Consider the following 48178-nt stretch of genomic DNA (forward strand, 5'->3'; position numbering starts at 1 on the left):
GGTTCAATCGCAATTCCAGTCACTGTTTGACGCCCAGAAAGAGAAGATTGTCGTCGAGCACAAAGAGAGTGGACATGGCCGCCAGGAAGAGCGTTATGTATTTCAATTAAAAGCCAAATTACCGCCAGAGTTGACGGAGAAATGGCCGACAATCCGCAGCATCATTGCCGTTGAGCGTCACCGCAGCGCCAACGGAAAAGGAACGGTAGATACCTCTTACTATGTCAGCTCGTTATCCCCCAAGCACAAGCTGCTAGGGCACTATATACGGCAGCACTGGCGGATAGAGAACAGCCAGCATTACATTCTTGATGTGGTGTTCAACGAGGATGCTTCCAGGATAGCGATGGAGGATGCGGTCGAGAATATGGCGCTATTCCGGCGGTTCGTATTGAATATCGTAAAACAGAGCAATTGTGGTGCTCGAAGTCAGAGAAACAAGCTAAAAAGAGCCGGCTGGAATGACGACTATCGGGCTCAGTTATTCTTTGGTTAAAATATCAACAAAGTGTGCTCCCGCCCTGATAATGAGCCGACCCAGCCCATCATTCAGCTCAATGTTTGAGCCGAATATAACACATGCAGCAGAACAGCAGAGCTGGTAGAGCTGGTAGAGCTGGTGATGAGGATGGAGATCCAGGCTGAAAATCTCAGACCGGAGCTAATGAAAAACTGGATTTATTGCTGCTGTGTGGCGCTACAGCAACCAGTAGATAGACAAGGCGGGAGCTCGTTTTCGTTTCGAATGCTTTTTGGGAGCTTGCAGCTTGCGCTGCATGAAGCCACGCACACGCAGATGCCCTTAGGTCTGCTCACTCATATGCCTGATGGTACTCGCTATGCCATCACTGTGAATAATTATAGGGAAATTTAGTTTTATCTGGGTGAAGAGATAATTATTTGGCAAATATATCTATGGCAGCAGATCGCGAATGTCACACCCCATAACCCTGGCAAGACGATAAGCCTTTTCCAGGGTGACATTGACCTCACCACGCTCAATTCGTCCTACGTAGCTTCTATCAATTTCGGCCGCATATGCGAGTGCATCTTGCGATACGCCCAATTGAAGCCGTCTATCACGTACAGCATCACCAAATTTTTTTGCTAGCTCTTGCATGTCTCGCCTCTCGCTGGCGAGCACTATCTCTGGTTGTCTGGCTAACGACCACGGATTATAATCCGCAAACGAGTTTAGATTTCCACTAAGTGTTTTCGTTCGAGGCCCAGGATTACTTATGAGCTCCCAGACCGTGTGGTTACCAACCGCGCTCTACACCGCACTCATTCGATGGCAGATGGATGACTTCACTGCGATAGGATTTGTAAATGCCATTTTTGGTGACAAAGCAGAATCGCAGATAGGTCAGCGGCGTTATCGTTATACCTTCATTTATCGGCATCTGATCAAGCTCGTAAATCAGGGACTTCTAAAAAGGAAGCATGTTGATGATGGGAAGCGCTGTTCTCATTTCATCAGGACTCCCAAGTTCGATGAAGTGCATTTCAAAGAGGAATTTATTGGGCCTTGTGCGCTTGTAACGGAATCGGGTAAGGAGCGTAAGTCGGAAACGTATGAATCCGTCCTGGAAGGGCTGATCGCAAGAGCACAGCACTACCGTAAGGGGTTGCAGGAATGTGATTCAATGCTCGCTGAGTACCAGGAGTTAAGAGCGGACTTCTCCATATTGGATCCAGCGATTGAAATGGCCATCAACAATACCGTTGCAGAGAAACGCGATTTGCGGGGCAGGCTGGAGGCCGTGGAGAGGCTTTTGAGGGGGTTGATTGCGTTTAGAAGTGCCTCTTGATGTAACCGTTCAGCGTCAGGGGATTGATGCACACAGTTCGGAGTGAATGGGGTAATCCGTTTTCTCGATGCGGGCTCGGATAATGGTATGCAGTCACTCTTGGGGTCAATGTCCCAAGCGTTTGGTCGTCTCAACCAACGAAAGTAAGCGTTGACGAAACAGCTCCCCACTCAGGGCGATAACAGCCACGTTGCGCAGTACATGGGCCCAGCAAAGCAGGCGCAGACTCGTGCAGATAAACCGGTAGCCAGCATACAGGCCCGCCACCAATACACCAGCCAACTCCTATTCCAGCAGGCGTTCGGGAGGATCTACTTGGCCCACAGGTTCCAGTGACTCAGGTCGAGCAAACGCCTGTCGTGGAAGTCAGGAATGAAGGGATAAGGGAGTTGGAGGCCAGGGCGCGTTCTTATCGATTTGAGCTCCAAGAATACCAGTCTACATTCGCCGAATATTGCGAGCTACGAACAGATTTACCCGCGCTAGAGAAGACTATTGAGAATGTGCTTAGGCACACCTGTAAGGAGTTTCGGAGTTTACGAGGACGGTTGGCAGCCGTAGAGGAGGTAATGAGGGCGTTGGGGAGTTCCGCGTCAGTCCGCTAATGTCATCCCTTCTATATAAGTCGATTTCAACAACATGACCCCAGATGTCCAGCATTTGCAGGTCATATAGTTTCCAGGTCGCGCAGTATAGGTGCGTGACTTCTATCCTTCCTTCTCTTGGGAGCTGTGCCAGCTGATTTTGCACAATGACCCCCTCTTAAAAGGGGATCATAGCCCCCGAAGTGTGCAGTTTTTGTTTTGCACAAGAGGTTTTGTGGTGCTAGGTTCAGTGTTAGTGGTGTTTTGTGCAGTTTTTGTGTTGCATAAATTTTTTCGGCCTGCCGTTCAACATCGCCAGCTACGCCCTGCTGACCCACATGATGGCCCAGCAGTGCAATCTGGAAGTGGGTGACTTCGTCTGGACCGGCGGTGATGTGCACCTCTACTCCAATCACATGGAGCAGACTGCGCTGCAGCTATCCCGCGAGCCGCGCTCGCTGCCGACCCTGGTGATCAAGCGCAAACCTGACTCCATCTTCGATTACAAGTTCGAGGATTTCGAGATCGAGGGTTATGACCCCCATCCCGGCATCAAGGCGCCCGTCGCCATCTGATAGCAAGGCGCCTCAGGGCGCCTTTTTTATGCAGTTAAATAATTGAAAATTCATTTTATTGATTAATAAGACGGTAGCCAGAGACGAGGAAAAACCTGCTTATAGCAGGTATGTTCTATTTTGCCTTCGGTTTTTTCGTTGTATTGAGCAGCAAGAAACGATTTTCCATTGGTTGTTGCAGGAGATAGACTCAAACCAAAGCAATACGGTGGAAAATTTAACCATGAGTGACGTAATCAAAAAGTTCCTGAAGCTGGAGGCCGCCTCCGGAATTATTCTGATCATGGCTGCCATGCTGGCAATGATTTTAGCCAATACCGCGCTGGCTGGCGGGTATCAGGCGTTTCTCGACACGCCGGTGCAGGTGCGCATTGCGGCCCTCGACATCAACAAGCCGCTGCTGCTCTGGATCAACGATGGCTTTATGGCGATCTTCTTCCTGCTGGTTGGCCTGGAAGTGAAACGAGAGATGCTGGAAGGGGCGCTCTCGACCCGGGTTCAGGCGACCTTCCCGGCTATTGCGGCGGTGGGCGGCATGCTGGCTCCGGCCTTGATCTACGCCTTTTTCAACTATTCGGATGAAGTGGCGCGCGCTGGCTGGGCGATCCCGGCTGCGACCGATATCGCCTTTGCCCTCGGGGTGATGGCGCTGCTCGGCAAGCGGGTGCCGGTGAGCCTGAAAGTATTCCTGCTGGCGCTGGCCATCATGGATGACCTGGGTGTCATCATCATCATCGCGCTTTTCTATACCCAGCAGCTGTCGCTGGAGGCGCTGGCCATCGGTATTCTGGCAACCCTCACTCTGCTTTGGATGAATCGCCGTGGTGAGGACAGGATCAGCCTTTACATGCTGGTTGGTCTGGTGCTCTGGGTTGCGGTGCTGAAGTCTGGCGTCCATGCGACCCTGGCAGGCGTGGTAGTGGGCTTTATGGTTCCGCTTAACGGCAAGCGTTACGCCTCGCCGCTCAAGTATCTGGAGCATCAGCTGCACCCCTGGAGTGCCTATCTGATCCTGCCGCTGTTTGCCTTTGCCAACGCAGGGGTATCGCTGGAGGGGATTGGTCTCTCCTCCCTGCTGAGTCCGGTGCCTATGGGGATCATGCTGGGGCTGTTTATTGGCAAGCCGCTCGGGGTGTTCACCATCAGCTGGCTGTCGGTCAAGCTGGGCATCGCCCAGTTGCCGCCCGGGGTCAACTTCAAGCAGATTTTTGCGGTCAGCATCCTCTGTGGCATCGGGTTCACCATGTCGATGTTTATCGCGTCGCTCGCCTTCGAGCACGGTGGGCTGGATTACGGCAGCTACTCTCGCCTCGGGATCCTGGTGGGCTCCACCATGGCGGCGGTAGTCGGCTATCTGGCCTTGCGCATGGCCCTTCCCAAGGGTGAAGGGGAACAGAGTACGGAGGGACTATGAAGCTGCATACAGGGTTGTTGATGCTGTTGTTGAGCCCCGCGGCCTGGGCCGGCGGGCTGGAGGATTGCAAGCAGGACGCCACTTCGGCGAACTGCTCTGCCTATCTGAACGGGGTGGTAGACAGCGCCCTGCTGCTGGGGGACAAGCAGGCCAAGGCGCGCTTTGGCGAGACCTTCTCCGAGCGGGCGCTAAGCAGCCGGGCTGGCGAGATGGTAAAGCGTTCCAACAAGCGTTATTGTGCTGACCGGATGCCTGACAAGGCGCGCCTCAAGGCCAGTCTGATGGAGCAGTTTGGCGCGAACAAGGTTGACTCGGTTAGCGACATGTATGACATTCTGGCGGTTGAACTCAGCTGCTACCGGAGTCCGCGTCAAGCGGGAACCCCATCGGATGTCACACCTTAACTACAACCATCTCTACTATTTCTGGATGACTCAGAAGAAGGGCTCCGTTACCCAGGCAGCGGAAGCCCTTTTTTTGACCCCGCAAACCGTCACCGGTCAGATCAAGCTGCTGGAGCAGCGCCTCGGGGGCAAGCTGCTCAAACGCAAGGGGCGCTCTCTTGAGGCGACCGAGCTGGGCCAGCTGGTGTTTCGCTATGCCGACAAGATGTTCAGCCTCTCCTACGAGATGCTCGATATCGTCAACTACCGCAAGGAGAGCCAGATCCTGTTCGACGTTGGCATCGCAGATGCCCTCTCCAAGCGCCTTGCCAGCCGCGTGCTGCTCTCTGTCATCCCCAATGATGGTTCCATCCATCTGCGCTGTTTCGAATCGACCCACGAACTGCTGCTGGAGCAGCTGAGCGAGCACAAGCTCGATATGATCCTCTCCGACTGTCCAGTGGACTCCAGCCAGCATGCGGGGCTACTTTCCAAGCGGTTGGGCGGCTGTGGTGTCAGCTTCTTCTGCAAGGCGCCGCTGCCCGAAAAGCCCTTTCCTGCCTGTCTGGAAGAGCGCAAGCTGCTGATCCCCGGTCGCCGTACCGCCATGGGGCGTCAGCTGACCCAGTGGTTCGAGCAGCAGGGGGTCTCCCCCAGCATTCTTGGCGAGTTCGATGATGCCGCCTTGATGAAGGCGTTTGGCTTCTTCAATCAGGGCATCTTCATGGCCCCCACCATCTATCGGGAGGAGATCCTTGAGGGGGAGGGGGTGATGCTGATCGGGGAAACTCAGGATCTGATGGAGGAGTATTACGTCATCTTCGCCGAGCGAATGATCCAGCATCCGGCGGTGAAGCGGGTCTGCGAGAGCGATTTTACCTTTCTCTTTTCCGGCCAGGAGAACTTCTCCGCCATCCAGCCGGCCACCCTGTCGTTTTAAAACGACCCGTCACCACGTATCATCGGCGATGAGTGGTAGAGGAGAGATGTGATGCAACTTGAAGAGATGGAAGCCAATGCGAGTAAAGCTGTGGCCTTGCTCAAGGCGCTGGCAAACGAGCGGCGGCTGTTTATTCTGTGCCAGTTGCTGGAGCGCGAACTGTCGGTAGGGGAGCTCAACGAGCGATTGGGATTGAGTCAGTCGGCCTTGTCACAGCACCTTGCGCTGCTGCGGCGGGATGAGCTGGTGACGACGCGTAAAGAGGCCCAGACGGTCTACTATTCACTGCGCAGCCATGAGGTGCGTGAAATGATCAGTTTGCTGCATCGACTTTATTGCAGCGCAGATAAATAAAAAACCGGCACTAAGGCCGGTTTTTTCAGCTTTGATCAGCAGAAGCTGATTAAGCCATAGCTTTGATCTGGGCAGACAGGCGGCTCTTGTGACGAGCAGCTTTGTTCTTGTGGATCAGGCCTTTGGTCGCCATACGATCCATGATCGGCTGAGCAACAGCGAAAGCGGCAGTCGCAGCAGCTTTGTCGCCAGAGGCGATAGCAGCAATGACTTTCTTCAGGTAGGTACGGGTCATGGAACGACGGCTGGCGTTGTGCTGACGGCGTTTTTCTGACTGAAGAGCGCGCTTCTTAGCAGATTTGATGTTAGCCAAGGTAAAACTCCTAAAACTGTCTTAGCGAGTGTATTGAAAAGGCCCGGAAATATGCCCTTCCAACCACATATTGTCAAATGATTTGTGCAAATAAACACCGCCTCCCGGTGGTGTGTCAGTAGGGAGACGGTTAAACTGTCGGCCGATTCTAGCAGCATTCTTTTCATTCTGACAGTTCCAGAGGCCTCGTCTTGAGTAAGAAATTGATCAAATCCGGCATGATAGTGTCCGGAATGACGCTGGCATCCCGCGTAATGGGCTTGGTTCGCGATGTGGTCATCGCAAATCTGCTTGGTGCCGGGGTGGCCGCCGACGTCTTCTTTTTTGCCAATCGCATTCCCAACTTTCTGCGTCGTCTGTTCGCCGAAGGTGCCTTCAACCAGGCCTTTGTTCCCGTGATGACGGAGTACAAGAAAAATGGCGACGAGGGGGAAGTGCGTGAATTGCTGGCGGCGGTAGCGGGCACGCTGGGGGGGATAGTGACTGTGGTCACCCTGCTCGGGGTGCTGGGGTCGGGTGTGCTGACCGCGCTGTTTGGCTGGGGCTGGTTCTGGGACTGGCTGCACGGCGGCCCTGCGGCCGAGAAGTTCGAGCTCGCCAGTCTGATGCTCAAAATCACCTTCCCCTACCTCTGGTTTATCACTTTTACCGCGATGGCGGGGGCCATCCTCAACACCTTCGGCCGCTTTGCCGTCTCGTCGTTTACGCCGGTGTTTCTCAACATCACCATGATTGCGGCGGCCTGGTGGATTGCGCCACTGATGGACAAACCTGAGATCTCGCTGGCAATTGGTGTCTTTTTGGGCGGTTTGGTGCAGTTTTTGTTCCAGTACCCCTTTTTGCGCCAAATCAACATGCTGGTATGGCCCAAGTGGGGATGGAATCACCCTGGGGTGGTGAAGATCCGCACCCTGATGATCCCCGCCCTGTTCGGGGTCTCGGTCAGCCAGATCAACCTGCTGGTCAACACCATGCTGGCTTCCTTCCTGGCGACTGGTGCCATCAGCTATCTCTACTACTCGGATCGCCTGCTGGAGTTCCCCCTCGGGCTGTTTGCGGTGGCCATCAGTACCGTGATCCTGCCAGCGCTGGCCAAGAAGCATGTGGATGCCGATCCGGCGGACTTCTCCCGCACCATGGATTGGGGGGTGCGGATGGTGATGCTGCTCGGCCTGCCCGCCATGATAGGCATTGCGGTGATGCGCGAGCCCATTTTGCGAGTACTGTTCATGCGCGGCGAGTTCGGCCTGCATGAAGTGAGTATGTCGAGCGCCAGCTTGCTGGCCTCCACCACCGGGCTGCTCTCCCTGATGCTGATCAAGGTGCTGGCGCCCGGTTATTACGCCCGTCAGGACACCAAAACGCCGGTGCGGATCGGGGTGATGTCGATGATTGCCAACATGGTCTGCAACCTCATCTTCATCTATCCGCTCGGTTACGTGGGGCTGGCGCTCTCGACCGCCTGCTCGGGTACCCTGAATGCGGCTTTGCTGTTCAAGGGGTTGTACCAGCAGAGCGTCTATCGTCCCTCCCGCCATACCGGCGTGTTCTGCCTCAAGCTGCTGGTCGCCAGCGTGCTGATGGGGGGCGTGCTCGCCTATCTGTCGCCAGACTTGGCCCAGTGGGGGGCATGGAACATGGGTAAGGCCAGTTTGCAGCTGACCATGCTGCTGTCGCTGGGGGCTGCGGTCTATGCCGTGGTGTTGCTGCTGCTGGGCATTCGGCCGCGTCACCTTAAATCGGGGCAGCAGTAGCCGTGATCCTGCTGCGCCATGGGGATAGTGCCTCATGGCGCAGCAGGGGGGGTGATTGGGCCCGGATAGTTGAAATCAGGCTATGAGGGCTGACCCTGCCTGCTGCCTGATATATAATCCGCCGATTTCCATGGCAGCAACGCACAAGGCACTGATGGAGCTTATTCGCGGCATTCACAATCTCAAGCCCCGTCACCGGGGATGTGTATTAACCATTGGCAACTTTGATGGGGTTCATCAGGGTCACCATGCGGTATTGGCACGTCTCAAGGAGAAAGCGGCCCAGCTGGGATTGCCCGCCTGCGTCATGCTGTTCGAACCGCAGCCGCTTGAGCTGTTTGCCGGCACGGCAGCGCCCGCCCGGCTGAGCCGGTTGCGGGAAAAGTACGAAGCGCTGCAGGGGCTGCATATCGACCGCATGCTCTGCGTGCGCTTCAGCCACCGCTTTGCCGAGCAGGCGGCCTCGACCTTCATCGAGCAGTTGCTGGTGGAGAGGCTCGGGGTGCGCTATCTGGTGGTCGGCGACGATTTTCGCTTCGGCAAGGGGCGGGAAGGGGACTTCCACCTGCTGGAGGAGGCGGGTCATCGCTTCGGCTTCGAGGTGATCAGTACCCAGAGCTTCCAGCTTGAACGGCAGCGGGTCAGCAGCACCCTGGTGCGTGAAGCCCTTAAAGCGGGCCGGATGGCGGAGGTGGAGCTGATGCTTGGCCGCCCCTATACCATCAGCGGCCGGGTGGCCCACGGCGACAAGTTGGGGCGCACCATAGGTTTTCCCACCGCCAATCTGGCCCTCAAGCGTCAGGTGATCCCGGTCGGTGGCGTGTTTGCGGTGGAAGTGATATGTTCCGGCAAGACCTTCCCCGGTGTAGCCAATGTGGGTGTACGGCCGACCTTGAGCGGTACACAAGCCAGATTGGAAGTACATCTATTTGATTTTTCTGGTGATCTATATGGTCAGCAGGTCAAGGTGCTGCTTCGCCACAAGCTGCGCGAAGAGCAGAAGTTTGCCTCTTTCACTGCCTTGAAAGAGCAGATCGAACGAGATGCCCTGGCGGCCCGAGCCTGGTTCGGGCTGCCACAATTCAATTTACCCAGCACTCTTTTAGAAAAGAAGGGAACCCAGGACTGATGAGCGACTATAAACACACCCTGAATCTTCCGGAAACCGAGTTTCCGATGCGTGGCGATCTGGCCAAGCGCGAACCCAACATGCTGAAACGTTGGTACGATCAGGATCTCTACGGCGCTATTCGCCGCGCCAAAGCGGGCAAGCCTTCTTTCATTCTGCACGATGGCCCCCCCTATGCGAACGGCAACATTCACATCGGTCACTCGGTCAACAAGATCCTCAAAGACATCATCATCAAGTCCAAGGGCCTCTCCGGCTTCGATTCACCCTATGTGCCGGGTTGGGATTGCCACGGTCTGCCTATCGAACTGAAAGTAGAAGGCATGGTCGGCAAGCCGGGCGAGAAGGTTTCCGCTGCCGAATTCCGCGCCGAGTGCCGCAAATACGCCAAGACCCAGATCGAAGCGCAGAAGACCGACTTCATCCGTCTGGGTGTGCTGGGCGACTGGGAACACCCCTACCTGACCATGGATTTTGGCACTGAAGCCAACATCATCCGCTCCATGGCCAAGATCGTTGAAAACGGCCACCTGCACAAAGGCTCCAAGCCGGTGCACTGGTGTACCGATTGCGGCTCCGCGCTGGCTGAAGCCGAAGTTGAGTACTACGACAAGAACTCTCCCTCTATCGATGTGCGCTTCAAGGCCGTTGACGAGGCGACCGTTGCCGCCAAGTTTGACTGCGCCGAAGGCCACACTGGCAAGGGCCCGATCTCTGCGGTGATCTGGACCACTACTCCGTGGACCCTGCCGGCCAACCGCGCCATCGCCATGCATGCCGATCTGGACTACGCACTGGTGCAGGTTGAAGGTGAGCACCCCGAGCGTCTGATCCTGGCCGCCGAGCTGGTCAAGGACGTGATGGATCGCGCCGGTATCGAGAAGTTCCACAATCTGGGTTACGCCAAGGGCGCCGCGCTCGAGCTGCTGCGTTTCAACCACCCCTTCTACAGCTTCGACGTGCCTGTGGTACTGGGTGACCACGTTACCCTGGATGCCGGTACCGGCGCCGTACACACCGCCCCTGGCCACGGTCAGGAAGACTTCGTGGTCGGTCAGAAGTACGGTCTGGAAGTGGCCAACCCGGTTGGCAGCAACGGTGTTTACCTGCCGGATACCGAACTGTTTGCCGGTCAGCATGTGTTCAAGGCCAACGCCTCCGTGATCGAAGTGCTGACCGAGCGCGGCGCCCTGTTGCATCACAAGGTGTTCAACCACTCCTATCCGCACTGCTGGCGTCACAAGACCCCGATCATCTTCCGTGCCACCCCGCAGTGGTTCATCAGCATGGAGCAGAAGGGTCTGCGCAAGCGCGCACTGGAGGAGATCGAGCGCATCGAGAAGGACGGCATTGCCCAGCAAGGCCAGAGCGGCTGGGTACCGGCTTGGGGTAAAAACCGCATTCAGGCGATGGTCGAGAACCGTCCTGACTGGTGTATCTCCCGTCAGCGTACCTGGGGTGTGCCCATCTCCCTGTTCGTCCATAAAGAGACCCAGCAGTTGCACCCGGAATCCGTGCGCCTGATGCACGAAGTAGCCAAGCGGGTCGAGCAGTCCGGCATTCAGGCATGGTGGGATCTCGACAAGGCCGAGCTGCTGGGTGCCGATGCCGACATGTACGACAAGGTGCCTGACACTCTGGACGTCTGGTTTGACTCCGGTTCTACCCACGCCTCCGTGGTTGATGCCCGTCCCGAGTTCAACGGCAAGCCGGCCGACATGTATCTGGAAGGTTCTGACCAGCACCGCGGCTGGTTCATGTCCTCCCTAATGATCGGCGTGGCAATGAAAGACAAGGCCCCGTACAACCAGGTGCTGACTCACGGCTTCACCGTGGATGGTCAGGGTCGCAAGATGTCCAAGTCCATCGGCAACGTGGTGAGCCCGCAGGACGTAATGAACAAGCTGGGGGCAGACATCCTGCGTCTTTGGGTAGCGAGCACTGACTACACCGGCGAGATGACTGTCTCCGACGAGATCCTCAAGCGCTCCGCCGATGCTTATCGTCGTATTCGCAACACCGCCCGCTTCCTGCTGGCCAACCTGAACGGCTTCAATCCGGCGACCGACATGGTGGCGCCTGCCGACATGGTGGTGGTGGATCGCTGGGCCGTGGGTCGTGCCAAAGCGGTACAGGCCGAGATCATGGCGGCATTCGACGAGTACAACTTCCACGGCGTAACCCAGAAGCTGATGCAGTTCTGCTCCATCGAGATGGGCTCCTTCTATCTGGATGTCATCAAGGATCGCCAGTACACCGCCAAGGCTGACAGCCTGGCCCGTCGCTCCTGCCAGACCGCCCTCTATCACATCGCCGAGGCCATGGTGCGCTGGATGGCGCCGATCATGAGCTTCACCGCTGATGAAATCTGGGCGCTGCTGCCGGGTGAGCGCGGCGAGTTCGTCTTCACCGAAGAGTGGTACGACGGCCTGTTCGGGCTGGAAGCGGGTGAAACCCTCAACGACGAGTTCTGGGCCGAGATCCTCACCGTGCGCGGTGAAGTGAACAAGGCGCTGGAAGTGGCTCGTGGCGAGAAGCGTATCGGCGGTTCCCTGCAGGCCGAACTGACCCTGTTCGCCAAGCCGGAGCTGGCTGCACGCCTGAATGCCCTGGCCGATGAGCTGCGCTTCGTGCTGCTCACCTCCAAAGCCAAGGTTGTTGAGGCTGACACTGCGCCGGAAGGCTCTGTGGCGACCGAGCGTGATGACCTGTGGCTGAGCGTGGCCCAGTCTGCTGCCGCCAAGTGCGACCGCTGCTGGCACCATGTAGAAGATGTGGGCACCATCGCGGGTCACGAAGAGATCTGTGGTCGCTGTGTGACCAACGTTGAGGGTGACGGCGAAACTCGTCAATTTGCCTGATGAACATGACTCAACATAAAAGCGGCCTGCGTTGGCTGTGGCTGGCAGTGCTGGCCTTTGTACTGGACCAGGCGAGCAAGCTCGCCGTGGTCAAGTTGCTGCCATTTGGTTACCCGGGGGTGGAGATCACCCCCTTCTTCAATCTGGTTCACGTCTACAACAAGGGCGCCGCATTCAGCTTTCTGGCTGATCAGGGGGGCTGGCAGCGCTGGTTCTTCGCGGTGCTGGCTTTTGCCATCTGTGGATTGCTGATCCACTGGCTGCGCAAGCAGTCGGTGACCCAGCGTTGGAGCGGTATCGCCTATTCACTCATCATCGGCGGCGCCCTCGGCAACGTCTTTGATCGACTGGTGTTGGGCCATGTGGTCGATTTCCTCGACTTCTACTGGCAGCGTGCGCACTGGCCGGCATTCAATCTGGCCGACAGCTTTATCTTTATCGGGGCCGCCATGATCGTGCTGGACGGTTTCCGTGGTGAGAAAAAGGAGCAGGCATGAGCCAGCAGATCACCGCTAACAGCAGCGTGCTGTTCCACTTCTCCATCAAGCTGGAAGATGGCTCGGTTGCCGACAGCACGGCGCTGCACGGCAAACCTGCCCGCCTGCGGATGGGCGATGGCAGCCTGACCCCCACCTTCGAGCAGTGTCTGCTGGGGCTGAGCGAAGGGGAGAGCAAGAGTTTTACTCTGGCACCGGAGGAGGCCTTTGGCCTCTCCAACCCCGACAATATCTACCATCTCGACCGTGCCAAGTTTGGCGCCGATGTGGAGCCAAAAGTCGGCACTATCATCCTGTTCGATCAGCCCAATGGCAGCGAGCTACCGGGCATCATCCGGGAGGTAGCAGGGATGTCGGTCACGGTCGATTTCAACCACCCGCTGGCCGGTCATACCGTCACCTTCGAGGTGGAGGTCCTGGGCGTTGATGATGAGGAGAAGGTGCATTAATGGATATTCTGCTCGCTAACCCTCGTGGTTTTTGCGCCGGTGTCGATCGCGCCATCAGCATTGTCGAGAGCGCGCTGGAGAAGTTCGGTGCCCCCATCTATGTCCGCCACGAAGTGGTGCATAACCGTTATGTGGTGAACAAGCTGAAAGAGGCTGGAGCAGTCTTCGTCGAGGAGCTGGACGAGGTGCCGGACGACAGCATCGTCATCTTTTCTGCTCACGGCGTGGCCAAGACAGTGCGCGAGATGGCCAAGTCCCGCGCCCTCAAGGTATTTGATGCCACCTGTCCGCTGGTGACCAAGGTTCACATGGAAGTCCATCGCGCCAGTCGCAAGGGCTCCGAAGCCGTGCTTATCGGCCACGCTGGCCACCCCGAGGTGATCGGGACCATGGGGCAGTACGAGAATCGCGAAGGCGGCATGTATCTGGTGGAGACGCCGGAAGATGTGGCCAAGCTCAAGGTAAAGAATCCGGATGACCTCTGCTTCGTCACCCAGACCACCCTGAGCGTGGATGAGACCTCTGACGTCATCGATGCGCTGCGTAAGCACTTCCCCAAGATCCAGGGGCCGCGCAAGGACGATATCTGCTACGCCACCCAAAACCGTCAGGATGCGGTGCGGGAGATGGCGGGGCTGGTGGACGCCATGCTGGTGGTGGGGTCTCGCAACTCCTCCAACTCCAACCGGCTGCGCGAGCTGGCCGAGAAGGTGGGCGCCAGAGCCTATCTTATCGATGATGCGTCGATGATTGAGGCGAGCTGGCTGGAAGGGGTGAAGGCGATCGGCGTCACTGCTGGCGCATCCGCCCCCGAGGTGCTGGTGCAAAACGTGATTGCCCGCCTGCGGGAGCTGGGTGGCAATGTCGTCGCCGAGCATCCTGGCCGTGAAGAGAACGTGGTGTTTGAGGTACCACCCGAGCTGCGGATCCTCTGATCCCTGTCATCTCGCTAGATGTCGGTTTATTGCCAAAGCCACCTCGTTGAGGTGGCTTTTTTGGTCCCAACGAGTCCTTTGTGCATGTTCGCAACCAGATCGCAGCAAAAATTGATGATGTAGCTCGAACTTTTGCATTGCCGGGATTGAAACCCCAAGTGCCCGGCATAGACTGCCAGCAAGCCCTTATTCTGGCCTAGCACACATGGAGTGTGTCTGTCCTCCTGGAATAAATCAGAGCGAAACAGGATGTTTTTGCGTTCAGGTTTTAGCCTTATCGAGCTTATGGTCACCATAGCGCTCGTCTCTTTGTTACTCACGTTGGGGGTTCCTTCCTTCAACGCTTTGCTGCGCACTATTTCTCTCAATACTCAGGCTAACAACTTTGTTGCGGCCATCAACCTTGCCCGCTCAGAAGCCATTCGCCGCAACACGGTAGTGACCCTCTCCGCCTCTGCCGATAACCTGACCCAGCATCACTGGGAGGCTGGCTGGCAGATCTGGGTCGATGGCAACGGTAACGGCATACTGGATAATGGTGAGTTGTTGCGAGGCTTTCCCGACATGGGGGGCGGGGTATTGAGCAGTAATACCTCCCTGCTGCGTTTTAATAGCGAGGGTTTTCTTGATGGCCGCACTCCGTTGGCACGGGTATTTTCCCTGCGTCCTGATGAGTGTCGGAATGAGCCCTCCCGTGATATCAACATCACAGTGGCTGGTCGCCCTTCCATTACCGAGGCTAGCTGCCCATGATGCGAGAACGGGGTTTGTCACTGCTTGAAATCATGATCTCGGTACTGGTGCTCTCCATCGGTATTCTGGGCATGGCGACTCTGCAACTGCAGGCTCTCAAGAGTAACCAGTCGGCGCTGACGCGTACCGAGGCGACCCAGTATGCATACATGATCAACGACATGATGCGGGCTAATCGCAGCGCGGCTCTGAACGGGCAATACAATATCGACTTGGGCGAAACTGTCTCGGGTAGCTCTATGGCGGTTCAGGATCTGCAACACTGGAAGCGGGTCGTAGCCGAGCTACCAGGTGGCGATGGCGCCGTATCGGTCAGTGCCGGAAGGGCCACCATCACTATTCAGTGGGATAGCAGTCGGCTGTCGACTGATCCTGCGTCGCGCAGCATGATCCTGAGGACGGACCTATGAGCAGGAGCGGTTTGCCGCTACACCAGCACGGGATCGGCTTGGTCGAGGTGATGATCGCCTTGGTGCTCTCGCTGATAACGGTGGGGGTCATGATTCAGGTGTTTCTCGGCAATCACAAAACCTATCTCACTGGCGAGGCCATTGCCCGGGTGCGGGAAGATAGCGGATTTGCCACCAATCTGCTGCAAAAAGAGCTGCGTATGGTGGGCTATCAGGGGTGTCTCAGCAAACAGGGGGTTAATATCACCAATACCCTCAACAACAGCACAGCACTGCCCTACAACTTCACCACTTTTTTGCGTGGTTACGACAATGTAACGGCAACTTTACCAACTGCGCTGTCTGCTCTGTTCAGCGGCTCCGAGCCCAGACCCATGCCGGGTAGCGATATCCTGTTGGTTCAGGGGCCGGTTGGGGTTGGGGTTCCGCTCAGTCGTGATAATCATAACAGTGCCGCCCAGCTGTTTGTGCAGCAGCTATCCAGCAAGGCCGACTATTGTGGTTCCGGCGCACAGGGTTATAGCGATCTGTGCGAGGGAGATATCGTCATGGTCTCCGACTGTCAGAAGGCCAGAATATTTCAGGTCACCAAAGTACAGAGCGTGGCAGGGGGGCGTGAGGTCAATATCGTCCACTCCAATGACAACAAATATACGCCAGGCAATGCCAGCAGTTCCTGGGGGGGGGCCAGCAGCCCACCCGAGGAGCGATTCGGTCTTGGCTCGGTCGTGAACAGGGTGGAAACCCGTCTCTACTATATCGCCCGCCCCTCTGCCAGCAGCCCCTACGCGCTTTATCGCAAGAACGGGGTGGCTGCAGGTATGCCCCTTATCGAAGGGGTGGCCAATATGCAACTTACATTCGGCGAGGATCAGAACCGGGATCGGGCGGCAGATCGCTATGTGAGCGCCGCCAGCAATTCAAACTGGAACAATGTACTGGGGATTGGAGTACAGCTTCTTATGCGCAGTAACCAAGGCAATGTGGTGTCGTCTCCGCAGGCCCTTAGCTTTGCCGGAGCCACCTTCCGGGCGAACGATCGCAACTGGTACTGGGTCGCCGAAACCACAGTTGCGCTGCGCAACCGGCTACCTTGAGGAGCCCAGTCATGATGGATCGACAGCAGGGGATGGCGCTGGTGATCAGCCTGATTTTTCTGGTCATGGTGAGCCTGCTGGGGATGGCCAGTATGCGTGGGGCGCAGTTGCAAGAGAAGATGGCGGGTAACCAGAAAGAGGCGCTGCAGGCATTGCAGGCGGCAGAAGCGGGCCTGCGCGCTGCCGAGCGCTATATCGAGGCTGGCAACTCGGGTCCCTATGACAACAGCGCGGGCCTGTATGAATTTATCGACACCGCGGTGGATCCTGCCTCCCCTTCGACAGCTTGGCGTACCTATACCAACAGTGGTCTGGTGGGGCGTGCTCCCGAATACTTTATCGAACGGTTGCCCTATACCCAGGGGGGGAGCGAGGATCTGGCAGTCGATGAGCCCATCAGTGAGCGTCGTCTATATCGTATTACTGCAAGGGGATTTGGTCTCTCTGACGAGAGCCGGGTGCTGTTGCAATCGACCTATAGTCGCTAGGAGGCGGTGTATGGGCAAACTTGGTTTTGGCCTTTCGGTGATGCTCTGCTGTGCTTCGGCACAGGCGGCGCTCGATATTGCCCAGGTTCCCCTCTATCTCGGCACCCGGGCCGATCCCAATATCATGTTTACCCTGGATGATTCAGGCTCGATGCATTTCGAGTTGATGCCGGAGGGGTTGATCGAGAACAGCGCTCGCTACGTCTACCCCAGAGCCGACAATGTCTATGGCAGCGAGGATTATGACAACCGGACCGTGACCTTCACCAGCAATAACGACCGCAATGCCTATACCCGCTCAAGCAACAACAACAAACTCTACTACAACCCGCAGCAGAGCTATCGGCCCTGGGCCAAGGCGGATGGTACCCCGATGGCGAATGCCAGCATCAGCTGTGCACCGCACAACCCCTTCAATACCGCCGCCGGCTGTCGTGACCTAACCAAGAACAACCGCTCCAAGTCCCTGCGTTACTACACCGGATTCTCTTCCACCGATTACAACGATGACGAGACCTTCTGGCCAGCCGTCTACTTTGCCTACAAGGGCAGTGGTGACGTGAAGAAAGTGAGCAGTTATACCCGGGTCGAGATAAAGTCCGGCAGCACCTATGGCGGGCGGCCCAATCGCAGTGATTGTAAGAGCGCCCCCGTTTGTACCTATGACGAGGAGATCCAGAACTTTGCCAACTGGTATACCTACTACCGCTCCCGGATCCTAGCGGCTCGTGCCGGGGTCGGCCGTGCCTTTGCCAGCCAAGGGCAGGCCCTGCGGGTGGGGTTTGCCACCATCAACGCTAGCGGCAGTGTGATCCGCGGGGTGGCGCCTTTCTCCGGAACCGATCGCAGCGCCTTTTTCAGCGACCTTTACAGCCGCGATATTCCGGCCGCCGGCACGCCGCTGCGCACCAGTCTGAAGGACGTGGGGGAGTACTTCTCCCGCACCGACAAAAACGGCCCCTGGGCGGCCAGTGCCGGCAGCACCTTGCCCCACCTCACCTGCCGGCAGAGCTACAACATCCTGATGACTGATGGCTACTGGAACGGAAATTCTCCCTGGGTCGGCGATCAGGACAAAGATAGCATCGAGAATACGCTGGCCGATGTGGCCTACCAGTACTGGAAGACCGATCTGCGCCCCGATCTCGCCAACAAGGTGCCGACCAGCACGGCGGATCCGGCCAATTGGCAGCATCTGGTCAACTTTACCGTCGGACTCGGCGTCAACGGTTCCCTTAATCCTGCCAACGGTATCCCGAGCCGTTGGCCCAATCCCCATGATCCGGATGACAAGGAGTACAAGAATGCGACCTACATTCCGGAGTACAAGATTGATGACCTGTGGCACGCGGCACTCAACAGCAAGGGCAGTTTTTTCAGCGCGGGTGACCCCGACATCTTTGCCGCAGCTCTGAGCAGTACCCTTGCCCAGATCGCAGCGCGCAACAGCTCCGCCAGCTCGGTAACCGCCAACGCAACCCGGCTGGACAGCAATACCCACATCTACCAAGCCCGCTACAACAGCGGCGACTGGTCGGGGCAACTGGTCTCGATCCCGCTGAACAGCGATGGCACCCTTGGGGAGATCGCTTGGGATGCCGCTACCTTGATCCCCGAGCCTTCGGCACGCAATATCTTCACCCGGCAAGATGGTGTCGGCATCCCCTTTCGTTGGGATACGCTGAATGTGACCAACCGGGCTCTATTCAATGTCGCTGGTGACAACCAGGGAGAAAGCCGTGTCGCCTATCTGCGCGGTGATCGCAGTGGTGAGCAGCGCAATGGTGGTGCGTTTCGTAATCGTAGTGATCTGCTCGGCGACATCATCAATTCTGATCCCGTCTACGTGGGCAAGCGTGATTACGGTTACAGCAGTGCAGCCGGTCTGACCCAGACCGAGCGGGAGGGTTACCAAGCTTTTCTAAGCTCGACGGCGATTACCCGGCGCCCACCCATGCTCTATGTCGGTGCCAATGACGGTATGCTGCACGGATTTCGAGTCGCCGACGGTGTCGAGCGACTGGCCTATATCCCGTCCAGCCTGCTGGGCGAGCTGAATCAGTTGACCAGACCGAATTACAGCCATCGCTACTATGTGGATGGGACGCCCAGGGTAGGCGATGCCTATCTGGGCAGTCGCTGGAAGAGCATCTTGCTGGGATCCACCGGTGCCGGTGGCAAGGCGGTATTTGCCATCGATGTGACGGCCCCGGATAACTTCACCGCCGACAAGATGCTGTGGGAGTTCACCGATAGCGAAATGGGGGTTGCACTGGCGGCACCCACTCTGGTGCGGGTCAAAGCCGACAACAAATGGGTTGCTCTGGTTGCGAATGGTTACAACAGCACCAGTCAGACTGCGAGGCTGTTTGTACTGGATCTGGCGACTGGCGCCATCATCAAAGAGATTGATACCGAGGTAGGGTCTTCCAGCGAGCCCAATGGTCTATCTTCCCCCTTGCCGGTAGATCAAGACGGGGACAGGGTTGTCGACTATGTCTATGCCGGTGATCTGCACGGCAATCTGTGGAAATTCGATCTGACTGACAAAAACAGTGCCCAGTGGGGAAGTGCTTTGAAAACGGGCAACAAGCCCAAGCCGCTGTTCCAGGCCTGTAATGGCAGCTGCAGTGCCGGTACGCGTCAGCCGATCACCATGCGTCCTTTAGCTATTCGGCACCCTAAAGGGGGGGTTATGGTGATGATGGGGACTGGCAGTTATTTTACCAATGATGACAAACTGGTTCCCGCTACGCCGAGGCTGGAAGCGGTGTACGGTATCTGGGATACGGGGGCTACCGTGCTCAGTAGCCAGCTGTTGCAGCAGAGCATCACCCATGAGTTTGTGGCCAACGGCACCACTATCAAGTTCAATGTGAGGGTGGTCTCCAACCGGAATGTCAATTACACCAGCCAAAAGGGTTGGTATCTGCTATTGAAATCGCCAGGCTTGAGCAAGGGGGTCGGTGAGCGTGCCGTCTCCGAGATGCTCTATCGGCATAAGCGACTGATCTTCAATACCTTGATCCCGTCGGCGGATGCCTGTGACTTTGGTGGCCGCTCCTGGCTGATGGAGCTGGATCCCATCTCGGGGGCCAGACTCACCTACTCGGTGTTTGACGTTAACGGCGACGGGGCCGTCAACGATGATGATTACGTCGCGATCGAGGATGAAGCCGGCAATGACATCAAGGTGCCGGTCAGCGGCAAGCAATTTGATGAGCTCACCACGACGCCAAGCGTAGTGGAAGATGCCGAGATGGAGCGCAAATATATCAGCGGCTCCAGCGGAAATATCTCGGTCACGCTGGAAGAGGGGGCAGGCGATCTGGGTGGCCGCCAGTCCTGGTTGCAACTGGAGTAGAGGTTGGCATGGAACGTGGTTTTACCCTGATTGAGTTGATGATAGTGGTCGCAGTGGTCGCCATTCTGGCCGCGATCGCGTACCCCAGTTACAACAACTACATGGCGGCAGCCAAGCGGGCCGAAGCCAAGGCTGTGTTGCTGGAAGCGGCGCAATATCTGGAGCGGGAGTTTACTGCCAATGGCAATTACGACGCCGGTAACCTGGCTTCTGCCGGTTTGGCGACCCTGCCGAGGGATGGTGGTGCTGCTTATTACAATATGGCGCTCAATGTCAGCGGGGCCCGTTATACCCTGACGGCTATTCCGACCGGTGTGATGAATGGCGACCCCTGCGGCCTGCTAACTCTGGATCAGGGGGGGCTGCAGGGAGTGTCGATGGCCACTATGACGGCTGCCGAGTGCTGGTAGTCAGTTACCAGCAGGCGGCAGGAGTCTTGGTGTCGGCCTTGTTGATAGTCAGGGTATCACAGGCCGTATTGCCGGCCTTGTCGCCGACCTGGGCCCCCTTGCTGGTGGCTACCAGTGTGTAGGCGGTGGCGGTGGCGCCAGAAATGCTAAAGGTGTAGTGGTCGCTGGTTGGGTTGCCCACACTGGCTATCGCACTGCTGTAACTGGCATTGGAGATGCGAAATTCTTCCTGTTTGAGCTGCATGGTCAACAAGCCCTTGATGGCATCGGCTCGACGAGATTTACGCAGACCGTCGGTAAAGCTCGGGTAGGCGACAGCAGCAATAATGGCAACAATGGCAACGACCACCATCAATTCCAGCAGGGTGATTCCAGATTGTTTGATTCTCATGGGCGCGGCAGGGTTCGTTAAACAGGTAGATACTATAGGATAGCACTGACCTCATACTCTACTGGCATGTGCGAAAAGAAAGGAGTCTTTAGCCAATGGAATGCGCAGAAGGCCGCTCAGCCGGTTTTACCGTGATTGAATTGATGATCGCTGTCGCGTTGGTCGCGTTGCTGCTGACCGTGGCGATCCCCAGTTATCAGTCATTGCGCCAGGAGCAGATGGTCAAGGCGGCTACTCAGGCCGTATACACGGATATCATGCTGCTCAAGTCAGAGGCGATCAAACGTAATCGCACCTTGCAGTTTATTATCTTCAACAGCGGTACCAGTAACTGGTGCTATCGCATCAGTATTGATGGTGACAGCAGCTGTGCAAGCTGCAGCGATACTTGCTCCAGCTTGGAAGGGCGCAAAGGAGCTGACGCTAGTGAATTCCCCGGGATTATCCTGACGGGCTCATATGCCGAGAGTGCCAGCAACACTCGGCCCATCACCTTCTCACCCCGTCGCGGTACTTTGCCAAGCGGCAATATTACGGTCACCTCGTCTAATGCAAGCATGAAAGTGATCACCAGCAATCTGGGTCGAGTGAGAACCTGTGCAGTCAGCAGTGTGATCGGGGAGGTTGCATGCAATTGAAGATGCGGGGCTTTAGTCTGGTCGAGCTGATGGTGGCTATGGTGGCTGGTTTGCTGCTGGTTGCCGCAGTGACATCATTGTTTGCCACCATCCTCAAGGCTAACTATACCGCCATGCAGACCAGCCGTTTGAATCAGGAAGTACAGGCTCTGACCGACATGATCGCTCGGGACATTCAACGGGCCGGTTATGACGCCAACGCAACCCAGTTTCTTGCAGCCCCCTCTGGCAGCCGATCCAGTTTCTACTTTGATACCGTTACAGACTTGATGAATGAAACAGCTACCGGTTCCGGTTTGTATACCTGTGTCAGAGTACGTTATGACAACGATGGGAACGGTGTGTTGGGCACAGATGACACCTTGGTATACAGCTATCTGAGCGCTGATAAAGGAATCAAACAGGGAACTGGTTCCACAACATGCGGTAATGGCACTTTTATTTCGACCGATGACACCATTGAGATCACCGGGATGACGCTGAAACTGTTGCCGAGCAGTCAGGGCAGCGGGGCACGAGCGCTGCAACTGATGGTGAGCGGTCGTTTCAAAGCGTCGCCTGCGCTGACCTTGACTCTGCAGCGTGATATCAAATTGCGTAACGACGGGTACTGAGATGAAGCGACAGTCCGGTTTTACAACCTTTACCATCACTCTATTGCTGGTGTTGATCCTGCTCGGTATCTCGCTGCTGGTTGGCAAGATGCTGGTTGCAGATCGGCGGGTAACGCTCAATGAGGTGCTCTATCGACAAGCGATGGCGATGGCTGAGGTGGGCCTGGCTGATGGACTTGGGCGGCTGGCTCTTGATCCCACTTGGCGTACCAGCGGGGCAACAACCACTTTAACGACTGGGAGCTACACATTGTCATCTGTTGACGATGCCGCTATTACGGTGGGATCTGTGGCGGTGACCCCCGTCATAGTGCGTTCCCAGGCGACGTTAAGCAATGATCAGGCCCAAGCGGTAGTAGAAACCAAAGTCGTTCGGTTCAGTGTGTTGGCCGGCACTCCTGCGGCTCCCTTGACTGTTGCTGGTGGTATGGCAGTGGGGGGTAATTTTACCATTGTGGCCAACCCAAATGGTGGCGGTCTTGGCGTTCCTCTGTCGGTCTGGACCAATGGTAATGTCGACCTCATAACTGGTACGGGGCAAACCTGTCATCAGGGGGATTATAACGGGGGGTGCTCTGCCAATATCAGCCAGAAAGGGGATAAACAGTCAGATATCAAGGACAACGATACGGCTTTCCCGACCGATTTGGTCTGGTATCTATTTAATGAAAAGGATGATGCGACAGGTTGGTCAAATCTGGAGGCTAGAGCGACCCAAAAGTTGACCGATTGCAGCAGCCTTGGCCCGACGTCAACGGGTCTTGTCATAGTGGATGGTGATTGCAAGCCTTCTGCGAATGTTGGCTCTGTGACCGCACCAGTCATTCTGATCGTGCGTAATGGCAATCTGGCAGTGAACGGTAATACCGTTCTGTATGGCCTCGTGTTCGCTTACTCATCAAATCCAGCTTCTGCAGCAACGGATGTGAAGTTGACGGGTGGCGCCATCGTAAACGGCGCTATGGTTGCCAACTATCAACTGGGTAATGCCAATGGTACCTATGATGCCAAGTACGATGCCGGTGTTTTGAGCAATATATCGAATGGCGCCTCTTTTCAGGTCGTTAATCAGGTGCCTGGTAGCTGGCGGGATTGGTAGAGGGAGATGGCGATGAATAGGCAAAAAGGATTTGGCCTGCTTGAGATCCTCATTACTCTGGTTGTGCTGGGGGTGGGGATAGTTGGACTGGTTGCAATGTCTAAGTCAGGGTTGATCATGTCGCAAGATGGTCGCCGTTATGAGACTGCTATGCGTCTGGCAGAGTCCAAGCTTGATGAGTTTCGCAATTTTAATAGTGTGGTTACCGCAACAGCACCACTGACGGCTTACAACCAAATCTCATCGGCAAGTGCTGCAGTGACCATGTCGGGGGATCCTTACTCCCTGACCTGGACGGTGACCAACCAGTATTTGAATGGCTCCAACTGGCAAAATACAGCGCCAGTTGGTTATCGTCTCAGCTATCCGGGACGCAAGGCAATTATCGTCAGCGTTGGCTGGACCGATAGCGAAGGACAGGCCCAAACATTACAACTGGCAGGCAATGTTTCACCAATAGAGTCTCTAAGCTCGGCGCAGCTTGATGGTGGATTGGATACAACCCGACAGGGGCCAAAAGTTAATTACACCCCTGGCGTGGCGCCAGATGTTATCTCTGTCGAATTGGGAGATGGCAACAAGCAGGAGACCAGCAAGCCCTTACCTACCGTCACCTCCAAAGATGGTCAGGTTGGAAAATTGGTGCAATTTGAAACCGTTACATACAAACCTGAAGCCGGTGGCAGTACCCAGCAAGTCTTGCAAGATATGGCATCCGTCTCTTGTTCCTGTAGCTTCGATGACAACCTGAGCTCTTATCTGCCTGGCCAGATCTACAACTCGGCGAGCAACCAACTCTATTGGAAAGCAGGTGCGATGCAGAGTAAACCCACGGGGTCTCTGGATAACAGTATCAATGGCCAGCCGGCCCTATGCTCTAGCTGCTGTAAGGACCATTTCGATGGCAGCGGGTCGAGTTTTAGTAATTTCTATGCACCATTGAATACATCAAGAGTTCGTTACAACAGCTCTCTGAATGCGGTGACCAATGGTAAATATGTGGATGCGTGCCGCTTTGTCCGGTTGGATGGTTATTACCGTCCATTGCCGGACTGGAATCTGGTCAAAGTAGTCGTAACTACCGCTGATTTTTTGGCCAAGCCAGCAAATCAGGCCAGTTATCAGAAATACATCAAATATGTGGTCAAGACCTATATTGATTGGCAAAAATCGACGCTGAGGTGGGTGAAAGGGGCCTCTGCCACCTTGCCGACCATCACCGATTTTTCAACCTGGCTGGCTACCAATGCAGAAGCTGGAGGGAATACTACGACCGGGATCACAGTGAGTACCGGGACGGCGCAGCTTATTGCTCGAGGCATCTATGTGGATGTGCTTGACCCCGTCTATTTAGCCAATATTGATACCAGTTCAGTCGATTACCTAACCAAAGTACCCTTTCAGGATATCAACCTGACCATGCTGGCGGAGTGGTCAATGGGACCGTTGACTCAACTCACAGGTAATGCCACGGATTATGTTGCTGTGACCAATGAAGCGGTCAAAACCGTGGTTGATCTCAATAACTACTACTTCGGTAGTTATAGCCGAGGCTATATGACGGCGAAGAAGTCGACCAAAGATAGCAATCAGGTTCTGCGCGACGTGACCGTGCGAGTCACTGCATATCAGGGGAATTCGGGGATCACCGCATCCTTGATCTCCGCCAGAGACCAGTCACTGGCATTGACGGCAGATATGCTGGTCAAGGTCGATGCGGCGCAGCAGACCGTGCCAACCATCAAGGTGAGTGGGCGAATTCAATGTTTGGAACGTGGCAAGGGGAACAATAATCCTCCCCCCGAGGCATGTGGCAAAAATTCTTTCAGCAATTTGAGCATCAGCACACCAAACTCTGGTGCGACTTGCCGTATTGATTACCCACAGGCGAATAATCAACCGGCAGCATATCTGTGTGAAGCGCCTGAGAATTCAACGTTGGTTATCAATCTCTCATACACCAACCAGGGCAGCACCACCTTTATGTTGCAGCCATCTTCTTTCAGCGTACAGATGACCCCTCAGTCCAACAACCAAGTGCTGAGTGGCCCTTGCTCGCTGCTGGTGGACAACGGGGTGACCAATGCAACCAGTCTGACTTGCACCCGTTAAGCCTTGGGCGCTGGCACAGCCAGCGCCTTTTCTTTATCATTCCCCATCATTTTCGAATTCAAGATGCATCGCCATGGCAAAAGCCCTCTCTCTGATGCTTGCCCAGTTGAATCTGACGGTAGGCGCTATCGAAGATAACACTGACAAAGTGCTCGCTGCGGCGGCTCAGGCCGAACAGCAAGGCGCTGATCTGCTGGTCTGTTCCGAGCTTGCCCTGACCGGCTATCCACCGGAAGATCTGTTGCTGCGCGCCGATCTGATGATGCGGGTCGAAGCCGCGTTGGCTCGTGTTGCCGAATGGCAGGGCAACTGTGCCATTTTGGTGGGTCACCCTTGGCGTGAAGGGGAGGCGCTCTATAACGCAGCCTCCCTCTATGAGCACGGCAAGCTGATTGCCCGTTACTTCAAGCAGGACCTGCCCAACTACGGGGTATTCGACGAGAAGCGCTACTTCACCGCCGCGACTGAAACTTGCGTGGTTCCCTTCCGTGGTCACAATCTGGGTCTACTCATCTGCGAAGACCTCTGGCAGCCGGGTCCGGCGCTGGCCGCCAAGGCGGCAGGGGCCGATCTGCTACTCACCATCAATGCGTCTCCCTACGATCAGGAGAAACCCTGGATCCGCCGCGAACTGATGACTGAACGCTGCGATCAGACCGGCCTGCCGCTGGTTTACCTCAATCAGGTATGCGGGCAGGATGAGCTGATTTTCGACGGCTGCTCCAAGGTGTTCAGTAGCCAGGGCGAGTTGACTCACAAGCTGGCCCCGTTTGCCGAAGAGCTGGCGCTGGTACGTTTTGCTGATGGCCAGCCGGTGAAGGAGCGGGAACCCGCTGCACCGCTGGAGCCGTTGGCCGAGACCTATCAGGCGCTGGTGCTGGCAGTACGCGACTATGTTACCAAGAACGGCTTCCACGGCGCGGTGCTGGGCCTTTCCGGTGGGATCGACTCGGCGCTGACGTTGGCCATCGCGGCCGATGCCATCGGGGCCGACAAGGTGCAGGCGGTGATGATGCCGTTCCGCTATACCGCCCAGATGAGCGTGGAGGATGCCAAGGAGCAGGCAGAGCGGATGGGGGTTGAGTTCAACATCATCTCCATCGAGCCGATGTTCGAAGGGTTTATGGCCCAGCTAGCGCCGCTGTTTGAAGGCACTGCCCGTGATACTACCGAAGAGAACCTGCAGGCCCGCTGCCGCGGCGTGCTGCTGATGGCGCTCTCCAACAAACGTCGTCGTATCGTGCTGACTACCGGCAACAAGAGCGAAATGGCGGTCGGTTATGCCACCCTGTACGGTGACATGGCGGGCGGTTTCGACGTGCTGAAAGATGTGCCCAAGACGCTGGTATTCAAATTGTGCGAATATCGCAACTCGGTCGATTATGTGATCCCGCAGCGGGTTATCGACCGCCCCCCTTCAGCAGAGCTGGCACCGGATCAGGTGGATCAGGACAGTCTGCCGCCATACGACATCCTCGATGCCATCCTCAAGCGTTATGTGGAAGAGGATGCGTCCGTGGCCGACATGGTGGCCGAAGGCTTCGAGGAAGCGGTGGTGCGCAAGGTGATCCGGCTGGTGGATCTCAACGAATACAAGCGCCGTCAGGCGGCGGTCGGGCCCCGCATTACGGCTCGCAACTTTGGTAAGGATCGCCGTTACCCCATTACATCCGGGTTCGGCAAACAGAACTGGTAAGGAGTCACCATGAAGAAGATTGAAGCCATCATCAAACCGTTCAAGCTGGACGATGTGCGCGAGGCCCTGGCCGAGATCGGCATCAACGGCATGACCGTATCCGAAGTCAAAGGCTTCGGCCGCCAGAAGGGCCATACCGAGCTCTATCGCGGCGCCGAATATATGGTCGACTTCCTGCCGAAAGTGAAGGTGGAGCTGGTGGTGCAGGACGAGGATCTCGATGCCTGTCTGGAAGCGATCCAGAACACCGCTCGTACTGGCAAGATTGGTGATGGCAAGATCTTCGTCTGTGAGGTGGAGCGTGTTATTCGTATCCGTACCGGCGAAGAGAACGAAGACGCGATCTGACCTTGGCTATCTCTTTACCTGACCAGAGGCGTGAAGTGTGGCCTCATTTGATGGGGTGGATGCGCTTCGTGGTGGTCGCCAGCCTGTTGGCGGGCCTGACTGCTTGCAGTACCCGTCCACCGGCCCAGCCGGAGAATCTGTGCCAGATCTTTCGCGAGAAGCCTGACTGGCACAAGGCCGCGCTCAAGATGAATGAGAAGTGGGGTACCCCGATCCATGTGGTGATGGCCATGATGTATCAGGAGTCCTCCTTCGTGCATGATGCCCAACCTCCGATGCAGTTTTTTCTCTTCATCCCGACTGGTCGAGCCAGCTCTGCGTATGGTTATGCTCAGGTGAAAGATGAAACCTGGGCGGATTACCAGCGTGAAACCGGCAACGGCTGGAGCAGTCGCGATGACTTTGCCGACGCCATCGACTTCATGGGCTGGTACACTCACAAGGCCCAACGGCTCAATGGCACCTCCAAGTGGGATGCCTATGGCCAGTACCTCAACTATCACGAAGGGTGGGGTGGCTACCGGCGTGGCAGCTATCGCAGCAAGGGGTGGTTGATGAAGACCTCTCGCAAAGTGGAAGCTCGCGCCCAGCGCTACGGCGCCCAGTACCGTCAATGCAAGGATCAGCTCTCCCGTGGGGGCTGGTTCTGGTAACCAAATCAGGAGTCAGAAATGCCGTTATTGGACAGTTTTACCGTTGACCACACCCGTATGGAAGCGCCAGCGGTGCGTGTGGCCAAGACCATGCAGACCCCGAACAAGGACACCATTACCGTGTTCGACCTGCGTTTCTGCGTACCGAATCAGGAGATCCTCTCCGAGCGCGGTATCCATACGCTGGAGCACCTGTTCGCCGGTTTTATGCGTGATCACCTGAACGGCAATGGCGTGGAGATCATCGATATCTCCCCCATGGGTTGTCGTACCGGTTTCTACATGAGCCTGATCGGCGCGCCGGACGAAGCCCGTGTTGGCGCAGCCTGGCAGGCGGCCATGAGCGACGTGCTGACCGTGCAGGATCAGGCCAAGATCCCCGAGCTGAACGAGTATCAGTGCGGCACCTACAGCATGCACTCGCTGGAAGAGGCGCACGCCATCGCCCGTCATGTGCTGGAGCGCGGTATCGGCGTCAACCATAACGACGAGCTGGCCCTGCCGGAAGAGAAGCTGAAGAGTCTGTGAGGCTGATGAGCTGTCGCTCATTAGGTAACCTCTTCAGGTAATGTTAAAAGAGCCGGTCAGCCATGCTGACCGGCTCTTTTTTATTCCGCCCGATCGCGGTTATGGGGATCACTTGCTCCCCTTGCCGACTCTGATTAGGATGGTTTTTAACCTGAACCTGTTGGCGGAGGTGTGACGATGAAGGGGGTATTGCTGCGTTGGCTGGCCCGTTATGACGCGTGGTGCGAGGAGTGGGGGCTCACTCAGGAGAACCGGCGCTGCTGCACGCCGGTTCGTTATGATGATGATTCAAGCAAAGAGCGAGCTTGCGCAGAAGAGGCTGAGCTCAATCAAAATTGCGGGTCACGGCACCAGTAACGCTGTTGTACTCGAAGCCGAGGCCGTTGGGGTGATCAGGGAAGCGGCCGATAGAATCGCGAAGAATATAGCTGCAGTTATTGTGTGCCTCGTTACCTTCATCTTCATCCGGATGGCTCGGGCCAATCATGGTGGTGAGGTAATCTGCCTGCTTTTGAACAGCGTCAGGCCGCTCTGTGGAAGCAACGCTCTGACTGCTATCTAGCAGGTTAGTAAATAGCAACTCGCAATCCTCAGCATTATTGACCGAGATGTGCATAGAGCCTGGTTTATATGGCTCATCGCTTCCCTTACGCCCCTGATCTTCTTCAGAGCCTGCCGGCCAACCATATCGATTGATATCCACATCGCCTTTACCAAAGCTGCTTAGGTTGTAGAGCGCGATCGCTTGCCCCTGCACTTTCACCGCCCACCCAGCATGAGCCAGCTGAACTGCACTGGCAAAGCTGCCTGCGGTCGCCGAGACCGTGCTTTTCAGGGCATCATCCTTGATATTGATAAAGCGGGGCAGGGCGGTGACGGCCAGGATCCCCAGCACTATGATCACCAACACCAGTTCAATCAGGGTAAAGCCGTTGTTTCTGTTGTTCATCATGTTCAATGACCCATTAAATACCGCAAACAGGTGTGAGTGATATGCAGCTGATAGATACCCATTGCCATCTCGACTTTCCGGTGTTTGACCAGGACAGGGAGGCGCTGCTGGCCCGTTGTCGGGTATTAGGGGTGACGGAGTATATCATTCCTGCCATCGCAGAGGATAACTGGACTCGTGTGATGGCACTGGCAGAGCAACATGACGGCCTCTTTTATGGTCTGGGCGTTCATCCCTGGTATGCCGGTGAGCAACGGGAGGGGGTGATGGAGCGGCTGCGAACGCTGGTAATGAGCCAGCCTGCCGGGCTGGTGGCCATAGGCGAGTGCGGGCTGGACCTCCGTTCTCACGTGCCGCAGGAGGGGCAGCTTGCGCTGTTTGAGGCTCAGATCCGGCTGGCTGCCGATGTCGGGCTTCCCCTGATGATCCACTCGGTGCGCGCCAATGACACTGTGGCCAAGCTGTTGCGCCGCTTCAAGCCGCCACGTGGCGGGGTGATCCATGCTTTCAGCGGTTCGTTGCAGCAGGCGGAGGCCTTCTGGCAACTGGGCTTTCGACTCGGGGTGGGCGGGGTAATCAGTTTTGAACGGGCGAACAAGACGCGAGAGGTATTTCGGGCCATGCCGCTCGAGGCCCTGGTGCTGGAAACCGATTCGCCCGATATGCCCTTACAAGGTGAGCAAGGCACCCGGAATACCCCGGAAGCGCTGCCGAAAATAGCGGAAATATTGATGACCTTGCGGGAGGAATCATCAGCGGATGTTACCAAGGTGTTATTTGAAACTGCCCGGCATATTTTCCATCATGACCAATAGCCATGAAACAAATTTGCAACACCTGATTTAGTTGTCAGGAAAAAAAATGAGCGTAAAAATCGTTTGCTGTCTAATTTTGTGACACTTGGACATTTTGATAACGATAAAATGTGACCAGCATTATATTTTATCGGACTTTAATTAGTATAATGCGCTCCCCTTGATTAGTTGGGTTTAATAACAACTCGCTAACAAGCCAGGTGCTACTAGAGGAAGATAATAATGAATTTGTTCATGGGTCTGGTAGGGATGGCGACGCTCGTCCTTATCGCGGTGCTGTTCTCCAGCAATCGCAAGGCAATCAACGTCCGTACCGTTGTCGGTGCGTTCGCAATTCAAGCCGGTCTGGGGGCATTTGTTCTCTATGTTCCGGTTGGTCGCGATATCCTGGTCGGCGTGTCCGACGCGGTATCCAGCGTGATCAGCTACGGCCAGAACGGGATCGACTTCCTGTTTGGCGGTCTGGTCAGCAACAAGATGTTTGAAGTGTTCGGTGGCGGCGGCTTTGTCTTTGCCTTCCGTGTTCTGCCGGTCATCATCTTCTTCTCTTCCCTGATTGCAGTGCTCTATTACCTGGGCATCATGCAGATGGTCATCAAGTTGCTGGGCGGCGGTCTGCAGAAAGTATTGGGTACTTCCCGCACCGAATCCCTCTCTGCAACTGCCAACATCTTCGTCGGTCAGACCGAAGCGCCGCTGGTGGTTCGTCCCTACATCGCCAAGATGACTGACTCCGAGCTGTTCGCCGTCATGTGTGGTGGTCTGGCTTCCGTTGCCGGTTCCGTACTGGCCGGTTACGCCTCTATGGGCGTGAAGATGGAGTACCTGATTGCTGCCTCCTTCATGGCTGCACCGGGTGGTCTGCTGTTCGCCAAGCTGCTGGTTCCCGAGACCGAGACCCCGAACTACGACGAAAGCTCTGCCGATGCCGAGCTGGATGACAAGCCTGCCAACGTCATTGACGCTGCTGCTGCTGGCGCCTCTGCCGGTATGCAACTGGCCCTGAACGTCGGCGCCATGCTGCTGGCCTTCATCGGTCTGATTGCCATGATCAACGGCATCTTCTCCGGTGTGGGTGGCTGGTTCGGTTATCCGCAACTCTCTCTGGAACTGCTGCTGGGCTGGATCTTCTCCCCGCTGGCCTTCCTGATCGGTGTGCCCTGGAATGAAGCAGTGGTTGCCGGTTCCTTCATCGGTCAGAAGCTGGTAGTGAACGAGTTCGTGGCTTACCTGAACTTCGCTCCGTACCTGAAAGACGAAGTGCTGATCAACGGTGTGGCCATGTCCGATCACACCAAGGCGATCATCTCCTTCGCGCTGTGTGGTTTTGCCAACCTCTCCTCTGTTGCCATTCTGCTGGGTGGTCTGGGGTCCATGGCGCCGAACCGCCGCGGCACCATTGCACGCTTTGGCCTGAAAGCCGTATTGGCTGGCTCTCTGTCCAACCTGATGTCTGCCACTATCGCAGGCTTCTTCCTGGCACTGTCCGGCATGTAATCGCCGCCTGACTGACAGGGTATAAACACGAACGCCACGGCATCTGCCGTGGCGTTCGCGTATGGAGCGGTGACAACCGTTTTCCTATCTAAACTAATAATAAAATGAGTCAAATCGGAGGTTATATGAATGAAGTGCTACTGGCGATGGTGGCCGGCTTTATAGTTGGTTTGTTGTTTTCTTTCCTCAAATTGCCGATCCCGGCGCCTCCCGTTTTATCCGGGGTAATGGGGATCGTCGGGGTCTATCTGGGGGGATTGGCCTACTCTTGGATCCTGACCCGTTTCTTTTCGTAAGGCTTTTTTAGACCTTGATTTGCCAGATGTGAGGTACCTCTGAAATTGGCAAATCCGGCTTGCAAACAGGGGGTATCTCGGCTGAAATAGGCGTTGCCAGCAGGGTGCTGGCAATGACTAATACTCGATGAAATCGGGTGTTGGCGGTCAAATGGAATTGATTGGGAAGTCGGGTCAGATGTTGTCGGCCTTTCTCAAGTCTTCATGGAACCAAGTCCGCACTTTTGTAAGAAAGTGACAGGGCTCTTGCCTTATTTACAGTCGCAGTGCCTGCAGGGTGTTTTGAATAGCATCCCGATAGTGCCGGTGCCTTCGCACTGTAATTCCATTCCCGTATAGCTGGGGATTACTGCCTGTGCATCCATTGCTGGATGGTATGGTGGTGCCCGGTTATCTGGATTAAATCGAGACTTTGGAGAACAGAATGACTGATCTGAAAGTGGCCGCTCAGCGCGCCCTGAACCTGATGGACCTGACCACCCTGAACGATGACGACACCGATCAGAAGGTGATCGACCTGTGCCATAAGGCCAAGTCACCGGCTGGCCTGACCGCCGCCGTCTGCATCTACCCCCGTTTTATCCCTATCGCTCGCAAGACCCTGCGTGAGATCGGCGCTGCCGACGTACGCATTGCGACCGTGACCAACTTTCCGCACGGCAACGACGACATCGAGATCGCCGTGGCCGAAACCCGTGCCGCTGTCGCCTACGGTGCCGACGAAGTGGACGTGGTGTTCCCGTATCGCGCCTTCATGGCTGGTAATGAACAGATCGGTTTTGATCTGGTCAAAGCCTGTAAAGAGGCCTGTGGTGCCAACGTGCTGCTGAAAGTGATCATCGAAACCGGCGAGCTGAAAGAAGAGGCGCTGATCCGTCGCGCTTCCGAAATCTGTATCGATGCCGGTGCCGACTTCATCAAGACCTCCACCGGCAAGGTGCCGGTCAATGCGACCCCAGAAGCGGCACGCATCATGATGGAAGTGATCAAGGCCAAGAATCCGAAAGTCGGCTTCAAGCCAGCGGGTGGCGTGAAAGACGCCGCCGTTGCCGGTCAGTATCTGGCCATGGCCGAAGAGATCCTCGGCAACGACTGGGTATCCGCCCGTACCTTCCGCTTTGGTGCATCCAGCCTGCTGGCCAGTCTGCTGGCCACTTTGGGGCATGGCGACAAGCCGGCCAACACCAGCGGTTACTAATAGGTCGATGAGAGGGCGGACAGCTGTCCGCCCTGTTAGCCCCCACCATGCGGTGTGCGGGCAAAGATTCAGGCTTGTGTAACGCCAGCAATGGCGGAGGGAATGAAAGATGTTTTTGCCTCAAGAAATTATTCGCAAGAAGCGCAACGGTGAAGCGCTCAGTACCCAAGAAATTCAATTCTTCGTTCAGGGCATTACCAACAACACCATCGGTGAGGGGCAGATTGCCGCGCTGGCGATGGCGGTCTACTTCAAAGACATGACCATGGATGAGCGGGTTGCCCTGACCTGCGCCATGCGCGACTCCGGCATGGTATTGACCTGGGATCACCTCAATCTGGGTGGCCCGATTGTCGACAAGCACTCCACCGGCGGGGTGGGTGACGTTGTCTCCCTGATGCTTGGCCCGATGGTCGCTGCCTGCGGCGGTTTCGTGCCGATGATCTCCGGCCGTGGTCTGGGCCACACCGGCGGCACCCTCGACAAACTGGATGCCATTCCCGGCTACCAGACCTCGGTCGACAACGATCGTTTCCTGAAAGTGGTGAAAGAGGCGGGCGTGGCCATCATCGGTCAGACCGGCGATCTTGCCCCCGCTGACAAGCGTATCTATGCAGTACGTGACATTACTGCAACCGTCGAATCCATCGCCATGATCACCGGCTCCATCCTCTCCAAGAAGCTCGCCTCCGGGCTGGAAGCGCTGGTGATGGATGTGAAAGTGGGCTCCGGCGCCTTTATGCCGACCTTCGAAGCCTCCGAAGAGCTGGCCAAGAGCATTGTGGCCGTGGCCAACGGTGCCGGTTGCCGCACCTCTGCGCTCTTGACCGATATGAACCAGGTGCTAGCCTCCAGCGCCGGTAACGCGGTGGAAGTGCGTGAAGCTGTGCGCTACCTGACCGGTGAATACCGCAACCCGCGGATCCACGAAGTGACCATGGCGCTGTGTGCCGAGATGCTGATCTCCGCCGGTCTTGCCAGCGACGAGCGCGATGCCCGCACCAAGCTGCAGGCGGTGCTGGATAACGGCAAGGCGGCCGAGATCTTCGGTCGCATGGTGACAGGTCTCGGTGGCCCGGCCGATTTTATGGAGCGTTACGACGCTTACCTGCCCAAAGCCGCCATCGTGCGCCCGGTCTTTGCGGCCAACAGCGGCTTCGTGACCGCCATGGATACCCGCGAGCTGGGTCTGGCCGTGGTCGCTATGGGCGGTGGTCGCCGTGCTGCCGGTGACAAACTTGATTATGCGGTCGGTCTGACCGACTTTATCCGCCTGGGTCAAAGCGTCGATGCTGACAAGCCGATCGCGATGATCCACGCTCAGACTGAAGAGCAATATGCTCAGGCTGCCAGCATGGTGCAGGCGGCTGTCCGGATTGGTGGCGAGCGGCCGGAGGCACTGCCTGAAGTGTACCGCCGTATCACCCTGGCCGATTTGTAACAAGGGGAAGACCCATGAAACGTACCTTTATTCTGATGATGGACTCTTTCGGTATTGGCGCTGCTGCCGACGCCGACAAGTTCGGAGATGTGGGCGCCAACACCCTTGGCCATATCGCCAAGGCGTGTGCGGCAGGTGAAATTGAAGGCCGTGGCGCCCTCAATCTGCCGAACCTCAACAAGCTGGGTCTGGGCCACGCTTGCGAGCAGGCCTCCGGCTACTTCCCGGAAGGGCTGAAAAAAGATATCGAGGTGGTCGGTGCCTACGGCTTTGCTCAGGAGCTCTCCTCCGGCAAGGATACCCCGTCCGGTCACTGGGAGATCGCCGGCGTGCCCGTGCTGTTCGAGTGGGGCTACTTCAAGGATCACCACAACAGCTTCCCGCAGGAGCTGCTGGACGCCATCGTCGAGAAGGCTGGTCTGCCGGGCTATCTCGGTAACTGCCACGCTTCCGGTACCCAGGTGCTGGACGATCTGGGCGAAGAGCACATGAAGACCGGCAAGCCGATCCTCTACACCTCTGCCGACTCCGTGTTCCAGATTGCCTGCCACGAAGAGACCTACGGCCTCGAGAAGCTCTATGAGCTGTGCCACATCGTGCGCGAGTTGCTGGAGCCCTACAACATCGGCCGCGTGATTGCGCGTCCGTTCGTAGGTACTGGCAAGGGCAACTTCAAGCGCACCGGCAACCGTCACGACTACTCAGTGCTGCCGCCGGCGCCGACCGTGCTGGATTACATGAAAGATGCGGGCGGTCAGGTGGTCTCCATCGGCAAGATCGCCGACATCTATGCCCAGCAGGGCATCACCAAGCAGGTGAAAGGGACCGGTCTGACCGAGTTGTGGGATCGCACGCTGGAAGAGGTGAAAGCGGCCGGTGACAACACCATCGTCTTCACCAACTTCGTCGACTTCGACTCCTCCTACGGCCACCGCCGTGACGTTGCCGGTTATGCCGGTGCGCTGGAGTATTTCGATTCCCGCCTGCCAGAGCTGTTTGAGCTGCTGCAAGATGGCGACGTGGTGGTGCTGACTGCCGACCACGGCTGCGACCCGACCTGGGGTGGGACCGACCACACCCGCGAATACATTCCGGTGCTGTTCTTCGGCAAGCCGGTCAAGGCCGGCTCCGTCGGTCGTCGCGAGACCTTTGCCGATATCGGCCAGAGCATCGCGGCTTACCATGGCCTGCCGAAACTGGCGTACGGTACCAGCTTCCTGTAATTTACCCGCCCGCCACTTCGGCGGCGGGCAATTTATAAAACAATAAAACTCAACCTAGTGTGAAGGAATCAAGAGAATGGCAACTCCTCATATCAATGCGAAAGATGGCGCCTTTGCTGATACCGTGCTGATGCCGGGCGACCCCCTGCGCGCCAAGTACATCGCTGAAACTTTCCTGGAGAACGTCGAGCAGATCTGCGACGTGCGCAACATGTTCGGCTTTACCGGTACCTACAAGGGCCGTCGTATCTCCGTCATGGGTCACGGCATGGGTATCCCGTCCTGCTCCATCTACGCAAAAGAGCTGATCACCGATTACGGTGTGAAGACCCTGATCCGCGTGGGCTCCTGTGGCGCCGTGCGTGAAGACGTGAAACTGCGTGACGTGGTGATCGGTATGGGTGCCTGCACCGATTCCAAAGTAAACCGTCTGCGCTTCAAAGATCACGATTTCGCTGCCATCGCCGACTTCGACCTGGTTGCCAATGCCGTGCAGGCCGCCAAGAACAAGGGCGTTGCCGTGCGCGTCGGTAACATCTTCTCCGCCGACCTGTTCTACACTCCGGACCCCTCCATGTTCGACGTCATGGAAAAATACGGCATCCTGGGTGTCGAGATGGAAGCCGCCGGTATCTACGGCGTGGCCGCAGAGTACGGTGCCAAGGCGCTGACCATCTGCACCGTTTCCGACCATATCCGTACCGGTGAGCAGACCACCTCTGAAGAGCGTCAGCTGACCTTCAACGACATGATCGAAATCGCACTGGATTCCGTCCTGCTGGGCGACAAGTAATTCCCTCGCGAATAAGAAACGGCGGCCTTCTGGCCGCCGTTTTTGTATCCGCTCTCTGGTCGTGCCATCAGTTTTCCGGAGGTGGCGCGGGGGGCGTACTCTTTTTCTTGTGCTTGCGCACCCGCATGTAGTTGCGGCGCACGCCGTAGGAGATGAGCACCCCGGCCAGCAGGGCAACCAGCAACATCAGCCGCTGTTTCTCCTGCACCACCTTGAGTCGGGTGTCCTTGTCTGCCAGCATCTGCTGCTCTTCCAGGGTGATGCGCAGGAAGCCGATGGTCTGCTCGCGATCCCGGATCTCCTGCACGAACTGGATCCGCCCCTTGCCCTGCTCCGGCAGTGACTTGTTATCGCTGCCGATGGGCAGCAGGCTCTCCAGCGGCACCGCCTGCTCAGACTGGGCGAGGGGAATGCCGCGTCCATCGTAGAGGGTGGCATCGAGGATCTCCGGCTCGGCTGCCAGATCCCGCGCCAGCCGCTCCAGTTCGCTGCTCTTCTCCTCCTTGATCCAACGTTTCATGTCTCGGGAGGCATAGGCGACCAGCGCCTGTGCCCGGTTGCGCGCTTCGCTGTGCAGCGAGGCCTGGCTTTCACCCTGCATATGAATAAGCACACCGAGCACCCAGCATCCGAGCAGGATACCGGCACCCAGGCTGAGAACACGTTTGATGGGAAGATGACGCTGCAAGCGCGAGACCTCATGGTAACAAGGAGTGGCGGGATCTTGGCGCTTGCCTGTACAAAAAGCAATACGCTACTCTGGGCCAGCATTGTTAACCCCCTGATCACCAAGGAAGGCGTATCCCTTATGTTGTTGTCCCGGCTCCCCCCTCTGTTATCCGATTGGCCCGCGTTGTTGTCCGGCTCACCCTGTTGGCAGCTCCACGCAGATGCGTTGCAACCGACAGAGACTCCGCAGGCTGGCGGCTGGTTGGTGCTGTTTGGCAAGGGGCTGGGCGCATCCCATCTGGCGTGTCTGTCACCTTTGTTGGCTGCACAGGGGTTGGCGGCCACCCTCTATCCTCCCACCGAGGTGGCGGGCGTGCCGTTGCTGCTGCTTGGCTGCGATCGCTTCTCTGCCGAGTTGGTGGCCGAGCTCAAGAGCGGTGAGTGGGAGATCGATCTCTGCCATCTGCCCGCGCTACCGACCCTGAACGAGCCCGGCCTGCTGGTGATGGATATGGACTCCACCGCGATCCGCATCGAGTGCATCGACGAGATTGCCCGACTTGCCGGGGTTGGCGAGCAGGTGGCGGCAGTGACGGCCGCGGCGATGCAGGGCAAGCTGGAGTTTTCCGACAGCCTGCGCAATAGGGTGGCCCTTCTGGCAGGGGCGCCGGTCACCATTCTCGACGAGGTGGCGGCATGGATGCCCTGGATGCCGGGCTTGCAGCTGATGGTCGATACCCTCAAACAGGCGGGGTGGCGTGTGGCAATCGCTTCCGGCGGTTTTACCCGCTTTGCCGGCCAGCTGCAGCGGGAGCTGGGGCTCGATGCCATCTTCGCCAACGAACTGGCGGTGGATGGGGGCCAGCTGACCGGCAAGGTGAGCGGGCGCATTGTTGATGCCAGCGTCAAGGCCGAGGTGTTGCAGCAGCTTGCTCAGGAGTACGGCATTGCTGCCGCCCAGACCGTGGCCATCGGCGATGGTGCCAACGATCTCAAAATGATGGGGATCGCGGGCCTTGGCATCGCCATTCACGCCAAGCCGCAGGTGCGGGCGCAGGCGGCGGCCACCCTCAATCATCACGATCTGGAGGGGGTGATCTGCCTGCTGGCGGCGCGGGCCTGCAGCGAGCAACGTTGGGACAAGCGCTAACAGTGTTTCAAGGAGGAAACCCATAAAAATGGAATTGTTGCAGCAGTCTCTGTTTATCCCCTGTGGTGGCCATCAATTGCATGTGCGCCACATCAAACCCCGGGTCGCCGTGCATGGCGAGCCGATCCTGATGGTGCATGGCGCCATCGAGAACGGGCGGATCTTCTATACCGAATCGGGCAAGGGGCTGGCCTGCTTTCTGGCCCGCCACGGCTATCAGGTCTATGTGGCTGATTTGCGGGGGCGGGGGCTCAGCACTCCGGCCATCGCCGAGCAGGCGGAGCACGGTCAGCATGAGCTGATCACCGAGGATCTGCCCGCCCTGCAGCGCTGGATTGCCGAGCGCCATCATGGCTTCAAGGTGCACTGGGTGGCCCACTCCTGGGGGGGGGTCATCATGGCCTCGACCCTGGTGCGTTTCCCCGAGCTGGCGGAGCAGGTGGCCAGTCTGCTGTTTTTTGGCACCAAGCGCGGCGTGTCGGTGCACAATCCCGAGCGCTGGCTGAAGGTGGATCTGATCTGGAATCGGCTGGCCCCCTGGCTGGCCCGCCGCCGTGGTTTTCTGGCTGCTCGCACTCTGAAGATCGGTGCTGACGACGAGCCGCTGCGCTATCTGCAGGAGACCATCCCCTGGGTCAAGTGCGGCCCCTGGCAGGATCCTCACGACGGTTTTGCCTATGACGAGGCGGCGGCACGGGTCAACTGGCCACCGCTCTGGATGATCTCGGCCAAAGCGGACAAGGTGCTGGGTCACCCGACCGATGTGCGCCGTTTCAGCGACGAGATGGGTTCGGCCACTCGTCACACCCGATTGGGGCGGGACAACGGCAACCACCTCGATTATGACCACATCAATATGCTGACCGCCCCGCAGGCCCAGGAGGATCACTTTCCCCAGATCCTCGACTGGCTGCTCAATCCGCAGGCGGCATGACAAAAAACAGGGCGCATTGAGCGCCCTGTTTCATTTCTGTATGTTCCGGGATCTTCAGTTCAGCGACGGCGTGATGCCAAAGCGGAACAGGGTTGCCTGGGTGGTATCTGTCAGTTCGCCCACCCCCACCACGCTCCATAGCTCCTCTTCCAGCTTGCGCGCCTTGTGGATGGCGAACTTGGCGATGTAGTCCAGCTCGTTGGCGATGAAGTTGGTGTCGGGCCGTCCGGTACGGGAGATGCCGACCAGCACCGAGTAGAACTCCCCCTGTTGCTGCGCCAGCTCGATGAACTGACGCTTCTCTTTGACATTGGCAAAGCTGCTGGCCAGCCGGCTGCTGAAGATGGGCAGGCCGGCCTTGGTCTGGATGCTGGCGATATAGACCTCATCTTCTCTCGGTTTGTCCTCCCGCTCGATGGCGCGCAGCGGGTTCATCAGCAGCTCCTTGAGCAGCTCCCCCTGAAACAGCGGGTAGAGGTTCTCCTGCTCCGGCAGCTCAGCACAGGCTTGCAGCAGCCGCTGCAGACTGCGCGGTTGCAGGGATTTGCCGATGGAGGCCGGTTTGGGCGCGCCTTTCAGCTTGTTGACGTAGACCGGTGAGTTGAACAGGTGGTGGGTATAGATGTTGCGCAGGGCCCGCGCCAGCCCGCGATAGCGGCGCTGCTCCTGCGCCGCCTTGAGCTTGTTCTGGTTGCTCTCGATCAGCAGGCTGAAGAATTGGCGGCCGGTATGGCGATCCGAATCCCCTTCGATGCAGAGGTGCAGCACGGTGCGGGTCATGTTGAGACTGACCAGCCGGTAGGAGAGACGCTGCAGATCCATGCTCTTGGAGAGCTCCTGCAAGCGGGGCAGGGCGATGGTCACCACATCGTTCTTCTCGCCGATAAAGGCATCTTCCAGCTCGATTTGCAGGCCGTGAGTCGAGATGTCGCGGGTCCAGCCGATCCAGGATTTGCCGTTGTGATGGATGGCGACCGCGGTCTTGTGGATGTAGCGCGACTCCTTACGAAGCTGAACATAGTGCAGGGTCTCGATCTCGAACGGGGCAACCCCCTGTTCGTGACCAAAGCGCTGCAGCTCGTTGGCGTTGTTGCTGACCCCTTCCTGATGGAACTCTTCTCGCTGGGACTCCTGGCCGATCTCCTGCAGCAGGCCGCAATAGCCGATCTGCTTGAGCCGCTCGAGCAGCAGGATGTCTTGTAACTGCGGATTGTCCTGCCCCTGCAGTTGCCCCACATCCGCTTCGACCAGATCGCATGCCTCCAGCGTGAACTTGTAGACACGCCAGCTGGGCCGGCGTGAGCCCACCTGGAAGAAGAGGGCGGTGAGGCCACTCTGGCGCAGCTCCTCAGCGGTGGCGGAGAAGAAGTAGATGTGGCTGCGCACCGTGTGGGTAAAGCAGTAGATGATGGTCTCGGTGGTGGTGCCGGGGGCCGGGCAGAGCCGTTTCATCCGCTCCGCGCTGAAAAGGCCCGCGAGGGCATCGCGGTTTTTCTCATCGCGCCAATACTCCAGCAGGTGCTGGTTGTTTTCCGTACGCAGGGCAATCTCGAGATTGGGGCTGTCGCCGGTGCCGAAGAAGAGCGGCATACCGGTCATCCGCGGCAGGTAGAACTGCTCATACCCTTTGATGATGGCGGCGGAGAGCAGATAGTCGACGCTGACCCGATAGCGGATCTTGTTGGCATCGATAAAGTCGCTGAGGAAGGCATCAAAGGCTGGCTGTTCGCCGGAGCGCACCAGCCGCAGCCAGTATTTCCCCTCTTTGCTCTCTTCGCCGAGGATCTGATAGCCGACCGGCTGGTGCAGCACCGGATTAGGGGTGTCCCGCTCCAGTCCGGTAAAGAAGACCTCCACCTGGGCGCCGGTGTGATAGCTCGGCAGATAGGGGACCGAGACCCGCATGCCACCCAGCGAGAGATCGGAACTCTTGGCGAACAGCTTCTCACCATCCTGAAACTTGATCAGCACCGGCGAGCTGAAGTGCATCCGCTCCTGACGGCGGCCGTAGTAGCTGGCAAAGGCAATGGTGTTGACATCATATTGCCGGAAGGGGCTGGCCGGGGGAGACAGCTGACCATCCACACGGGCGTTGTGGTGCTGCTTTTGCCACTGTTGCAGCGCCTCGTAGACACCGAGGGTATAGATATCGCGGTAGAGATAGCACTGGGACTGGAACAGGGCAATCGCATCGGCGGGCATGAAGTGAGTGATGCCGTCGAACTCATGCACCAGGCACTCATCCTCCAGCTCATCGCGCATGTCGATGACCCTGCGGCAGGGGGAGCACTTGCGCTTGAGCTCCATCTTGATCAGAAAACGGCTGTTGCTGTTTTCCTCCTGAGTCATGCGGTTGAAGATCTCCTCGAAATCTTTCTCCCGCAGCAAGGGGACGAGTTGTTCAATCAGATGTTGCTGGTGTTCTGAATCCATTTGTTCCTGCCACGGAAAGTCACTTTTCCGATTCTGGGTTTGATCTGTCGGTCGCAAACAAGTATATCAAGCAGGAATTCATCCTGTCCCCGAGTTATCAATGGCCAAAAATAAAACTGCTTATGTTTGTTCCGAATGTGGTGCCGACTTCACACGCTGGCAAGGTCAATGCAGCGAGTGCAAGGAGTGGAATACCATTACCGAGGTGCGCCTCGGCTCGGTGAGCCCCGCTGGCAAGAGTGCCCGTTACACCGGTTATGCCGGCGCGGTCGGCAGTCAGGTACAGACACTGGCAGAGATTGCCACCACCGAAATTCCCCGTTTTACCTCAGGTTTCAAGGAGCTGGATCGGGTGCTTGGTGGCGGTGTGGTGCCAGGCTCGGCCATTCTGATCGGCGGCAACCCGGGGGCGGGCAAGTCGACCCTGCTGCTGCAGACCATGTGTGGTCTCGCAGAGCGGATGAAAACACTCTATGTCACCGGCGAGGAATCGCTCCAGCAAGTCGCGATGCGGGCCAACCGTCTTGGGCTACCCACCGACAAGCTGCGGATGCTCTCCGAGACCAGCGTCGAGCAGATCTGCCTGATTGCTCAGCAGGAGCAGCCGCAGATCATGGTGATTGACTCCATTCAGGTGATGCATGTGGCGGATGTGCAATCGTCCCCAGGTTCTGTCTCTCAGGTACGTGAAGCGGCGGCGCTGCTGACCCGCTATGCCAAACAGAATCATGTGGCCATCTTCATGGTGGGTCATGTGACCAAGGATGGCAGTCTGGCGGGTCCCAAGGTGCTGGAGCACTGCATCGACTGCTCTGTGCTGCTCGATGGTGGCCATGACTCCCGTTTTCGGACTCTGCGCTCTCACAAGAACCGCTTCGGTGCGGTCAACGAGCTGGGGGTCTTTGCCATGACTGAACAGGGGATGCGCGAGGTGAGCAACCCCTCCGCTATCTTCCTCAGCCGGGGGCAGGAGCAGGCGCCCGGTTCCATCGTCATGGTGATCTGGGAGGGCACCCGGCCGCTGCTGGTGGAGTTGCAGGCGCTGGTGGATTACTCCCAGCTCTCCAACCCGCGGCGGGTGGCGGTGGGGATGGATCACAACCGACTCGCCATGTTGCTGGCGGTGCTGCACCGTCACGGCGGGTTGCAGATGGCGGATCAGGATGTCTTCATCAACGTGGTCGGCGGGGTCAAGGTCGAGGAGACCAGTGCGGATCTGGCGCTGCTGCTGGCGATGGTCTCCAGCTTCCGGGATCAGGCGCTGCCCAAGGATCTGGTGGTGTTCGGCGAAGTGGGTCTTTCTGGTGAAATTCGCCCGGTGCCGTCCGGTCAGGAGCGGTTGCAGGAGGCGGCCAAACACGGTTTTCGTCGCGCAATCGTGCCGCACGCCAATGCCCCCAAGCATCCCATCGAAGGGATGGAAGTGGTGCCGGTCAAGAAGCTGTCAGAGGCACTCGAGGCGCTGTAATCCCTCAGCATTGCAATCGAGACAACCGCACAACGAAAAAAGAGCGCCTCGGCGCTCTTTTTTATGGGCTGGAACCTGCCATCAGGGCTGGCTGTGTTCCAGATGCTCGCTCAGCAGTTGTTCCAGCTCGCGGTGGAGCAGCTCTTCGTCGCCGACGTTAAGCTCGATCATCCGCTTGAGATGGGTGGCACTGTCGATATCGATGTGATGGCAGTAGAAACCCAGCTTCTTGCTGGCTTCGTGGGTCAGCTCGACCTGCATCTTGATTTCGATATCACTACCGCTTAGCACAAAGCTGAGTTGGTACTCCTTGTTGTCACGACTCTCCCAGTCGTCGGGGCGGATCAGCAGGGCCCCCTGCAAGGAGACGTCGACAAGCTGGGTCTGCCACTTCTGTTCCCCCTGGGTGAGTTCTGCCATGGTCAAGTAGAGGATCCGTGCAAAACGGCGGCGCTCAGACATGCTCATCTCCTGTATGCAATAAGTGTGGACGCTAGGGTCATTGCTCTGAGTGTAATCCACCTTGGTTGCCAGTATCTTGAACTTGCTCCGAAAATGGCATTCAGGCTTGCTGGGTACTCAAGGATTCCACCACATGAAGCGCCTTGACCAGGCGGTCTTCCTGTTTGAACCGCTCTTCCAGAACCGGACCCAACTCGTTGAGATCATCATCCAGTAGCAGCAATTGGGCCTCGTCGGCATCACTGTATTTGTCGTTGAACTCGAGGGCGAATTCAGTGCTGTTACGAATATGGGGATAGATGCGCTTGGCCAGCTCCAGTGTTTCGCCGCTGGCTTGCTCGAAGGCGGTGACGACGTGGTGGTAGATTTCGAAATGGCCCGCACTGACATAGTCGACCAGGCGGTCGCAAAACTGATGCAGCTCTTCTGTTTTGGGCAGGCTGCGTTGCTTGGTCCGCGCCGGAGTGAGGCCTGCCAGCTGCATGTATCCGACCAGCAACGCTTGCCTTGCATCCAGCCAGTCGTCGATAGCCTTATGCTTGCCTGCCAGCGCCTGCTTGGTCTGTTCCAGTTTCGTCAACATAATCCCTATCCCTCCGTGGGGCAAAGGCTGGCCGATTGTTCGGTATTCCGAGCCGTTTGAGCAGTGACACAACCTATAACTAGGGAAAATCTGGGCAAGCGTCAATAGCCATGGGGGGATAATGTTAAGTGGCGAAGAAATAGTCTGCAGATTGTGTCTGCGTGCTAGCAGGTTTCAGGCCTGCTCACGGTTTTTCGCGTGTGGAATGTGACTATTTCCGCAGATCTTGATGAAAACCCCAGCGTTTGACGCGTTCGGCTCGATAAAGGCTTTGCCTGTGCGTTTTTTTTTGCATAGAGTGACCCAGCGCTAAATGCCCGATCATAAAGGAAATGTTATGAACAAAGCTCAACTTGTCGATGCGATTGCCGCCAAAGCAGATCTGAGCAAAGCTCAGGCCAAAGTGGCTCTGGAAGAGATCATCAATGGTATTACCCAGAGCTTGAAAGAAGGCGATGCTGTGCAACTGGTCGGTTTTGGCACCTTCAAGGTCACCCACCGCGCAGGCCGCACCGGTCGTAACCCGCAAACTGGTAAAGAGATCCAGATTGCTGCTGCCAACGTGCCTTCATTCGTGGCTGGCAAGGCTCTGAAAGACGCCGTCAAGTAAGTCCGAAAGTCTGTTTTGTCCAATGCCAGTCAGCTCGCTGACTGGCATTGTTTTTATGGGATTCTCCCATCCTTCCTATTAGTCCTTCCTGACTTTTCCTTCTGTCAGCCTCGTTGCGGCTGAGGCCTTATGCCGTCTGGGGGCCGGATGGCAGCGGCCAGATCCGCTCATAGGCCCAGGTAAAGACCATGATGTAGACGAGATAGAAGGCGACGAAGCCGAGATCCAGCATCAGGGCGTCCCACACTCCCAAATCGAGCCAGAACATGACGCAGGGGAGGGAGAGCATCATAAAGCTCGCCTCATAGCCAAACGCGTGCAGGAAGCGGTCCAGTGGTCGTTTGTTGGTGCGCCCGCACAGTTTGAGCAACCCCTTGTCGAACAACAGGTTCCAGCCGTAGGTCCAGGTAGTGGCGACGATGGAGAAGAAGATGGCCAGTGAACCGACCTCGGCGACGCCCTGACCGAACAGCTGGGTGATCAGCGGTGCGACCAGTGCCAGCCCGATGCCTTCGTAGAGAACCAGATAACGAAGTCGATCAGGGGTGGTGCGAAGTTGAGTACTACTCATGGGGATATGCCTCCTGTGGGAGGCGCATTCTAATCAGGGAGTGGTTAAAAGAGAAGCAGCGGCCCGTCGTGACTGGCGTTGAGGGGCATGATGATGCCCCCTCTTTGCGATACGTCTCTATTGCCAATTTGGGCGTTAGCCCTGAGTGGTCAAGTCTGCGACTCAGGCGCCGGTTGGCGTGACCCGTGTCAGCATGGCAAAGCCCTCTTCCACTTGTGTGAGCTCTACCTTGACCTCCCCCAACTCGGTGAGCGAGGCAACATGAGTGCCACCACAGGGAATGGTCACCTCCTGGCCTTCCAGCATGCAGTGCCAGTAACGGGAATCGATGATCGCCTCGCCAGCGCGGCTACGGCGGATCTCGCCTCCGGCTGCGATCCAGTCGGCCAGTTGCTGGTTGACCTTCTCTTCAATCAACGCCAGATCTGCTAGCAGCGCCTCGCTGTTGACCCCCTTCTTGCGCAGGCTCTTGCCGATGCGGTACTGCTCCCGTGATCCGCAAGGCTCGACCCGCGAGCTTTGAATAGCCAGGCGGTCGAAGTCGGGCTGGCCCAGTGCATCACGCTCGCTTACCTCCTTGCGCCAGTAGGGAGTTAGTACTCGATTGAGCGCCAGCGCGGCCAGATGGCAGCCGCTATGGCCCAGACTCAGGGCATGGCGGGCGGCGCTATCTACTTGCAATTCGACCTGGCTGCCAACGGCTAGCGCGTGGTCTCCGGTCAGCGGGTGGACCACCACGAAACGCCACCCCTCTGCACCCCGCTTGACCGGAATGGCAGTATCGACGAACAGCTCGCCATCCTGGCTGATGGCCCCCATTCGGCAAGGGCCAATGGTTGCTTCGCCCCCTTCCCAGCGAACATGGCCCACATCCCCCGGCTGATCGGGCCAGAGGTGGCTCTGGGGATGAAAGGGGGTGAGGTCGGTGACCAGCAGCGTGGTGTCACCGCGCTGGCAGCAGACCACGCTGGCCTGCTCCTGATGATGGCCCAGTACGAAGCTGGCTCGGGTATGTTCCATGGCAAGGCTCCCGCAACGATAAATGAGAAGAGAAAGCGGCAGCATACGCCAAAGTACGAAAGGGCTCATTAACCAGTGTTCATGTACAGGATCTTTAGCAGCAACCAATTGAAATAGATATAAAAATGGCTTCGATTGTGATCTGATTTTATCGCCAAACAAAACCGCCACGCACGAAGCCATGACCATTATCGATGCCAACCACTATCTTGAGCAACTTCTCTCTCCTGCCGAACTCGACCGCATTGCCCGTGACTGCCAATTTTGCTTGCGCAAACGAGCCATTACGCCTGCCATGCTGGTGACTGCACTCTTGCGGGCACTTGGCTGCGACCAGGTCGATGGTATCGCTGGATTGCACCATCATTTCAATGCCTTGCAACTGGTTGATGCCCATCAGGTTTCCTACAAGCCCTTTCACAACCAGTTGCGCAAAGCGTCGTTCGCCCTGTTCATGAAGGCGCTGGTTGAACGGGCTATCGCCTTGCGTATCGGCCAACAGATGAAGACTGCATCCCTTGGCGCATTCAAACAGGTGTTGTTGCAGGATGGTACTTCCTTTGCCGTCCACAAAAGCCTGGCCGAAGTGTTTCCGGGAAGGTTCAAGACCATTAGCCCGGCGGCAATCGAGTGTCATATGCTCATGTCTCTATTGGAGCAAAGTCCAGTTTGCATGCAGGTCTCTGCCGATACGGCGTCAGAGCGCCAGTTCCTGCCTGAGCCCGAGCGGCTCAATAACAGCCTGCTGTTGGCGGACGCGGGTTACATCGATATGGCCTACTTTGCGAAACTAAACGAGGCGGGCGGTTTCTATCTGGTCAGGGGTAGTAAGAGCCTGAACCCGAAGATTATCCGGGCATGGCGCGGTGACGAACGGGAAGTGCCGAAGCTGGCGGGCCTGTCACTCAAGGATGCTGGACGGCGGCACTGTCGGGCAGAGGTACTGGATATGGTGGTGAAATCGGGCAAGTTCGAGTATCGGCTGATCCGACGCTGGTTTGCCGAGGAGAAACGGTTCTGTATCTGGATGACCAATCTGCCACGAGAGGCATGGCCAGCAGAGCGGGTGATGAGCCTGTACCGCTGTCGTTGGCAGGTGGAGCTGCTGTTTAAGGAGTGGAAGTCGCACAACCGGCTCAAGGGCTTTGTGACAGGTCAGAAAGCCATTGCCGAGGGGCTGGTGTGGGCCAGCCTGTTGTCGCTGGTGATGAAAAGACGGGTAGCTCAGACGCTGATGGGGGACGGTTTATCCACACTGAAAGCGGCGAAAAATAGCGGAACCTGGTGGTTCCCGTTATTGGAAGCGGTGGCTCATCGGGTGTTGGTGGAAATAAGAGAGCGTCTGGAATGGGCTGCCGTTTACTTGGCGAAAAATGCCCGTCGAACCAAGCAGCGAAAATCGATACAGAACAGGACCTTAGAAGGAATTTCAAATGAAGTGTTTTCTTAAGGTCCTGTATATG

48 protein-coding genes and 3 pseudogenes are annotated in these 48178 nt (G+C 57.1%); 40 read left to right on the forward strand and 11 right to left on the reverse strand.

The features are described 5' to 3' along the window. Positions 1 to 496, forward strand: a pseudogene (locus AB5Y97_RS00760) (ISAs1-like element ISAs1 family transposase); the annotation flags it as partial. A gap of 417 nt (positions 497 to 913) precedes the next feature. Here AB5Y97_RS00760 and AB5Y97_RS00765 read toward each other — a convergent pair. Beyond that, positions 914 to 1120, reverse strand: a complete 207-nt coding sequence (locus AB5Y97_RS00765) for a helix-turn-helix domain-containing protein (RefSeq protein ID WP_005895552.1) — start codon at positions 1118 to 1120, stop codon at positions 914 to 916. 118 nt (positions 1121 to 1238) lie between these two features. On the opposite strand from AB5Y97_RS00765, the gene AB5Y97_RS00770 reads away from it, so the two are divergent. Then, entirely contained in the window at positions 1239 to 1811 is a 573-nt protein-coding gene (locus AB5Y97_RS00770; protein ID WP_113978997.1) for a hypothetical protein, read from the forward strand. A 15-nt stretch (positions 1812 to 1826) separates the two neighbouring features. Here AB5Y97_RS00770 and AB5Y97_RS00775 read toward each other — a convergent pair. Further along, a pseudogene (locus AB5Y97_RS00775) lies at positions 1827 to 2132 on the reverse strand (hypothetical protein); the annotation flags it as partial. A 559-nt stretch (positions 2133 to 2691) separates the two neighbouring features. Here AB5Y97_RS00775 and thyA point away from each other — a divergent pair. From thyA to AB5Y97_RS00800, 5 genes and pseudogenes are all read left to right on the forward strand, one after another. Further along, positions 2692 to 2970: pseudogene (gene thyA, locus AB5Y97_RS00780) on the forward strand (thymidylate synthase); the annotation flags it as partial. 223 nt (positions 2971 to 3193) lie between these two features. Next, positions 3194 to 4384: a Na+/H+ antiporter NhaA gene (gene nhaA, locus AB5Y97_RS00785; protein ID WP_005348917.1), complete on the forward strand. Its 1191-nt coding sequence runs from the start codon at positions 3194 to 3196 to the stop codon at positions 4382 to 4384. Then, the gene (locus AB5Y97_RS00790) at positions 4381 to 4788 is read left to right on the forward strand and encodes a hypothetical protein (RefSeq protein WP_005348920.1); all 408 of its coding nucleotides are present in this window, start codon (positions 4381 to 4383) and stop codon (positions 4786 to 4788) included. The genes nhaA and AB5Y97_RS00790 overlap by 4 nt, the downstream gene beginning before the upstream one ends. Then, on the forward strand, positions 4775 to 5707 hold the full coding sequence (nhaR, locus tag AB5Y97_RS00795; protein ID WP_005340434.1) for a transcriptional activator NhaR: 933 nt from the start codon (positions 4775 to 4777) through the stop codon (positions 5705 to 5707). Before AB5Y97_RS00790 ends, nhaR begins: the two co-directional genes overlap by 14 nt. 51 nt (positions 5708 to 5758) lie before the next feature. Continuing rightward, a complete protein-coding gene (locus AB5Y97_RS00800; protein ID WP_013724128.1) occupies positions 5759 to 6061 on the forward strand; it encodes a metalloregulator ArsR/SmtB family transcription factor in 303 nt (100 codons plus the stop codon). A 49-nt stretch (positions 6062 to 6110) separates the two neighbouring features. Here the strand turns inward: AB5Y97_RS00800 and rpsT are convergent, their stop codons facing one another. After that, on the reverse strand, positions 6111 to 6374 hold the full coding sequence (gene rpsT / locus AB5Y97_RS00805; RefSeq protein WP_005308808.1) for a 30S ribosomal protein S20: 264 nt from the start codon (positions 6372 to 6374) through the stop codon (positions 6111 to 6113). 191 nt (positions 6375 to 6565) lie between these two features. Between rpsT and murJ the strand changes: the two genes are divergently transcribed. The 12 genes from murJ (at position 6566) to tppA (ending at position 20521) form a co-directional block, all read left to right on the forward strand. After that, entirely contained in the window at positions 6566 to 8128 is a 1563-nt protein-coding gene (gene murJ / locus AB5Y97_RS00810) for a murein biosynthesis integral membrane protein MurJ (RefSeq protein ID WP_201947054.1), read from the forward strand. A 154-nt stretch (positions 8129 to 8282) separates the two neighbouring features. Beyond that, a complete protein-coding gene (gene ribF, locus AB5Y97_RS00815; RefSeq protein WP_103251353.1) occupies positions 8283 to 9257 on the forward strand; it encodes a bifunctional riboflavin kinase/FAD synthetase in 975 nt (324 codons plus the stop codon). Continuing rightward, the gene (gene ileS / locus AB5Y97_RS00820; protein ID WP_201947056.1) at positions 9257 to 12118 is read left to right on the forward strand and encodes an isoleucine--tRNA ligase; all 2862 of its coding nucleotides are present in this window, start codon (positions 9257 to 9259) and stop codon (positions 12116 to 12118) included. The genes ribF and ileS overlap by 1 nt, the downstream gene beginning before the upstream one ends. Next, positions 12118 to 12615, forward strand: coding sequence for a signal peptidase II (gene lspA, locus AB5Y97_RS00825; protein ID WP_005340447.1), 498 nt, complete (start codon positions 12118 to 12120; stop codon positions 12613 to 12615). The genes ileS and lspA overlap by 1 nt, the downstream gene beginning before the upstream one ends. Then, positions 12612 to 13064, forward strand: coding sequence for an FKBP-type peptidyl-prolyl cis-trans isomerase (gene fkpB / locus AB5Y97_RS00830; RefSeq protein WP_201947057.1), 453 nt, complete (start codon positions 12612 to 12614; stop codon positions 13062 to 13064). The genes lspA and fkpB overlap by 4 nt, the downstream gene beginning before the upstream one ends. Then, positions 13064 to 13999 carry a 4-hydroxy-3-methylbut-2-enyl diphosphate reductase gene (gene ispH, locus AB5Y97_RS00835; protein WP_201947059.1) on the forward strand — a complete coding sequence of 312 codons (936 nt, stop codon included), beginning with the start codon at positions 13064 to 13066 and terminating at the stop codon, positions 13997 to 13999. The genes fkpB and ispH overlap by 1 nt, the downstream gene beginning before the upstream one ends. Before the next feature lie 249 nt (positions 14000 to 14248). After that, complete coding sequence (tppE, locus tag AB5Y97_RS00840) at positions 14249 to 14752, forward strand: type IVa pilus pseudopilin TppE (protein WP_100646794.1); 504 nt, start codon at positions 14249 to 14251, stop codon at positions 14750 to 14752. A gap of 14 nt (positions 14753 to 14766) precedes the next feature. Continuing rightward, entirely contained in the window at positions 14767 to 15162 is a 396-nt protein-coding gene (gene pilV / locus AB5Y97_RS00845) for a type IV pilus modification protein PilV (protein WP_272950156.1), read from the forward strand. Beyond that, positions 15159 to 16259 (forward strand): PilW family protein, encoded by a 1101-nt coding sequence (locus tag AB5Y97_RS00850; RefSeq protein ID WP_368157081.1) that lies wholly within the window; start codon positions 15159 to 15161, stop codon positions 16257 to 16259. The genes pilV and AB5Y97_RS00850 overlap by 4 nt, the downstream gene beginning before the upstream one ends. 11 nt (positions 16260 to 16270) lie before the next feature. After that, the gene (locus AB5Y97_RS00855) at positions 16271 to 16747 is read left to right on the forward strand and encodes a PilX N-terminal domain-containing pilus assembly protein (RefSeq protein WP_234920576.1); all 477 of its coding nucleotides are present in this window, start codon (positions 16271 to 16273) and stop codon (positions 16745 to 16747) included. 10 nt (positions 16748 to 16757) lie between these two features. After that, positions 16758 to 20111 (forward strand): pilus assembly protein, encoded by a 3354-nt coding sequence (locus AB5Y97_RS00860; RefSeq protein ID WP_274160559.1) that lies wholly within the window; start codon positions 16758 to 16760, stop codon positions 20109 to 20111. A gap of 8 nt (positions 20112 to 20119) precedes the next feature. Then, the gene (gene tppA, locus AB5Y97_RS00865; RefSeq protein WP_100646789.1) at positions 20120 to 20521 is read left to right on the forward strand and encodes a type IVa pilus pseudopilin TppA; all 402 of its coding nucleotides are present in this window, start codon (positions 20120 to 20122) and stop codon (positions 20519 to 20521) included. A gap of 4 nt (positions 20522 to 20525) precedes the next feature. Here the strand turns inward: tppA and AB5Y97_RS00870 are convergent, their stop codons facing one another. Continuing rightward, positions 20526 to 20912, reverse strand: a complete 387-nt coding sequence (locus tag AB5Y97_RS00870) for a type IV pilin protein (protein ID WP_100646788.1) — start codon at positions 20910 to 20912, stop codon at positions 20526 to 20528. 95 nt (positions 20913 to 21007) lie between these two features. On the opposite strand from AB5Y97_RS00870, the gene AB5Y97_RS00875 reads away from it, so the two are divergent. The 9 genes from AB5Y97_RS00875 (at position 21008) to AB5Y97_RS00915 (ending at position 28957) form a co-directional block, all read left to right on the forward strand. Continuing rightward, entirely contained in the window at positions 21008 to 21550 is a 543-nt protein-coding gene (locus AB5Y97_RS00875) for a GspH/FimT family pseudopilin (protein WP_100646787.1), read from the forward strand. Continuing rightward, complete coding sequence (locus AB5Y97_RS00880; protein ID WP_123173786.1) at positions 21541 to 22164, forward strand: PilW family protein; 624 nt, start codon at positions 21541 to 21543, stop codon at positions 22162 to 22164. The genes AB5Y97_RS00875 and AB5Y97_RS00880 overlap by 10 nt, the downstream gene beginning before the upstream one ends. A 1-nt stretch (position 22165) precedes the next feature. Next, entirely contained in the window at positions 22166 to 23263 is a 1098-nt protein-coding gene (locus AB5Y97_RS00885) for a PilX N-terminal domain-containing pilus assembly protein (RefSeq protein ID WP_100654563.1), read from the forward strand. Positions 23264 to 23275: 12 nt separating this feature from the next. Beyond that, complete coding sequence (locus tag AB5Y97_RS00890) at positions 23276 to 25375, forward strand: prepilin-type N-terminal cleavage/methylation domain-containing protein (protein WP_100646784.1); 2100 nt, start codon at positions 23276 to 23278, stop codon at positions 25373 to 25375. A 73-nt stretch (positions 25376 to 25448) separates the two neighbouring features. Further along, positions 25449 to 27071 carry an NAD+ synthase gene (locus AB5Y97_RS00895; RefSeq protein WP_368157086.1) on the forward strand — a complete coding sequence of 541 codons (1623 nt, stop codon included), beginning with the start codon at positions 25449 to 25451 and terminating at the stop codon, positions 27069 to 27071. A 9-nt stretch (positions 27072 to 27080) separates the two neighbouring features. Next, positions 27081 to 27419, forward strand: a complete 339-nt coding sequence (gene glnB, locus AB5Y97_RS00900; protein WP_005308848.1) for a nitrogen regulatory protein P-II — start codon at positions 27081 to 27083, stop codon at positions 27417 to 27419. Between the two features lie 59 nt (positions 27420 to 27478). Further along, a complete protein-coding gene (locus AB5Y97_RS00905) occupies positions 27479 to 28072 on the forward strand; it encodes a hypothetical protein (protein WP_368157100.1) in 594 nt (197 codons plus the stop codon). An 18-nt stretch (positions 28073 to 28090) separates the two neighbouring features. Continuing rightward, a complete protein-coding gene (gene luxS / locus AB5Y97_RS00910; protein ID WP_005340462.1) occupies positions 28091 to 28600 on the forward strand; it encodes an S-ribosylhomocysteine lyase in 510 nt (169 codons plus the stop codon). Between the two features lie 177 nt (positions 28601 to 28777). After that, entirely contained in the window at positions 28778 to 28957 is a 180-nt protein-coding gene (locus AB5Y97_RS00915) for a DUF5363 family protein (protein ID WP_100646782.1), read from the forward strand. On the opposite strand, the gene AB5Y97_RS00920 is transcribed toward AB5Y97_RS00915, so the two are convergent. Next, entirely contained in the window at positions 28926 to 29552 is a 627-nt protein-coding gene (locus AB5Y97_RS00920; RefSeq protein ID WP_201947066.1) for a type II secretion system protein, read from the reverse strand. The genes AB5Y97_RS00915 and AB5Y97_RS00920 overlap by 32 nt on opposite strands. Before the next feature lie 41 nt (positions 29553 to 29593). Here AB5Y97_RS00920 and AB5Y97_RS00925 point away from each other — a divergent pair, with 41 nt between their 5' ends. The 7 genes from AB5Y97_RS00925 to deoD all read left to right on the forward strand — a co-directional run bounded on the left by AB5Y97_RS00925 (position 29594) and on the right by deoD (position 36815). Then, entirely contained in the window at positions 29594 to 30367 is a 774-nt protein-coding gene (locus AB5Y97_RS00925; protein WP_201947067.1) for a TatD family hydrolase, read from the forward strand. 222 nt (positions 30368 to 30589) lie between these two features. Then, positions 30590 to 31864, forward strand: a complete 1275-nt coding sequence (locus tag AB5Y97_RS00930) for a NupC/NupG family nucleoside CNT transporter (RefSeq protein ID WP_005340466.1) — start codon at positions 30590 to 30592, stop codon at positions 31862 to 31864. 125 nt (positions 31865 to 31989) lie between these two features. Beyond that, positions 31990 to 32160 (forward strand): XapX domain-containing protein, encoded by a 171-nt coding sequence (locus tag AB5Y97_RS00935; RefSeq protein ID WP_005340467.1) that lies wholly within the window; start codon positions 31990 to 31992, stop codon positions 32158 to 32160. 424 nt (positions 32161 to 32584) lie between these two features. Continuing rightward, positions 32585 to 33358, forward strand: coding sequence for a deoxyribose-phosphate aldolase (deoC, locus tag AB5Y97_RS00940; RefSeq protein WP_005340468.1), 774 nt, complete (start codon positions 32585 to 32587; stop codon positions 33356 to 33358). 109 nt (positions 33359 to 33467) lie between these two features. Beyond that, positions 33468 to 34799: a thymidine phosphorylase gene (gene deoA, locus AB5Y97_RS00945; protein WP_005358033.1), complete on the forward strand. Its 1332-nt coding sequence runs from the start codon at positions 33468 to 33470 to the stop codon at positions 34797 to 34799. Positions 34800 to 34813: 14 nt separating this feature from the next. Continuing rightward, on the forward strand, positions 34814 to 36022 hold the full coding sequence (locus AB5Y97_RS00950; protein ID WP_021230981.1) for a phosphopentomutase: 1209 nt from the start codon (positions 34814 to 34816) through the stop codon (positions 36020 to 36022). Between the two features lie 76 nt (positions 36023 to 36098). Next, on the forward strand, positions 36099 to 36815 hold the full coding sequence (gene deoD / locus AB5Y97_RS00955; protein ID WP_005340471.1) for a purine-nucleoside phosphorylase: 717 nt from the start codon (positions 36099 to 36101) through the stop codon (positions 36813 to 36815). Between the two features lie 67 nt (positions 36816 to 36882). On the opposite strand, the gene AB5Y97_RS00960 is transcribed toward deoD, so the two are convergent. Beyond that, positions 36883 to 37503: a YtjB family periplasmic protein gene (locus AB5Y97_RS00960; protein WP_201947069.1), complete on the reverse strand. Its 621-nt coding sequence runs from the start codon at positions 37501 to 37503 to the stop codon at positions 36883 to 36885. Positions 37504 to 37623: 120 nt separating this feature from the next. On the opposite strand from AB5Y97_RS00960, the gene serB reads away from it, so the two are divergent. Together serB and AB5Y97_RS00970 are read left to right on the forward strand one after the other, a co-directional pair. Then, the gene (serB, locus tag AB5Y97_RS00965; protein WP_368157090.1) at positions 37624 to 38634 is read left to right on the forward strand and encodes a phosphoserine phosphatase SerB; all 1011 of its coding nucleotides are present in this window, start codon (positions 37624 to 37626) and stop codon (positions 38632 to 38634) included. 28 nt (positions 38635 to 38662) lie between these two features. Further along, positions 38663 to 39568, forward strand: coding sequence for an alpha/beta fold hydrolase (locus AB5Y97_RS00970; protein WP_368157092.1), 906 nt, complete (start codon positions 38663 to 38665; stop codon positions 39566 to 39568). A gap of 54 nt (positions 39569 to 39622) precedes the next feature. On the opposite strand, the gene AB5Y97_RS00975 is transcribed toward AB5Y97_RS00970, so the two are convergent. Then, positions 39623 to 42001 carry a PilZ domain-containing protein gene (locus AB5Y97_RS00975; RefSeq protein ID WP_368157094.1) on the reverse strand — a complete coding sequence of 793 codons (2379 nt, stop codon included), beginning with the start codon at positions 41999 to 42001 and terminating at the stop codon, positions 39623 to 39625. A 100-nt stretch (positions 42002 to 42101) separates the two neighbouring features. Here AB5Y97_RS00975 and radA point away from each other — a divergent pair, with 100 nt between their 5' ends. After that, entirely contained in the window at positions 42102 to 43469 is a 1368-nt protein-coding gene (gene radA / locus AB5Y97_RS00980) for a DNA repair protein RadA (RefSeq protein ID WP_005340481.1), read from the forward strand. 81 nt (positions 43470 to 43550) lie between these two features. On the opposite strand, the gene AB5Y97_RS00985 is transcribed toward radA, so the two are convergent. Together AB5Y97_RS00985 and AB5Y97_RS00990 are read right to left on the reverse strand one after the other, a co-directional pair. Continuing rightward, complete coding sequence (locus AB5Y97_RS00985; protein WP_042063002.1) at positions 43551 to 43931, reverse strand: PilZ domain-containing protein; 381 nt, start codon at positions 43929 to 43931, stop codon at positions 43551 to 43553. Between the two features lie 100 nt (positions 43932 to 44031). Then, complete coding sequence (locus tag AB5Y97_RS00990; RefSeq protein ID WP_005348975.1) at positions 44032 to 44514, reverse strand: Rsd/AlgQ family anti-sigma factor; 483 nt, start codon at positions 44512 to 44514, stop codon at positions 44032 to 44034. A 337-nt stretch (positions 44515 to 44851) separates the two neighbouring features. Here AB5Y97_RS00990 and hupA point away from each other — a divergent pair, with 337 nt between their 5' ends. Further along, complete coding sequence (hupA, locus tag AB5Y97_RS00995; protein WP_005340484.1) at positions 44852 to 45124, forward strand: nucleoid-associated protein HU-alpha; 273 nt, start codon at positions 44852 to 44854, stop codon at positions 45122 to 45124. A gap of 127 nt (positions 45125 to 45251) precedes the next feature. Here hupA and AB5Y97_RS01000 read toward each other — a convergent pair whose 3' ends face one another. Then, positions 45252 to 45695 carry a PACE efflux transporter gene (locus AB5Y97_RS01000; protein ID WP_368157096.1) on the reverse strand — a complete coding sequence of 148 codons (444 nt, stop codon included), beginning with the start codon at positions 45693 to 45695 and terminating at the stop codon, positions 45252 to 45254. A 162-nt stretch (positions 45696 to 45857) separates the two neighbouring features. Beyond that, positions 45858 to 46715 carry a hypothetical protein gene (locus AB5Y97_RS01005; protein WP_368157098.1) on the reverse strand — a complete coding sequence of 286 codons (858 nt, stop codon included), beginning with the start codon at positions 46713 to 46715 and terminating at the stop codon, positions 45858 to 45860. Positions 46716 to 46896: 181 nt separating this feature from the next. On the opposite strand from AB5Y97_RS01005, the gene AB5Y97_RS01010 reads away from it, so the two are divergent. Next, positions 46897 to 48165, forward strand: a complete 1269-nt coding sequence (locus tag AB5Y97_RS01010) for an IS4-like element ISAeme4 family transposase (RefSeq protein WP_041206016.1) — start codon at positions 46897 to 46899, stop codon at positions 48163 to 48165. Positions 48166 to 48178: the final 13 nt, after the last annotated feature.

Origin of the sequence: Aeromonas sp. R10-2, assembly GCF_040908445.1 — a bacterium.
Lineage (GTDB): Bacteria > Pseudomonadota > Gammaproteobacteria > Enterobacterales > Aeromonadaceae > Aeromonas > Aeromonas veronii.

What these genes read in the sequence shown, in the direction of transcription:
- AB5Y97_RS00765 (WP_005895552.1), bottom strand. Translation starts at nt 1,120, where the DNA reads ATGCAAGAGCTAGCAAAAAAATTTGGTGATGCTGTACGTGATAGACGG.
- AB5Y97_RS00770 (WP_113978997.1), top strand. Translation starts at nt 1,239, where the DNA reads ATGAGCTCCCAGACCGTGTGGTTACCAACCGCGCTCTACACCGCACTC.
- nhaA (WP_005348917.1), top strand. Translation starts at nt 3,194, where the DNA reads ATGAGTGACGTAATCAAAAAGTTCCTGAAGCTGGAGGCCGCCTCCGGA.
- AB5Y97_RS00790 (WP_005348920.1), top strand. Translation starts at nt 4,381, where the DNA reads ATGAAGCTGCATACAGGGTTGTTGATGCTGTTGTTGAGCCCCGCGGCC.
- nhaR (WP_005340434.1), top strand. Translation starts at nt 4,775, where the DNA reads ATGTCACACCTTAACTACAACCATCTCTACTATTTCTGGATGACTCAG.
- AB5Y97_RS00800 (WP_013724128.1), top strand. Translation starts at nt 5,759, where the DNA reads ATGCAACTTGAAGAGATGGAAGCCAATGCGAGTAAAGCTGTGGCCTTG.
- ribF (WP_103251353.1), top strand. Translation starts at nt 8,283, where the DNA reads ATGGAGCTTATTCGCGGCATTCACAATCTCAAGCCCCGTCACCGGGGA.
- ileS (WP_201947056.1), top strand. Translation starts at nt 9,257, where the DNA reads ATGAGCGACTATAAACACACCCTGAATCTTCCGGAAACCGAGTTTCCG.
- lspA (WP_005340447.1), top strand. Translation starts at nt 12,118, where the DNA reads ATGAACATGACTCAACATAAAAGCGGCCTGCGTTGGCTGTGGCTGGCA.
- fkpB (WP_201947057.1), top strand. Translation starts at nt 12,612, where the DNA reads ATGAGCCAGCAGATCACCGCTAACAGCAGCGTGCTGTTCCACTTCTCC.
- ispH (WP_201947059.1), top strand. Translation starts at nt 13,064, where the DNA reads ATGGATATTCTGCTCGCTAACCCTCGTGGTTTTTGCGCCGGTGTCGAT.
- tppE (WP_100646794.1), top strand. Translation starts at nt 14,249, where the DNA reads ATGTTTTTGCGTTCAGGTTTTAGCCTTATCGAGCTTATGGTCACCATA.
- AB5Y97_RS00850 (WP_368157081.1), top strand. Translation starts at nt 15,159, where the DNA reads ATGAGCAGGAGCGGTTTGCCGCTACACCAGCACGGGATCGGCTTGGTC.
- AB5Y97_RS00855 (WP_234920576.1), top strand. Translation starts at nt 16,271, where the DNA reads ATGATGGATCGACAGCAGGGGATGGCGCTGGTGATCAGCCTGATTTTT.
- AB5Y97_RS00860 (WP_274160559.1), top strand. Translation starts at nt 16,758, where the DNA reads ATGGGCAAACTTGGTTTTGGCCTTTCGGTGATGCTCTGCTGTGCTTCG.
- tppA (WP_100646789.1), top strand. Translation starts at nt 20,120, where the DNA reads ATGGAACGTGGTTTTACCCTGATTGAGTTGATGATAGTGGTCGCAGTG.
- AB5Y97_RS00870 (WP_100646788.1), bottom strand. Translation starts at nt 20,912, where the DNA reads ATGAGAATCAAACAATCTGGAATCACCCTGCTGGAATTGATGGTGGTC.
- AB5Y97_RS00875 (WP_100646787.1), top strand. Translation starts at nt 21,008, where the DNA reads ATGGAATGCGCAGAAGGCCGCTCAGCCGGTTTTACCGTGATTGAATTG.
- AB5Y97_RS00880 (WP_123173786.1), top strand. Translation starts at nt 21,541, where the DNA reads ATGCAATTGAAGATGCGGGGCTTTAGTCTGGTCGAGCTGATGGTGGCT.
- AB5Y97_RS00885 (WP_100654563.1), top strand. Translation starts at nt 22,166, where the DNA reads ATGAAGCGACAGTCCGGTTTTACAACCTTTACCATCACTCTATTGCTG.
- AB5Y97_RS00890 (WP_100646784.1), top strand. Translation starts at nt 23,276, where the DNA reads ATGAATAGGCAAAAAGGATTTGGCCTGCTTGAGATCCTCATTACTCTG.
- AB5Y97_RS00895 (WP_368157086.1), top strand. Translation starts at nt 25,449, where the DNA reads ATGGCAAAAGCCCTCTCTCTGATGCTTGCCCAGTTGAATCTGACGGTA.
- glnB (WP_005308848.1), top strand. Translation starts at nt 27,081, where the DNA reads ATGAAGAAGATTGAAGCCATCATCAAACCGTTCAAGCTGGACGATGTG.
- AB5Y97_RS00905 (WP_368157100.1), top strand. Translation starts at nt 27,479, where the DNA reads ATGCGCTTCGTGGTGGTCGCCAGCCTGTTGGCGGGCCTGACTGCTTGC.
- luxS (WP_005340462.1), top strand. Translation starts at nt 28,091, where the DNA reads ATGCCGTTATTGGACAGTTTTACCGTTGACCACACCCGTATGGAAGCG.
- AB5Y97_RS00915 (WP_100646782.1), top strand. Translation starts at nt 28,778, where the DNA reads ATGAAGGGGGTATTGCTGCGTTGGCTGGCCCGTTATGACGCGTGGTGC.
- AB5Y97_RS00920 (WP_201947066.1), bottom strand. Translation starts at nt 29,552, where the DNA reads ATGATGAACAACAGAAACAACGGCTTTACCCTGATTGAACTGGTGTTG.
- AB5Y97_RS00925 (WP_201947067.1), top strand. Translation starts at nt 29,594, where the DNA reads ATGCAGCTGATAGATACCCATTGCCATCTCGACTTTCCGGTGTTTGAC.
- AB5Y97_RS00930 (WP_005340466.1), top strand. Translation starts at nt 30,590, where the DNA reads ATGAATTTGTTCATGGGTCTGGTAGGGATGGCGACGCTCGTCCTTATC.
- AB5Y97_RS00935 (WP_005340467.1), top strand. Translation starts at nt 31,990, where the DNA reads ATGAATGAAGTGCTACTGGCGATGGTGGCCGGCTTTATAGTTGGTTTG.
- deoC (WP_005340468.1), top strand. Translation starts at nt 32,585, where the DNA reads ATGACTGATCTGAAAGTGGCCGCTCAGCGCGCCCTGAACCTGATGGAC.
- deoA (WP_005358033.1), top strand. Translation starts at nt 33,468, where the DNA reads ATGTTTTTGCCTCAAGAAATTATTCGCAAGAAGCGCAACGGTGAAGCG.
- AB5Y97_RS00950 (WP_021230981.1), top strand. Translation starts at nt 34,814, where the DNA reads ATGAAACGTACCTTTATTCTGATGATGGACTCTTTCGGTATTGGCGCT.
- deoD (WP_005340471.1), top strand. Translation starts at nt 36,099, where the DNA reads ATGGCAACTCCTCATATCAATGCGAAAGATGGCGCCTTTGCTGATACC.
- serB (WP_368157090.1), top strand. Translation starts at nt 37,624, where the DNA reads ATGTTGTTGTCCCGGCTCCCCCCTCTGTTATCCGATTGGCCCGCGTTG.
- AB5Y97_RS00970 (WP_368157092.1), top strand. Translation starts at nt 38,663, where the DNA reads ATGGAATTGTTGCAGCAGTCTCTGTTTATCCCCTGTGGTGGCCATCAA.
- AB5Y97_RS00975 (WP_368157094.1), bottom strand. Translation starts at nt 42,001, where the DNA reads ATGGATTCAGAACACCAGCAACATCTGATTGAACAACTCGTCCCCTTG.
- radA (WP_005340481.1), top strand. Translation starts at nt 42,102, where the DNA reads ATGGCCAAAAATAAAACTGCTTATGTTTGTTCCGAATGTGGTGCCGAC.
- AB5Y97_RS00985 (WP_042063002.1), bottom strand. Translation starts at nt 43,931, where the DNA reads ATGTCTGAGCGCCGCCGTTTTGCACGGATCCTCTACTTGACCATGGCA.
- AB5Y97_RS00990 (WP_005348975.1), bottom strand. Translation starts at nt 44,514, where the DNA reads ATGTTGACGAAACTGGAACAGACCAAGCAGGCGCTGGCAGGCAAGCAT.
- hupA (WP_005340484.1), top strand. Translation starts at nt 44,852, where the DNA reads ATGAACAAAGCTCAACTTGTCGATGCGATTGCCGCCAAAGCAGATCTG.
- AB5Y97_RS01000 (WP_368157096.1), bottom strand. Translation starts at nt 45,695, where the DNA reads ATGAGTAGTACTCAACTTCGCACCACCCCTGATCGACTTCGTTATCTG.
- AB5Y97_RS01005 (WP_368157098.1), bottom strand. Translation starts at nt 46,715, where the DNA reads ATGGAACATACCCGAGCCAGCTTCGTACTGGGCCATCATCAGGAGCAG.
- AB5Y97_RS01010 (WP_041206016.1), top strand. Translation starts at nt 46,897, where the DNA reads ATGACCATTATCGATGCCAACCACTATCTTGAGCAACTTCTCTCTCCT.